The sequence below is a fragment of the Pseudomonas sp. G(2018) genome (assembly GCF_005502415.1).
In the GTDB taxonomy this organism is placed as follows: domain Bacteria; phylum Pseudomonadota; class Gammaproteobacteria; order Pseudomonadales; family Pseudomonadaceae; genus Aquipseudomonas.
The window spans coordinates 171642-227766 of the sequence record NZ_SCOO01000004.1 but is presented as its reverse complement, the minus strand read 5'-3'; the positions used below and the strand labels follow the sequence as shown (position 1 = coordinate 227766).

Below are 56125 nucleotides of genomic sequence, written 5' to 3'. Positions count from 1 at the left end.
CAAGGAAGCCACCGGCGACCTGAAGCGTGCCAAAGCCATCATCGACGGTGTCAGCAGCAATTTCCTGGTGATCTCCGGTGACGATGCCACCGCAGTCGAGCTGATCCTGCTGGGCGGCAAGGGTAATATTTCGGTCACCGCCAACGTCGCCCCGCGCGAAATGGCCGACCTGTGCATCGCGGCCCTCAACGGCGATGCCGAGAAGGCGCGTGCCATTCATGAAAAGCTGATGCCGCTCAATAAAACCCTGTTTATCGAATCCAACCCTATCCCCGTGAAATGGGCGCTGCATGAAATGGGCTTGATGCCGGACGGTATCCGTCTGCCGCTCACCTGGCTCAGCGCCGAATGTCACGAACCGCTGCGGCAGGCCATGCGCCTGTCCGGTGTCCTGGTTTAATTGAGGAAGTACTACGCATGAAGCGAATGGCCGGACTTTCCGCACTTGCCTTGATTATCTCCAGCACCAGTGGCTGCGGATGGATCTGGGGCCCGGAAGGTTATTTCCGTGACCGTGGTAGCGATTACCTGGAAGCGCAACAGACTGCACCGATGCAACTGCCACCGGATGTCAGCACCGCCAAGCGTCTGGATCCGCTGTTGCCGATCCCGCGCAACGTGGCCGATGACACTGCCAAGGGTGAGTATGTCGTTCCTCGGCCACAGCCATTGTCGGCCGGAGCCGACGCCAGTGCTTACTCCCTGCAGAAGAGCGGCGATTCGCGCTCCATCCTGGCGCAAAACCCGCCTGCAGAAGCTTGGCCAGTGGCCGTGCAGTTCTTCCAGGACAACGGTTTCCGCCTGGACGAGCAACGCCCGCAAACCGGTGAATTCACCACAACCTGGCAACATTCGGACGAACTGTCGGCAGCCATGGCCAAGCGCCTGAGCGCGGCAGGTGTCAGCACCGATAGCGAAATCCGCGCTCGGGTGCGTGTCGAGCCAGGTGTGCAGCGCAACACCAGTGAAATCTATGTGGTCACCGCCGAACGTCCTGCCGGCAGCATCGCCGACGTGGCCTTCACCAATCGTTCGGTCAACACCGGACTGGACGCGGCACTGGTCGACGACATGCTCGCAAGCATGAGCCGCATCTCGGAGAAGGGCGGTTCGGTCTCGATGCTGGCCTCCCGTGACTTCGACACGCCGAGCCGTGTCAGCCTGAACGTCGATGGCAGTGGCAACCCTGTCCTGAACGTCGGTTCCGACCTGGATCGTGCCTGGTCGAGCGTCGGTCGTGCACTGGAGCAGGGCGAATGGCGTGTTGAAGACATCAACCGCAGCCTGGGCCTGTACTACATCAACCTGGCTGAAAAGGCCGAGAAGAAAGACGACAAACCAGGCTTCTTCAGCAGCCTGTTCGGCAGTGCGCCGAACAAGGAAGAAGTTGAAGCCCGCGCCGAGCGTTATCAGGTTCGCCTGAGCAAGGTGGGCGATAGCGTTCAGGTCACTGTCGAGAAGAACATCAACACCGTGGCGCCGGCTGACGTGGCGCGCAAAGTGTTGACCGTGATTCAGGACAATTTGGGCTGATCACATGCGTTTTGCCGTTCTCGGCAGCGGTAGCCAAGGGAACGGCACGCTGATAGCCAGCGCTGATACGTACGTGCTGGTGGATTGTGGTTTTTCCCTGCGGGAAACCGAAAAACGCCTGTTGCGCCTGGGTGTGAACCCTGCGCAGCTGAGCGCGATACTCGTGACCCACGAACATGCCGACCACGTGCATGGCGTGGGTTTGCTGTCTCGGCGCTACAATCTGCCTGTCTACCTCAGTCGCGGCACCTTGCGCGGGATGCGCAAACCCATCGAACCCGCGGGCTTTCTGGCGGGCGGTGAGCAACTGCAGATCGGCGACTTGAGCATTGGCGTCATTGCCGTGGCCCACGATGCGCAAGAACCGACGCAATATGTATTCAGTGACGGTCAGCGGCGCTTCGGCCTGTTGACCGACCTGGGCTCGTATTGCAGCAAGGTACTGGACGGCTATCGGGATCTCGATGCATTGATGATCGAGGCCAACCATTGCCGTGACAGGCTGGCTCGCGGTCACTACCCGTACTTTCTCAAGCAGCGGGTGGGTGGTGAACTGGGACATTTGAACAACCATCAGGCGGCATTCCTGGTGGCCGAGTTGGGCTGGCAAGGCCTGCAACATTTGGTCCTGGCCCATCTGAGCAGCAAGAACAACCTGCCGCAGCTGGCCCGGCAATGTTTTGTCGACACCCTCGGGTGCGACCCGGACTGGCTGCAACTGGCCGATCAAGATTCAGGGCTCGACTGGCGACATATCGCCTAGCCCATCTACTTAGCAAGCGGAGCCCATCATGGAAAAACGTGAAGAACTCTACCGCGGCAAAGCCAAGTCGGTTTACAAGACCGACGACGCTGACCGCTTGATCCTGCTGTTTCGCAACGACACCTCGGCGTTCGACGGCAAGCGCATCGAGCAGCTCGACCGCAAAGGCATGGTGAACAACAAGTTCAACGCCTTCATCATGCAGAAACTCGAAGCAGCCGGCGTGCCGACTCAATTCGACAAACTGCTGGGCGACAACGAGTGCCTGGTGAAGAAGCTGGACATGATCCCGGTCGAGTGCGTCGTGCGTAACTACGCTGCCGGCAGCCTGGTCAAGCGCCTGGGTGTCGAAGAGGGCATGAAGCTCAACCCTTACACCTTCGAACTGTTCCTGAAGGACGACGCCAAGGGCGACCCGTTCATCAACGAATCCCACGTCGTGGCATTCGGCTGGGGCACCGCTGAGCAACTGGTTCGCATGAAAGAACTGTCGCTCAAGGTCAACGAAGTGCTGACCAAGCTGTTCGACGACGCTGGCCTGCTGCTGGTGGACTTCAAGCTGGAATTCGGCGTGTTCAGCGACGGCTCCATCGTGCTGGGCGACGAGTTCAGCCCGGACGGCTGCCGCCTCTGGGACAAGGACACCAAGAAGAAAATGGACAAGGACCGCTTCCGTCAGGGCCTCGGTGATGTCATCGAAGCCTACGAAGAAGTGGCCAAACGTCTGGGCGTACCGCTTTAACCGACGCAAGCATCTGATAGCACAGAAATATTTCGCGAAAGGGGGTTCGCTTCCGGCGAAAGTGTTGTTATGATGCGCGCCGTTGGAGAGATGCCAGAGTGGCCGAATGGGACGGATTCGAAATCCGTTGTACCTTCACCGGTACCTAGGGTTCGAATCCCTATCTCTCCGCCATACATTGAAAAGCCCCGTAGCTGAAAAGCTACGGGGCTTTTTTGTTGTGCGTGTCTTCCTGCGATCCAGGCTTCCCCCCCCCGAAATACCCCCTGACACTCAATCACTCCCTCCCCAAAAAATCCTCCTCTACTCTGTTTTTCGCAGATCACTGATCTGCTCATAACCAGTAATCGCAAGGAGCGAACAATGTATTTTGAGATTTACAGGCAAACCCGTGGCACCGTTCAGCATGGTAAGGGCCAATGGCGGTGGCGTTTGCGGGCGGGGAATCATGAAACGGTTGCCAGTGGCGAAGCTTACGTCAACAAGTCTGACTGCGTGCATGCCATCAGTTTGATCAAGGGGACTTGCGATCGGACCCCGGTCAAGGAGATCTAGGCTTCATGTGATGAAGCTGCTCAATCAGAGCGGCTTCGTTTCAGTCGGGCGCTCTCAGTGAGTATTTTCGGATTAAACGCAAATGCTTGAGGCGATTCGCTCAGGTTGCATAGACGCCGATTGCGACACCTCCCTAAACTGTCGGCAGTTAAAGGGCGCGGGGCCAATGGATGAATCGCAACGAACTACGCAAGGCCGACATCAACCTGATGGTGGTGTTTGAAACGCTGATGCTAGAGCGCAATGTCACCAAGGTGGCGAAGAAGTTGTTTCTCGGTCAGCCCACCATCAGTTCGGCGCTCAACCGCTTGCGTACGATGTTCAACGATCCGTTGTTCATTCGCGTCGGCCACCGCATGGAGCCGACGGCGCGGGCCGAGGAGATCTTTCGGCACCTGTCGCCGGCGCTGGATTCGCTGTCGGTGGCATTGAGCCTGACCCACGATTTCGACCCGAGCAGCAGCACGATGACCTTTCGCATCGGTATGTCGGACGATGTCGAATATGCGCTGTTGCCGCCCTTGCTGCGCGCGTTGCGCCAGGAAGCGCCGAAGGTGGTGTTCGTGGTGCAGAGTGTCGATTATTGGCGGATTCCCGACTTGCTGGCGGCGGGAGATATCACGGTCGGTATCACCCAGACGCGCGGTCTGCCGGCCAATGCCAAACGCAAATTGTTGCGGCACATCCATCCTTCCGTGCTGCGTGCCGATGCCTCCGATACGCCGCTGACCGTCGATGAATATTGCTCGCGCCCGCATGTGCTGGTATCGCATATCGCCAATGTCAGCGGTTTCGCCGATGAGTGGCTGGCGCAGATCGGCCGGTCGCGTCAGGTCGTGCTGTCGGTGCCGCAATACAGTTCGTTGCCGGCGTTGCTGGCCGGTACTGACCTGATTGCCAGCTTGCCGGATTATACCGCCGAGGCGATGGCGGCATCGGGGCAGTTGTTCAAGGAACCGTTTCCGTTCAAGACCCCGACCCTTGAGTTATCCATGGTCTGGCTCAGTCATGTCGACAGCGATCCTGCCGAACGCTGGCTGCGTTCACGACTTGAGGCGTTCATGGGGGAGCGCAATCTGTTCTCGCTGCCCCCCCAGTGAACAGGGTAGCTTTGTGATACACGTACGAACTTTCCACCGACCTACAGGAGTTACGCCATGCCTCACCTGCATCTGGAATACACCGCTAACTTGCCTGATCTGAACACCGATGTGGCGTTGATGCGGCTTAACAACACGCTGGTGGCTTCCGGTCAATTCGGTGCCGAATTCGACATCAAGAGTCGGGCGGTGAAGGTCGATACGTTCAAGGTCGGCACGGCATTGGCCGAGCGGGCGTTCGTGCATGTGAAGCTGGCGCTGTTGAGCGGACGCTCGCCGCAGATCAAGCAGCAGCTATCCGAAAGCCTGCTGGCGGTGGTGAAGGAACTGTGTGAGTGGCCTGCAGGTGTCGAGGTCCAGTTGTGTGTGGAAATCCTCGACATCGATCGAGAGTCGTACACCAAGGCCGCCATCGGTCCTTGAGTTTCAGGTCATTAGCGGCGCGGCGCAGGCCTTGATGACTTGCCCACGCAACCAGGTGTTGGCGCTGTCCTGATCGACGCTTTGGCTCCAGTGCATGTCGAGGGTGAACCCCGGCAGTCCATTGGGCGCTTCGCGGTGATCGAAGGTGGCCTCATTGGCCAGCAATTGTTGGATACGCCTCGGCAGCGTGAGGATCAAATCGGTGCCGGTGATCATCTTCAGTGCCGCACTGTAGCTATTGGCCCGCGCGACAATCTGTCGTTGCCGGGCTTGCTGCGCCAACCAGCCGTCGACCATGTTGGTGGTGGACATCCAGGGTGTCGGGAACACATGCCGGCGCTCGACAAAGGTTTGCAGGCTCAAGCGTGTCTCCAGCGGGGTGGCACGTTGGTCGAAGACGCAAACCAGATCATCTCTCAGTAGCGTCCTGGTGTTGAAGTCGCCGTGGCTGCGATGAAAGTTCGGGCCGAATCCGATCACCAGGTCGAGGCTGCCATCACGCAGTGCCTCGGCCGGGATGTCGGTTTCCAGCTTGTGCATATTGATCATTACCGGCAGATCGGCGAAGGCGAAGCCCTTCAATAGGTGCGGCAGGATCAACTGCTCGAAGTATTCCGGCGCACAAATGTTGAAGGTGACCGGCTGCGAAGTTGGATCGAAGGTTGTCGGCCCGGCGTGACACAGGTTGATGCTTTCGAGGATCTTCAGCACGTGGGGGTACATGCTGCCGGCCTTGTAGGTGGGGCGCATGCCTGTGCGGGTATTGATGAACAGCTCGTCTTCGAAGCTGTTGCGCAGTTTTTTCAGGCAGTAGCTCACGGTGGACTGGCTGACACAAAGCGCCTCGGAGACCCCTGTGACGCTGTTTTGCTCATACACGGCGACGAACACCATGAGGTCCTGCATATCCAGCTTTCTTAGCACGTTACTGTTCAGCATCCATTCCGTCTCGAAGTGCTCGTTGCGCTGACCTGCGCAATCTTGTGCGATTGATCCTAGCGGAATGCAGGAGCGAGGAGAACGTTCTGTCAGTAATCAACTCTGAATCGTGACGGGTATCGCGCGTCGGCTGGACAGCAACAGTGCCAGCATTCCGATCCCGACCAACGCTGCGCCCACCACTTCCAGCGGCATTGGCGACTGGCGCCACCAGAACCAGTGAAACATCGTGATAAACAGCGTGCTCAGGTAGATATAGGAAATCACCGAGGACGGAGCGATCACGCCAATGGCCCGGTGCAGCAGCCAGAAAGTCGCCAGGGTGGCGAACAGTGCCAGGTACACCAGCCAGTAAAAATCACTCATTGCCAGCAATGACGCCGAACGCCATCCGCCACTGAAACCGCAGAACGCCAGCAGAAACAGTGCACCGAACAGCATGTTCCAGAAGGTCATGCTCACCGGTCCGCGCCCCTTGAGGCTGCCGGCCTTGAGTCGCTGGCTCAGGGGCGAATAGAGCGCCAACGCCAGGCAACCAACCCCATACACCGACAATGCGTACGGCGAGGGCAGCTCGCCCGGGCCGGTGCCTTTCATCACCAGCAACACGGCCCCGGCAGCGGCAATCAGCATCGGTGCTACCCGCTGCTTCAGGTGGCTGTCGGGCATCAACACCGCTTCAAAAGCCAGGGTCAGCAATGGCACCAGGGTGAACATTGTTCCGGTGTTGATCGCCGAGGTGTAGCGCAGCGCCTCGAACAGCGAGCCGAAATACACCGCCAACAACAAACCGAGCACGCCATGGCCAAGTAGACCACGGGCAGTGATGGGGCTATCGCCTTTGATCAGTAGCAGGGGTAAAAACACCAGGGCACAAAACAGCAGACGCAACCCGGTCAGCAGGATCGGGTCGATGGCTTGACTGACCTGCGCCGCAGCGGCAAACGAGGCGGCGATCAACAGGGCCCAAAGCAACATGCCGGCGTGAGCGACGGCGAAACCGTTGTGTTTCATGGTGGGATTTCCCGGTTTGCAGGGACCCGATTAGGCGCGCACCTGCCGGAGGCGGCAAATCAAAAAGTCCACACAGATATTTGGAAATCAAATACTCCGTTTGCCAATAGAGCCAACGGGCTCACTCCCTGAAGGGGAGTTACATTACCCGGGCCTGTACCCTGAACCCGAGCTGAACCATTCTCAAATAAGCTGAAAGTTTTAATCTGTTTTCCAGTGCCAACTAATCGTTGGCTTATTTTTCACAAAAAATTGATGGTCGGTTGCCTAGAGTTAGTGTTGTCGCGGTAAATGAAATTTTCACATTTATCGAAGGCACTTCTTTTCAGGAACAGCCGATCATCATGTTGAAGATTAAAGCCGTGCGCCCGGAGTGGGTAATACTGATTGCCAGCGCCTTTTTATTGACTGCCTTCAATCTGGTGTTGTGGCAACACTTGTTTGAAATCACCGCGTCTGACGGTAAAGGAATTGTCATGCGCGTTGCATTCGGTGCAATGATCCTTGCGGCCTTCAACATAGTGCTGACCCTGTTGGCGTTCCGGCCTGTGATGAAGCCGGTCCTGATGTTGCTGTTCATGATCAGCGCGGGCGTTGCTTACTTCATGAGTCAGTACGGCGTATTGATCGATGCCGGAATGCTGCGCAACTTCGCTGAAACGAATATGACGGAAGTGCGTGGATTACTGTCGATTAAGTTGCTTGTTTATATTGTGCTTCTTGGTGTTTTGCCATCGTGGTTGGTATGGAAAACACCGATCAATTACCGGCGATGGCACCGTGAGTTATTAAGTAAAATTCTGGTGGGTATTGCATCGGTTGCAGTCATTGGTGGAGTCGCACTGATTAATTATCAAGGGCTCTCTTCGTTGTTTCGCAATCACCATGAGTTGCGTTTGATGGTGGTTCCCAGCAACTACATTGGTGCGTCTTTGAGTTACTTGGGCGAACAGGTCGCCTCTGCGCAACAACCCTTTGTCAAAGTTGGTGAGGATGCCCAGCGAAACCCCGTCTGGCAAACCCATGGCCGCAAATCCCTGACCGTGCTGGTGGTGGGCGAGAGTGCGAGGGCGGAGAACTTCGGCGTCCTCGGTTACGACCGCGATACCACGCCAAAACTTGATAAAGAGGCCGGCCTGATCGCTTTCACGGACGTGCACTCCTGCGGTACGGAAACCGCCGTGTCGGTGCCCTGCATGTTTTCCAACATGGGGCGCAAGGATTACAACGCCAGCAAGGCAAAGAATGAAGAAGGTCTGCTGGACGTGCTCAAGCGGGCGGGGCTGGATGTGATCTGGCGCGATAACCAGTCGGGCTGCAAGGGCACTTGCGACCGGGTGACACTCGACGATGTCAGTAACCTGAAAGACCCGGTGCTGTGCGCCAACAGTGAATGCCGCGATGAGATCCTGCTGCAAGGCCTGCAGCATTTTATCGACAACCTCGATAAAGACACCGTTCTGGTGCTGCACCAGATGGGCAGCCATGGCCCGGAGTATTTCAAACGCTATCCGAAAGAATACGAACGCTTCACCCCGGTCTGTGAAAGTAATGCGCTGAACAATTGCAGTCGCGAAAGTATCGTCAATGGCTACGACAACACGCTGGTGTATACCGACCACGTTCTGTCGACCTTGATCGACCTGTTGCGTAGCAAACAGGACAAGGTCGATACCGCCATGTTGTATCTGTCGGATCACGGTGAATCCCTGGGCGAATACAACCTGTTCCTGCATGGCACGCCTTACATGCTGGCGCCGGAACAACAGAAGCATGTGGCCATGCTGGCCTGGTTCTCCGACAGCTATCAAAAGTCGTTTTCGGTGGACACCCATTGCCTGCAACTGAGCCGGGAAAAGCCCCTGAGCCAGGACAACCTGTTTCATTCGATGCTGGGGCTGCTGGAAGTCAACAGCAAGGCTTACAACCAGGATCTGGATATGTTTGCCGGCTGTCGTGGGGCGGTGATCGACGGGGTGTTGGCCAAAGAGTGACAGCCTTCAGTACGTCGGTGATGTACTTGTGTCGGGCAAATGGCAGCATTTCTAGCGGTGCGTAAGGTTTTTTCGCTCAAGCTCTTGTTCAGTGGATGCGCGGAAATCGTCGGGGGCGATATATACTGCGGGCCATTCTTCAAGGGAGAGCCGTGTGGCCATCGATATTCACTGGATTCGCGACAACGATAGTCTCGGCCGGTTTTGCGCCGAGTGGCAGCAGTTGCCTTACGTTGCCCTCGACACCGAATTCATGCGGGTCGACACCTTCTATCCGATCGCCGGCCTGCTGCAGGTGGGCGATGGCACGCGCGCCTACCTGATTGACCCGCTGAGCATCGACAACTGGCAGCCGCTGTCCGCGCTGCTGGAAAACCCGGCCGTGGTCAAAGTCCTGCATGCCTGCAGCGAAGATCTCGAAGTTCTGCTGCGCCTGACCGGCAGCCTGCCGGCGACGTTGTTTGATACGCAACTGGCCGCCGCTTACCTGAACCTGGGTTTTTCCATGGGCTATTCGCGGCTGGTTCAGGAAGTACTCGGCATCGATCTGCCCAAGGGCGAAACCCGTTCCGATTGGCTGCAACGTCCGCTGTCCGAAACCCAGATCAGCTACGCCGCTGAAGACGCCGTGCACCTCGCGGAAGTTTTCGTACAGCTGCGTCCGAAGCTTTGCGACGATAAATATGCATGGGTCCTGGAAGACGGCGCCGAGCTGGTGGCCAACCTGCGCCGCGAGACCGATCCCTATGAGGTCTATCGCGACGCCAAGCTGGCCTGGAAGCTGTCCCGCGCCCAACTGGCCGTGTTGCGTGAACTCTGCGCCTGGCGTGAGACTGAGGCCCGTGCCCGTGACCTGCCGCGCAACCGCATCATCCGCGAACACTCGCTGTGGCCACTGGCGCGCACCCAGCCGGACAATCTCGGCGCTTTGGCGAAAATCGAAGACATGCACCCGCGTACCGTGCGTCAGGACGGCGAGTTTCTGCTTGATCTGATCAAGCGCTCTGGCAGTGTGTCGCCAGATCAATGGCCGCCAGCCGTACCGGAGCCTTTGCCGGTGGACGCCGCGGCCCTGCTTAAGCAGTTGAAAGCCATCGGCCAGGCCGAGGCCGAGCGCCTGAACATCGCGCCGGAACTGATGCTGCGCAAGAAAACCCTGGAAGCGCTGCTCAAAAGCGGCTTCCCCAATGGTCCCTACCAATTGCCTGATTCGCTGCGTGGCTGGCGCCGCGAATTGATGGGCCAGGTGCTGCTCGACAGCCTGGCCACCGCCGGAGAACAGCCTTGAAACGTATTTGCTCCATCTACCGCAGTTCGAAGAAAAACGAGATGTACCTCTACGTACTCAAAAGTGATGCACTCGAGCGCGTTCCGGAACCTCTGATGGCCGCCTTCGGCAAAGCCATCCACGCTTTCGATCTGGTGTTGACCCCCGAGCGCAAGCTGTCGCGCGAGGACATCACCGTCGTCCTGGAAAACCTCGACAAGCAGGGCTATCACCTGCAAATGCCGCCGGCCGAAGAGGAATACATCGAGCACTTGCCGGAAGAGCTGTTGCGACGCAACGACCCGATGTAACCGGCAGACAGGCTCTGTTCAGAGCCTTTGTGAAACACTGGAATGATTTTGGCGATGGCCGCTTCGACGCGGGGATGCTCCGTCGGCGGCCGTCTGCAGCGTTTTTTGAAAGGTTGAAGCATGCGCGTTCTGATTGCCGAACACGACCACCCTGTGTACGCCCAACTCCTGCGCGAGGCCGCGCCAGAGCTGGAAGTGCTGACCAGCAGTGACTCCGCCGAACTGGCTCGCCAGGCTGCCGAGTGTCCGGTCTGGCTCGGCCAACCCGACCTGCTGGCGACCCTGCTGCGTCAAGGCCACCATCCACAATGGCTGCAGTCGACCTGGGCGGGGATCACGCCGCTGTTGGCCGACGGTCTGCCGCGCCACTATCGCCTGACCCGCGCAGTGGGGATTTTCGGCCAGGTCATGGCCGAATACGTGCTGACCTACATGCTCGGTCACGAGCGTGAAGTACTGGCACGGCTGGTCAGCCAGGTCGAGCGCAAGTGGGACAGTCGCCATGGCCAGAGCCTGGCGGGTCGCAAGGTGCTGATCGTCGGCACCGGTGACATCGGACAGACCGTGGCGCAGTTCCTCGTACCCTTTGGCGTCGAGTTGTACGGCATCGCCAGTGAGGCCCGTGAACAGGCGCCGTTTGTCGAAGTCGGCTCATTGTCCGACTTGCCGCGTTTGGTTGGTCAAGTGGATTACGTGATCAATCTGCTGCCAAATACGCCGAACACCCACGATATCTACAATGCAGCGCTGTTTAAACAGTTCAAGCCGACCGGGTTGTTCATCAACGTCGGACGCGGTGTGGCAGTGGTCGATGCAGACCTGGTGGAAGCCCTGAAAGAAGGCCATCTGGTGGGGGCGGTGATTGATGTCTGCCGTCAGGAGCCACTGCCACAGCGCCATCCGTTCTGGACGGCCTGGGGTCTGCTGCTGACCGGTCACAGCTCGGCACCGACGTCGCCATCCTTGATGGTGCAGCTGTTTGTCGAGAACCTGCGGGCGTATCAGGCGGGTGAAGCGTTGCGTGGGGAAGTGGATTTCGAACGCGGGTATTGAGTCCACCCAAGATCAAAATGTGGGAGCGAGCAAGCCCGCTCCCACATTTGGTTTTACGGTGTGGCTTAGAGGGCGAAATCGCCTTCAGCAGCGAGTTCACTCAGCGGACGACGCGGGCTTGGCTCTTCACGGGCTTGCAGGTACTCGGCCAGGGTGGCCTTGTCACCCAGTTTGCCGATCGCCACGGCGGCGTGCAGCGCGTAGCCCTCTGGAATGTTCAGCTCCTTGCGGGTCAGTTCCTGATCGAAACCGGCCATGCCGTGGGTGTGCCAGCCGCTGATGCTCGCTTGCAGCGCCAGGTGACCCCAGGCCGACCCGGTGTCGAAGGTGTGCCACAGGGCTGGGGTTTCTTCGGTGGCGCCAGGCACCGCGAAAGTGGTCTTCGAGATCACGATCACCAGTGCCGAGGCGTGTTGCGCCCAGCTGCGGTTGAACTCGTTCAGCAGGCCCAGGTAACGCTCCCAGTTCGGCGTGTCGCGACGTGCATAGAGAAAGCGCCAAGGCTGCGAGTTATACGCCGATGGCGCCCAGCGTGCGGCTTCGAAGAAACTCAGCAGGGTTTCTTCCGGGATGGTTTCGCCGGTGAAGGCGCGGGGCGACCAGCGATCGGTGAATTGGGGGTGGATGGCGTAATCGGCAACGCGTGGGTTTGCACTCATCAAGAGATTCCTTGCTACGTTTGAAAGTGAGGGACGTCTGAACCTGCGGGCGCAGTTGAGCTGAGCGATGAGGTCTGTCGAGAGCCGTGGCGGTTCACCGTCATGCAACGCGGTCGAGCGTTAATGGCACTTGGGTAGGGCTCCTTGCGACTGGCAAAGCTACTTGGCGACGCCAAAACTGACAAGCCCCGATCTACCGGTAGTCGCCAGTGCTTGGCCCGCGCGGCTGCGGGCACTAGACTGGCGGCCTTTTCACCACCTGATGTTGATGCTTGAGCCATGGCCGCCAAAGTCGAACCGTTCTGGATACGCAAAACCCTCGATCAACTCGATCAAGAGGAATGGGAATCGCTGTGCGACGGTTGTGGCCTGTGCTGCCTGCAAAAACTCGAAGATGAAGACGACAACAGCGTCTATTACACGCGAATAGCCTGCAAACTGCTGGACCTGAAAACCTGCCAGTGCAGCGATTACCCGAATCGTCGCGACTCGGTGCCCGATTGCATCCAGCTCACCCCGGGCAAGGCCGACGAATTCAAGTGGCTGCCACCGACCTGCGGTTATCGTCTGGTCAGCGAGGGCAAGGACTTGCCGCTGTGGCATCACCTGGTGTGCGGTGATCGCGATGCCGTGCATCACGAACGCATTTCCCAGTCAGGACGCATGCTCGCCGAAGGCAGCGTCTCCGAAGATGACTGGGAAGACCATCTGATTTTCCGGGCGGGTTGATCGTCCAGCGAGTGAATGTTGCACCAAGGAGTGTGTATGGCTGGGGGATGGCGGCGGGCGTTGGTCGTTGGGCTACTGACCTTGAGTTCGCCCGTGTGGGCGGCGAAAAAGGTTGACCTGGATTACCACGTGCGCCTGTTGCCGCAAAGCGACCAGGCTGAAGTGCGCCTCACGCTGGCGCAAGGCTCAGCGGTCCGCAGTCTGGATTTCAACCTTGGCGACGGCAGCCATTACAGCGATTTCAAGGCCGACGGCCAGTGGCAACTGACACCGGGTAAGCAGGCCCGAGGTGTCTGGCATCCGGCTGCCGACCAGGCCAGCCTGACCTACCGTGTACGCATCAGCCAAGGCCGCAAGAGCGGCAGCTTCGATACACGAATGACTCCGACCTGGGCGTTACTGCGCGGTGACGATCTGGTACCCGCCGCCAGGCTTGACCAGCAAGACGGTATCGAATTGGTGTCACGCCTTGAATTCGAGTTGCCCAACGGCTGGAAAAGCGTCGAAACCGCCTGGCCGCGAATCGGCAAGAACAAGTTCCGCATCGACAACGTCTCCCGCTTGTTCGACCGGCCCACCGGCTGGATGCTCGCCGGTCACCTGGGCAGCCGTCGCACTCGCCTGGGGGAAACCGAAGTCACCGTGGCTTCGCCTCAAGGCCAGGGTATGCGGCGTATGGATGTGCTGACCCTGTTGACGTTTGTATGGCCGCAAGTGCAAGCCGTGTTCCCTCGTCATCCCACCAAGCTGCTGATCGTCGGCGCCAATGATCCGATGTGGCGTGGCAGTCTCGCCGCGCATGAGTCGATCTACCTGAACAGCCGCTTGCCGCTGGTCAGCGAAAGCGGCAGCAGTGCACTGGTGCGGGAGTTGGCCCAGCTGTTCGGGAGGATCAACGATCGGCAGCGCAGCGACTGGATCAGTGAAGGTTTTGCCGAGTATTACGCCATCGAACTGGTACGCCGCGCCGGTGGCATGAGTGACGAGCGCTACCAGAGTTTGCAGGGACGATTGGCGAAGGACAGTCAGAAAGTCACCACCTTGCGCGGCGAGCAGGCCAGCCCGGCGCAGATTTCCAAAGCGGTGGTGTTGATGCAGGAGCTGGATCGCGAGATTCGCCTGAAGACTCGTAACAAGCGTTCGCTGGATGATGTACTGCGCGGGGCGATGCGGCTGGGGAGTCTGGATACCAAGGAGTTCGTTCAGCTCTCGGAGAGCGTGATTGGCGACTCCTCCAGAGTGCTTGATACCGGGTTGCTTCAGTAGTACCGCCTTCGCGAGCAGGCTCACCGAACTATCAGGATCAAACCCCGCTTTTCGGCGACTTCAACGAATCATTACCGGTAACGGTGGCGGTTTTGGTCGCCGCCTCGGCATTGGCCTTCAACTGGTTCAACTCTTCACCGGCGCGCTGGATTTTCGCCCGCACGTTGTTCATGTCCTGACGACTTTTTTCCAGCAGGCTTTTCGCCGCGCTATGGCCAGTGATGCCGCGTGCCAGGGCGACACCGCCGATGGCCACTTGAATCAAGCCGAAGATGCCGCCGCGACGCAGACCCTTGCCCACCATCACTACGCCACCGGCCAGGGAGCCGATGCGTTCCCAACCTTGAACGTTGTGGTCGGTATGAGTCTGGAACGGGGTGGATTCGATGCGCTCTACGCGTTTGAGTTCGCTCATGATCTGTCTCCAGGCTTCGGTTCAGTAGTGGATAGTCAGCTGACTGCCGGGACGGTCAGCCGGTTCCATCGGATAGGCCGCAACTCAGCGGAATTTCGGCCCCGAGCGGGTATTGAGACCTTTGGCCATGCGGTCGTACAGCACGACGTTGACCGTGGCGGCCAGGTTCATGCAGCCGGTGGTCGGGATGTAGACCACGTCTTCGCACCAGTCGCGAATGTCCTTATCCAGCGAGCCGTCTTCCGGGCCGAAGATGTACAGCGCGCGGTCGGGGTGTGTGTACTCAGGCAACGGACGGGCGCCGTCGACCAGCTCCACGGCGACCGGAACGCAGTTCAGCGGCAGAATTTTCTTCAAGTCGTCGATGCCGATCAGCGGGATGTCGTAGTGGACGCGCTTGGTGTCGGTGACGAAGTCGGCAGCACGCTCATAGCGCTTGCCGGTATAGAACACCGATGCCACGCCATAACAGCCAGCGGCGCGCATCACCGAACCGACGTTCTCCGGTGACTTGGGGTTATACAAACCAATGCAGCTGTACCGTTTGTCTGCCACGAGCGGGGTGCCTTTCGGGAAAAAAGCGCGATTATACGGGGATTGGCTGGCAACGGTCAGTTTGGAGATTGGCGGTGTCCGGGTGATCGCTATCGCTGGCAAGCCAGCTCCCACAGGGCCTGAGGTGTATACAGAATATGTGATCACCCCAATCATTGTGGGAGCTGGCTTGCCAGCGATGAGGCCGGGACTGTCGCTGAGGATTACTCTTCTTTCTTCATCAACCCGGCCAGCGCCGCAAACGGGTTATGCGTCGCCTTGGCGATCTTCGGCGTGCTCAACGACCCTTCATCAAAATACTGCTGGTCGGTATAGCGCGAGTGTTCGTTATCGTGGCAGTACAGGCACAACAGCTCCCAGTTCGAACCGTCCTGGGGGTTGTTGTCGTGGTTGTGGTCGCGGTGATGCACGGTCAGTTCGCTCAGGCGCTTGCCGGAGAATTCACGGGCGCAGCGGCCGCACACGTGCGGGTACATCTTCAGGGCCTTGTCGCGGTAACCCATTTCCTTGTCGCGCTGGTTGTCGGCGAGGATGCGGTCCAGCTTCGACGTATTGGTTGGGGTGGACGAACTCATGGGTTCACCTTTGTAAAAAGACTAATGACGGTTATGAACAGAGTTTAGCTCAGCCCTTGAGCTTCTCGGCAATCCAGATCGTGTGGCGGGTGCCCTTGTTGCCATGGGCGAAGACCTGCACTTCCTCGGCCTTGAACCCGGCTTTTTTCAGTTTGTCGGAAAACTGCCGGTCTGCGCTGGCCGACCAGACCGCCAGCACGCCTTTTGGTCGCAGGGCCTTGGCGCAGGCGCTCAGGCCGCCGGCGGAGTAGAGCCAGCTGTTGGCCTTCTGGGTCAGGCCTTCGGGGCCGTTGTCGACGTCGAGCATGATCGCATCGAAACCTTGCGGCTCGGCTTGCAGTACTTTGGCCACGTCTTCCATGCGGATGACGGTGCGTGGATCAAGCAACGGGTTCCCGGCTTTCTCGCCCAATGGCCCGCGATTCCACTCCACCACGCCCGGTACCAGTTCGGCGACCACCACTTCAGCCGTCTTGCCCAAATGCTTGAGCGCCGAGGCGAGGGTGAAACCCATGCCCAGGCCACCGATCAGCACCCGCGAATGCGGGCGCCCTGCGACCTTGCGACAAGGGATTTCGGCCAAGGCATCCTCGGAGCCGTGCATGCGGGTGTTCATCAGTTGTCCGCCGTCACCACCCTGGATCTTGATGACGAAGTCCTCGCCGTACTCGAACAGGCACAGGGCACCGCCGTTCTCGGGAATAGGGGTGGTGTCGAGTAGAACGAAACGTTTCATGGGGCTCACTTGAGGAGAAAATGGCGGCAGAGGGGAGGGCAAACGGACGCAGTTGGGAGTAGCCTGCACATGACAACAAGGCCAACGGAGCCATTGATGAAGCGCACCATTCTAACGGTCATTGCCCTGGCCGCGCTCTCGATTACTGCAGTGCAGGCCCAACCGCTGCAAACCACGCCCGTCAGTCCCGCACCGATGCCCGGTTCACCTGGCACCGCGACACCCACGCCGTATCCGCAAATCACCCCTGCGCCCTTGCCCAAGGTCGGCCCCGGCAGTGGCGGTCCACCGCTGGTGCCTATCGAGATGCCTAGCCCACCGACCAAGGATCAGCCGGTGCCAGGGATCGAGCAGAATCCGCCGAAGGTCAAGTCGCCCGGCGGTTAGACCTGCTGCGCAAGCAGTTGGCCGTCGGCCATGCGCAGGCGCTTGGAGAGGGAAACGGCGAGGGCGCGGATGATTTTGGCGGCGATTTTCGGCGCATCGTTAAGCATCTTTTCCAGGGAATCCTTGCCCAGGTTGAGCAACTGACAGTGGCTCGCCGCCACGCAACTGGCCGAGCGGCGTTCGCCATCGAGTACGGCCATTTCGCCGAACGAGCGGCCACTGCGCAGCGTAGCAATGGTCACCAGTTGCCCGTCGCTGGTGGTCTTCTGCACGGCCACCTGACCGGTGTGGATGATGCACATGAAACTGCCGGCATCGCCTTCGTGGAAAATCTCTTCACCCAGGGCAATGGTGCTGATACTGAAATAACCCGAGGCCGCGGCGAAGTCGGCGGGCAGCAACTGGTTGAACAGGCCGCAGTCCATCAGCCAGTCGCGGATTTCGTTGTTCAGATGAGTCGGTTCTGACATGTCGGGCGGTCTTTATTGTTGTGTCTGTTTTCCGGGTTTTGGGAGGTGTCCACAATCCCTTGTGGGAGCGAGCTTGCTCGCGATGGCGGTGTCACAGGCAACGATGATGTTGATTGTGCTGGCGTCATCGCGGGCAAGTCGAATCGTCGCACCGCCGCTCCCACAGGGAATGAGTGATCTTAAGACCGAGTCATCGGGCCAAGTTCCTCAGGCAACCCCCAAAACCTTGAACAAAAATGCGTATTCGAGTGCTACGTCACGCAATCCTTGATACCGACCGCTCATCCCGCCATGTCCGGCGCCCAGTTCGGTCTTGAGCAGCAGGGGATTGGTGTCGGTTTTGGTCGCGCGCAACTTGGCGACCCACTTGGCGGCTTCCCAGTACTGCACGCGGCTGTCGTTGTAGCCAGCAATCACCAAGGTCGCCGGATAGGCTTGCGCGGTGACGTTTTCGTACGGGGCGTAGGCCTTGATCCGATCATGGACGTCCGGTTCTTCAGGGTTGCCCCACTCGTCGTATTCGGTGACGGTCAACGGCAGATCCGGGTCCAGCATGGTATTGAGTACATCGACGAACGGCACTTCGGCAATTGCCGCGCCGAACAGCTCCGGCCGTTGGTTGAGTACCGCGCCGATCAGCAGGCCGCCGGCACTGCCACCACTGATCGCCAGTTGTGGCGCGGTGGTGAAGCCATTGGCAATCAGGTGCTCGGCGCAGGCGATGAAGTCACTGAAGGTGTTGTGCTTGTGTTCCTGTTTACCGGCGCGATACCAGGCTTCACCCAGCTCGCCACCGCCGCGCACGTGAGCGATGGCAAATGCCATGCCGCGATCGAGCAAGCTCAGGCGTGCGTGGGAGAACCACGGGTCGAGGCTTTCGCCATAGGCGCCGTAGCCGTACAAGTACAGGGGCGTCGGCTTGCCGAGCGCTTCGCGTTTGACTACAAGGCTGATCGGCACTTTCGTACCGTCGGGCGCTGTCGCCCACAGGCGCTGGCTGACGTAGGCATCGGCGTCGAACGGGCCGAGTACCGGCGTTTCCTTGAGGACTTTCTGCTCGCCGTTGACCAGTTCCAGCTGGCGGATCTGCGTCGGACGGTTCAACGCTTCGTAGCGCAGGCGGATCCGTTCGCTGATGAACTCCAGGCTGTTCTGCACGTGCAGGCTGTAGGCCGCGTCCGGCAGTTGCACCCGGTAGCTCGGCAAGTCCTGTGGGTAGACTTCAATGATCGGCAAGCCACCTTCTCGCAGGCTCAAAGTCATGGCGCCAGCGTTCAGGCTCATGCCTTCGATCATCACCGTGTCGCTATGGGGGATCAGGTTGTGCCAGGCGGATTCGACGGGCGCGACGCCGGTATCGACGGCGGTGTACAGGGCGAAGTTGATGCCGTCGCGATTGGTGCGTATGAACCAGGTCCATTGGCCGTCGAGCGCGCCGTGGTCGACGTCGTATTCATGGTCTTCGACCCGTGGCGCAATGCAGGTAAAGGCATGCTGCGGCTGGTTGGCATCGAGTACCCAGACTTCGCTGGTGGTTTTGCTGCCGACAGACAACAGCAGTTGCTGCTCGGAACTGGAACGGTAGCAATGCATGAAAAAGCGGCCGTCCGGCTCATGGAACACTTCTTCGGCCGCCGTGCCGTCAAGGCGATAGCGGAACAGTTTGTGCGGGCGATGGGTGTCGTCCAGCTCGCCGAAAAACAGGGTCAGGCTGTCATTGGCCCAGGTCATGCTGCCATCGCAGTCCTGGAATTCCAGTTCACTGACGCGACCGTCGGACAATTCCTTCACGAACAAGGTGAAGATCTCGTCACCCGTGGAGTCGATGCTGTAGGCCAGGCGTTGGTGGTCCGGGCTGATGCTGAACGCGCCGAGGGAAAAGAAGCCGCCGTTGGCCAGTGCGTTCGGATCCAGCAGCAGTTGTTCCTGGCTTTCATCGAGTTTCAGGCTGTCGTCGGCCGGACGCGGGCAGCGGTAATGCCGGGCGTATTCGTCACCCGCCGTGGTGCGCGTGTAATACAAGTAAGGTCCCCACGGCGAGGGCAGGGACAGGTCGGTTTCGAGAATCCGGCCCTTGATCTCCTCGAACAGGGTGTCACGCAGCCCGGCCTGGTCGGCGGTTTGTGCCTCCTGATAGCGGTTTTCAGCCTTCAGGTAGTCGAGCACCGCATCGGTGTCGCGCTCCTGCAGCCAGGCATACGGGTCATCACCCTCGGCCTTGCGGGCGATCGGGGCGTCGGAAACGTTGGCGGATAGGGGCATGAAGGACTCTCGATCAATGTACGAAATAGGGGTTTCGCAGGGGGCAGGAAAAAGCCTGATGCCTTACACGGCTCCCACATGGACAAGCCTGACGTGCGAAAAGCCGTTATCATAAGCGCCTCTTTGCCTGCCTTGCCATGGACACCATGACCGAGAACGACTATCTGATCGCTTGGGGCCTCTACGCCTTTGCCGCTTTGGGCTGCCTGTTGGTGTGGATGCGCATCACCCGCTGGATGTGGCGTTGGCTGCGTGAACCGCTGCGGTTGCTGATGGCGGTGCTGCTGTTCAGCCCGACCATCATCGACCCGGTGAAGGAAAAGGTCGCCCCGGCCATCGCCATTACCGCCCTGGACCTGTTGTTCAAGGTCGGCAATAACGCATGGCGGGCCATTTCCGATCTGTTCATGTACGGCATGATCGCTTTCGGCATTTACCTGGTGTTCGTGGCCATCCGCTTCCCCATCGAACGCGCCGCCAATGCGCGCAAGGAACAGGCTGCCGCCGCCAAAGCCGCCGCCCGTGCCGACGAACCGGAAGAAGAACACCCATTCGGCGGTGCCGGCGATGATCGCTACGGTCGCCCGCCTGTGCCGAGCAATCCCCAGCGTATGCGGGTCGAACCCCGTCTGTAGCCTTGCCCCAGGTTTGAAGCGAGAGTCCGAGCATGTGTGAGTTATTGGGCATGAGCGCCAATGTCCCGACCGATATTGTGTTCAGCTTCACCGGGCTGATGCAGCGCGGCGGGCGCACCGGTCCGCACCGTGACGGTTGGGGCATCGCTTTCTATGAAGGCCGCGGATTGCGCTTGTTCCAGGATCCGGCAGCAAGCAGTGAGTCGGAAGTCGCGAACCTGGTGCAGCGCTATCCAATCAAGAGCGAAGTGGTGATCGGGCACATCCGCCAGGCCAACGTCGGCAAGGTCTGTTTGTCCAACACCCATCCGTTCGTGCGCGAGTTGTGGGGCCGTAACTGGTGTTTCGCCCATAATGGCCAGTTAGCGGATTTTCAGCCGACTGCCAGCTTCTACCGTCCCGTGGGCGATACCGACAGCGAAGCCGCGTTCTGCGATTTGCTTAACCGTGTAAGAGCGGCATTCCCCGAGCCAGTCGAGGTCGAAGAACTGTTGCCGGACCTGGTGGCCGCTTGCGCCGAATACCGCAGCAAAGGCGTGTTCAACTGTCTGCTCAGCGATGGCGACTGGCTGTTCTGCTACTGCTCGACCAAACTGGCGCAGATCACCCGTCGTGCCCCGTTTGGCCCGGCGCGCTTGAAGGATGTCGATGTGATCGTCGACTTTCAGGCCGAAACCACGCCTAACGACGTGGTCACGGTGATCGCCACCGAACCCTTGACCGAAAACGAAACCTGGACCCGCTACGAACCGGGCCAATGGAGCCTGTGGCGACGCGGTGAATGCGTCAGCCAGGGCATGACCGAATAAGGATCTGCTCCCCATGTTGCTCAGTTATCTACGGCTGGTGTTGTTCGCGGCGGGCCTGTTGATCGGTGTCCAGGTGCCAGGGTTCATCAACGATTACGCCAAGCGGGTCGAAGCGCATCTGATTGAAGCGCAGACCGGTCTGAGCGGGTTCCAGGGCACCGCCAATCAGTTCTTCAAGGGCGATATGCAGGCACTGGTGGCTCATTATCGTGCCAGCGAAGACCCGATCTTCCGCAGCGACGCCGAAAGCCTGAACAATTTGCTGACCCGCCAGCAGGCCCTGGACAAGCAGTTCCAGGCGATGCAGGGGCCGTGGTACATCCGCTTGCTGCAAGTGGTGCTGGCCGCTGATCCGGATATTCGCAAGGAAACCTGGAATGGCTACAGCTACCAGATCCTGTTGACGCCGGAAGCGATGATCTGGGGCATGAGCGGTGCGTTGCTGCTGTCGTTCGGAATTGAATGCCTGTTCCGCTTGATCGACTGGGTGGTGCTGGGCGGCAAGCGCCTGCGCCAGAGTCGGCCGATCGAAGAGCGGGATTTTCGGGGGTTGTAACGATTGACGCGGTTCTTGTGGCGAAGGGATGAATCCCCTCGCCACACGATGCGATCAATCAGCCAGAATGATGTATTTATCACCCACCCTGCGCGCATATCCCTCCAGCACCTGCTGACACAACGCCACAATCTCCTCGACCCATTCCGCACCCACTCGCCATGACACCACCACCTGCAGGTTCGGCGGGCGCTGCTCGATGTCCAGCAAGGTCAGTTCCCCACGCGCCAGTTCCTCGGCCACCAGCACCGGTGGCAAGGCGCCGATGCCGAAACCATCGCGCAGCAACCGGGTAATCGCCGACACCGAGTTCACGCAGTTCAGCCTTGGCGCGATCACCCCGTTGGCCTGCATCAGGGCGAGTACTTCCTGGTGCGGATGAGAGTTTTTCGAGTAAGTAATGATCCGCTCGTTGGCCAGATCGGCGACGCCTGAATACTCACGGTTGTACAGCGAATTGCTGGCGACGATCCAGCCCATGGGGTGGCTGGCCAGTTCCAGGCTGCGCACGCTTTCCTGGCGCAACAGATCGGTTTGCAGGATTACATCAAGGAAGCCTTTTTGCAGCTGATCGCAGAGGTTGAGCGACGTATCGGCCACCAATTCGATTTCCACCAAGGGGTAGTGATCGGTCATCTGCGCGACCAACGGGCTGAGCCAGGTGTGGATCACGGTATCCATCACGCCGATGCGCACACGTCCGGCCTTGCTCGAACGGGTTTCGATCGAGTGCTTGAGCGCCTGCATGGTGTCCATCATCTGCTCGGCGTAATCGAGCACTTTCAGACCCTCGGGCGTCAAGCTCACCCCCCGCGAATCACGCAGGAACAGCTTCACCCCGAGCTCGCCTTCAAGCACGGCGATGCGGCTGGAAATCGACGCCTGGGTGGTGAAGAGCTTGTCGGCGGTGAGGCGGAAACTCTTGAGCCGGGCGACCCAGACAAAGGTCTCGAGAAACTTCAGGTTCATGGGATAAAGATTTCTTATGCCTAAGGCGGGTTTTTATTAGTTGGACGCGGCAGGGTGACGCACCCAAGAATCAGGCCATCCGGTTCCCACGATAGGCGTCGTCGGGGCTCAGAACAATACCAATAAAATCAGCGCGGAGATTTGCCATGAGTGCGCCCGACACCACCGCCATTCCGAAAGCCACCGCTCGCCCGGGACCTTTCGACTGGTATCGCAACATCAATCAGCAGGAACGCCGCACCTTCTGGAGCTGCAAGATCGGCTATGGCCTGGACGGCATGGACACCCAGATGCTCAGCTTTGTGGTGCCGACGCTGATTGCCATGTGGGGCATCACCACCGGGCAGGCCGGGCTGATTCACACCAGCACCCTGATCGCTTCGGCCATCGGTGGCTGGGTGGCGGGTATTCTCTCCGATCGCATCGGCCGCGTCCGCACGCTGCAACTGACGGTGCTGTGGTTTGCCTTCTTCACCTTTCTCTGCGGTTTCGCCCAGAACTACGAGCAACTGCTGATCGCGCGCACCCTGATGGGCTTCGGTTTCGGTGGCGAGTGGACCGCCGGTGCGGTGCTGATCGGTGAAGTGATCCGGGCCAAGGACCGCGGCAAGGCCGTGGGCATGGTCCAGTCCGGTTGGGCATTGGGCTGGGGCCTGACGGCGATTCTGTATGCGTTGCTGTTTTCGGTCATGCCGCCGGAGGACGCCTGGCGCGCACTGTTCATCCTCGGCATCGTGCCGGCGGTGTTCGTGATCTTCGTCCGTCGCCTGGTCAAGGACCCGGAAATCTATCGCGAAGCCAAAGCCAAGGAAGCCCCGAGCAACCCCTCGAAGTTCTATGAGATCTTCGCTCCGGGCATGCTGTTCACCACGATCCGTGCTTCGTTGCTGACCACCGGTGCCCTGGGCGGTTACTACGCGATCACCTCCTGGCTGCCGACCTTTCTGAAGAACGAACGCGGTTTGAGCGTACTCGGCACCGGCGGTTATCTGGCGATGGTGATTGTCGGCTCCTACGTCGGTTACGTCATCAGCGCCTATCTGACTGACATCCTCGGGCGCAAAAAGAACTTCATCCTGTTCGCGGTTGGCTCATTCACCATCGTCTTGCTGTACACCCAATTGCCGGTCAGTAACGGCGTGATGCTGTGGCTGGGCTTTCCGCTGGGCTTCTTCGCTTCGGGGATTTTCAGCGGCATGGGTTCGTTCCTGACGGAGCTGTTCCCTACCCGCATCCGCGGTTCGGGCCAGGGTTTCTGCTACAACATCGGTCGTGCGCTGGCGGCGTTGTTCCCGCTGCTGATCGGTCTGCTCAGCCAGACCGTGCCGCTGAGTGTGGGCATCGGTGCCTTTGCGGCAGTGTCCTACGGCGTGGTGATCCTCGCGGCCCTGAGCCTGCCGGAAACCCGTGGCAAGCAACTCGACGCCCAGTAACGGATAACCTGCGGACCTGTCTAACGGATAGGTCCTGCAGCTAAAAAGAATAAAGCCTACAGGAGTGTTCATCGTGAGCCGCCTGCTATTGAACTGCGACATCGGCGAGAGTTTCGGTAACTGGACCATGGGTCTGGACGCGGAAGTCATGCCCTTCATCGATTGCGCCAACATCGCCTGCGGTTTCCATGCCGGCGACCCGAGCATCATGCGCAAGACCGTCAGTCTGGCCCTCAGCCACGGTGTGCAGATTGGCGCCCATCCGGCTTATCAGGACCTGGTGGGGTTCGGCCGCCGTTCCATGGCCTATGCCACCCAGGAACTTCAGGACATTCTGCATTACCAGATCGGCGCCCTCGACGGCATCTGCCGGGCCCAGGGCGGCCGGGTCAGTTACGTCAAACCCCACGGCGCGATGTACAACGACATGATGGCCAACCCGGCGCAGTTGCGTGCGGTGCTGCAGGCCGTGGCCGCTTATGACCGCAGCTTGCCGTTGATGTTGATGGCCACCCGCGACAACAGTGCGGCGCAGCAGTTGGGCGATGAGTACGGCGTAACCCTGTGGTTCGAGGCCTTCGCCGACCGCGCCTATGACAGCGCCGGCAGACTGGTCTCGCGGAGCTTGCCAGGTGCGGTGCATCACGATCCGGAGAAAATCATCGAGCAGGCGTTGATCATTGCCCGTGGCGACCACCTCACCGCCAGCGACGGCAGCGCTCTGCATTTGCAGGCCAACACCCTCTGCGTGCACGGTGACAACGCCAGTTCGGTCGCTGCCGTACGACGCATTCGTGAAGCGTTGAATGCGCAGAGTGCGCCATGAAGCTGCGGGTGGAAGTGGTCGCGCTCGATTGCCTGATGGTGCGCCTGTTTGATGAAATCGCCGAAGCCAACATGCCGTGGATGCTGGCGGCCAGCGAAAGCCTGCGGGCCGCGTTCGCTGGACACTTGATCGATCTGGTGCCGTCCTACACGACCTTGATGGTGCATTACGACCTGACCGCGTTGAGCCCGGTGCAGGCCCGGGAGTTGATCGCGGAAGCCTTGATCGACCTGTCGCCCAACGCGCGTACCCGCGGCACCTGCCATGTGTTGCCGGTGTGGTACGACTTGAGCGTCGGTCCTGAACTGACTCTGTTGTCGCAGCGCAGTGGACTGGCGGTGGAGGAGGTGATACGCCGTCACAGCGAGCGCGAGTATCAGGTGTTCGCCCTGGGTTTCGCACCGGGGTTCGCTTTCATGGGGCTGGTGGAGGAAGTACTCGCCGCGCCACGTTTGAACACGCCACGCAAGAAAGTCGCCGCCGGCAGTGTCGGCATCGCCGAACGACAGACAGCGGCCTATCCGGTGGTATCGCCGGGCGGCTGGAACCTGATCGGTCGCACCCCGGCCAAATTGTTCGACCGCAACCGTGACGGCTATAGCTTGATGCAACCGGGTGACACTGTGCGCTTCGAAGCGGTTGGCCATGCCGAGTTCATCAACCTGGGTGGCGACGACACGCCTCTGGAGGCCCTGGCATGAGCCGTTTGACGATTGAAGCAAGTACGCCGCTGTGTCTGTTGCAGGATGCCGGGCGATTCGGCGTGCGACATTTGGGTGTGACCCAAGGTGGCGGGCTGGATTGGCGCTCGATGTCCTGGGCCAACTGGCTGCTGGGTAACGGGCTGGATGCGCCGGTCATAGAAATCACCCTCGGCGGGTTCACCGTGGTGGCGCAAGACGATTGCGTGCTGGCGCTGGCCGGTGCGGATCTGGGCGCGCAGGTGGACGGTGAGCCACTGGCACCGTGGCGCAGCTTCAGGCTGCATAAAGGTCAGACTTTGCAATTCACTCAGCCATTGCTCGGCGCTCGCGCCTATCTGGCCGCGCCGGGTGGCTTTGATGCCCCTAAGGTGCTGGGCAGCAGTTCGACGGTCGTTCGCGAAGAACTCGGTGGTCTGGATGGCATGGGCCGTGCACTGAGTAAAGGCGCGTGTTTGAACTATTCGGGCAATTCGGTGATGCTGCTGCGGGAGTTGTCGCCGGAACAAAGACCGGACCTGAGCCTCGATTCACCTTTGGACCTGGTGCTCGGTGCACAAATCGGTGAGTTCAGCGGGCAAAGCCTGTTCGATGCGTTCAATAGCGTATGGAACCTCGACAGCCGCGCCGACCGAATGGGCATTCGTCTGTTGGGTACGGCGTTGCAGTACCAGGGCAAACCGATGATTTCCGAAGGCATCCCACTGGGCGCGGTCCAGGTGCCACCGGACGGGCAGCCGATCGTGTTGCTCAATGATCGGCAGACCATTGGCGGTTATCCGCGGTTGGGAGCGTTGACGCCGCTGGCACTGGCTCGGTTGGCGCAGTGCCTGCCGGGGGCGCAGGTACGGTTGCGGCCGGTGGTGCAGGAGTTGGCGCATCGCGAACAAGTCGAGTATTTGCGCAGGTTTGCGAACCTTTAAAAGCATCGCGGGCAAGCCCGCTCCCACAGGATTTCCACGTGACCTGTGGGAGCGGGCTTGCCCGCGATGACGCCAGTCCAGACAGCCGAGATTATTTGGAAAGAAACCGCATCCCTTCCTCCAACCCCCGCAAGGTCAGCGGATACATCTGATCTTCGATCAGATCGCGAACGATATTGGTCGACGAGGTGTAGCCCCAAGTGTCTTTCGGATACGGGTTAATCCAGATGAGCTTCTTGTACTTCTCCCTGAACCGCTGCATCCACACATAACCGGCTTCTTCGTTCCAGTGTTCGACGCTGCCGCCCGGCTGGGTGATTTCGTAGGGCGCCATGGCGGCATCGCCGATGAAGATCACTTTGTAGTCGGCGCCATACTTGTGCAACAGGTCCATGGTCGACGTGCGCTCGGAGGTACGGCGCATGTTGTTCTTCCACACTGATTCATAAATGAAGTTGTGGAAGTAGAAGTACTCCAGGTGCTTGAACTCGGTCTTGCAGGCCGAGAACAGCTCTTCGCAGATCTTCACGTGAGCGTCCATCGAACCGCCGATATCGAAAAGCAGCAGCAACTTGACCGTGTTGCGACGCTCGGGGCGCATCTGAATGTTCAGTAGGCCTGCATCGCGAGCGGTGTGGTCGATGGTGCCGTCAATGTCCAGCTCTTCCGCGGCGCCTTGACGGGCGAATTTACGCAATCGGCGCAGGGCAACCTTGATGTTGCGCGTGCCGAGTTCCACCGAATCATCGAGGTTCTTGTACTCGCGCTGATCCCAGACCTTGGCAGCCTTGCCCTGGCGTTTGCCAGCATCGCCAACCCGAATGCCTTCCGGGTTGAAACCGCCGGAACCGAACGGGCTGGTACCACCGGTGCCGATCCATTTGTTGCCACCGGCATGGCGTTCCTTCTGCTCTTCCAGGCGTTTCTTGAACTCTTCGATCAGTTTGTCCAGGCCGCCGAGGGACTGGATCGCCGCCCGCTCTTCGTCGGTCAGGGAGCGTTCGAACTCCTTGCGCAGCCAGTCTTCGGGAATCAGTGCCTGCAAGTGGTCGTCGAGCTTTTCCAGGCCATTGAAGTAGGCACCGAATGCGCGGTCGAATTTGTCGAAATGCCGTTCGTCCTTCACCAGAATCGCCCGGGACAAGTAATAGAACTCGTCCATGTCGGCGAAGGTCACGCGCTGTTTCAGCGCGTTGATCAGGTCCAGCAGCTCACGCACCGAGACCGGGACCTTGGCTGCACGCATTTCATTGAACAGATTGAGCAACATGGCGTTGGCCTCTGCTTAGCGACTGCCGCGACGACTCATGAATGCCAGGCGTTCAAGCAATTGCACGTCCTGTTCGTTCTTCACCAAAGCGCCGGCCAGCGGCGGGATGGCCTTGGTCGGATCGCGTTCGCGCAGCACTGCTTCGCCAATGTTGTCGGCCATCAACAGTTTCAGCCAGTCCACCAGTTCGGAAGTCGAGGGCTTCTTCTTCAGGCCAGGCACCTTGCGCACGTCGAAGAATACGTCCAGCGCTTCGCTGACCAGGTCCTTCTTGATGTCCGGGTAGTGCACGTCGACGATCCGCTGCATCGTGACGCGATCCGGGAACGCGATGTAGTGGAAGAAGCAACGGCGCAGGAAGGCGTCCGGCAGCTCTTTTTCGTTGTTGGAGGTAATAATGATGATCGGACGCTTCTTGGCCTTGATGGTCTCGTCGGTCTCGTAAACGTAGAACTCCATCTTGTCGAGTTCTTGCAGCAGGTCGTTGGGGAACTCGATGTCGGCCTTGTCGATTTCGTCGATCAACAGGATTACCCGCTCTTCGGATTCGAAAGCCTCCCAGAGCTTGCCCTTTTTCAGGTAATTACGAACGTCGTGGACCTTTTCCGTGCCCAGCTGCGAATCGCGCAGGCGGCTGACGGCGTCGTACTCGTAAAGACCTTGATGGGCCTTGGTGGTGGACTTGATGTGCCAGGTGATCAGCTTGGCGCCAAAGGATTCGGCCAGTTGCTCGGCGAGCATGGTCTTGCCGGTGCCCGGTTCGCCCTTGACCAGCAGCGGCCGCTCCAGGGTGATGGCGGCGTTGACCGCCAGCTTCAGGTCATCGGTGGCGACGTAGGCCTGGGTGCCTTCGAACTTCATCTGCTAATCCTCGAACGGTGACGCCGACCTGAACGAGGCAGGGCGGTGCGCAATAAATGGTCAGCCCCGACTATAACGCGGTGTCCGGTCGACTGTGAACGCAGACGGCTTATTCAGTCTCTGAATGGGGCGTCACATCTTGACTCGGTCTCGGCGCTTGGCCAGTATTGATGTATCGCCATTTTGGCGATAGCTTGCAAAACATGTCTACTAAATACCGATTTCGAGATACGTATCGCATTCAGTTGCGTGAAAAGGACCATCCGCCGCCCCACGTCCATCTGACCGGCGGCGGAGTAGACGTCATGCTGAACCTGGAAACCGTCGAGGTCATGGTGGGCAAGGCACCGCCGCTGATTATCAAGGAAGCGCTGGCCTGGGTCAGTGCGCATCAGGCGCAATTGCTGGAGGATTGGAAACGATGTTACCCATGAAGCGGCCACGGCTGTCGGCGGTGCAGGTGCTGGGGGATTACCACCTGGCGCTGACCTTTATCGACGGCCAACGACTGACCCTCGATTTGAGCCATGACCTGCAGGCTTTTCCGGGATTGCAACCATTGCAGGGGAGTGCCTTCGACGGTGCCGTGTTAGGCGATGACGGATGGTGGGTGGAATGGCCTGCGCAGGATATCCAGATCGGTGCCGACACTCTGTATCTGGATGCACTCGCGCAAAACGCATCCGACGAAAACACCCGAATTTTCATCGACTGGCGCGCTCGCACCGGATTGCCGCTCAATCAGGCCGCTGAAGCATTAGGGGTCAGTACTCGCAGCATTAGCCGCTACAGCAGCGGTCGGGAAGCGGTGCCGCGTTCATTGGCCCTGGCTTGCCTGGGCTGGGACTATTTGCAACAGCAATCCCGGGTGCCACGAGCCGCCGAAGCAACGGGCCGCTACACCGTTACCCGCAAACGTTAACCGGCATCCGGTTTCGGCCGTTCATAGCGCGCGTTGAATGCTTCGATGAAGCCATTACGCAAAATCTTCAAAAAAGCCTCGAACGCGCTGATATCTCGCCGGTGTACGTTGCCCCTCAGTTCGACACGGGTGGCAAACTGGTTCTTGCCCTGGTTTTTCAGCACGGTTTCGGAGCCACCGACGATGGCTTCCCAAATGGAGCGGAAAATCCCTTTGTCCTTGTTTTCCACGTCCTGCTGCCAATTGAATACGTCGACGTCCCTCAGCAGCGGTTTGATGTAACCGGTCAATTTGGCTTTCTGGGCCTTCGCTTCGATTACCACGTCGCCGTGGCCGGCATTGAAGTCGAACTTGCCGTAGGCCGAAGCGAAATCGTTCATGCGTTTGAGCTCGATGTCCTTGACCCGCAAACGAAACTCGAAGTCTTCGAAATTACTCAGCGGGTCGAACGTCGCGGTGGTTTCCAGCGGTGCATGCCCCAGTAGCAGCGCCTTGCCTTCGAAACGGGCGTCGCGCTTGCCTTTGGTGTCGACCACGTTGGTCAGGTTGTAGATGCTGGCATCGACCTTGGTGGCGTTCATGTTCACAGGTGGTTTGGAATTGAAGTTGCGAAAGCTGATTTTGCCGTCATCGATCCGCACTTCGTTCAAGGTGATCGGCAGCAGTTTTCCCAATTGCGCACGCCAGTCGGTACCCTCACCAGTCTGGGAGTTCTTTTTGTTGGCGCCGCCGTCGACGAAATTCACTTCGGGATTGATGAACAGCACCTCGGCCACCACGGCGTGGTCGTGCCAGAGGGAACGCCAGCTGACGGAAAGGTCTATCAACGGTGCATTAACGAACGGTACTGGCACCTTGCCGTCGACCTTGACGATTTTCAGGCCGTTGATTTTATAGGCACCGCGCCACAGGGCCAGGTCCACGTCGGCAATCTGCCCCCGGTAGTCGCCCATGTCCGCCAGTTTATCGTTGAGGTAGTCGCGCACCAGCCAGGGCAGGGCGAAGTGCAGGGTTATCAGCAGCACAGCGAGGCCGCAGAGTGTCCACAGGGGCCAGCTGTATAGACGTTTCATGGTGGCAAATCTCTGGCGATCTAAAGCCATTGACTGCGCTGATAACCGGACGTTCGACCTGACTGGACGCCCGCGGGCAACAGGCATACCTTGATGCGCTTAATAAATGCTGTATCAAGGACCCAGCCATGAGTCGTATTTTCGCAGACAACGCCCATTCCATCGGCAATACGCCGCTGGTGCAGATCAACCGAATCGCGCCGCGCGGTGTGACCATCCTGGCCAAGATCGAAGGGCGCAACCCTGGTTATTCGGTCAAGTGCCGGATCGGCGCGAACATGATCTGGGACGCGGAAAGCACCGGAAAACTCAAGCCTGGCATGACCATCGTCGAACCGACCTCCGGTAATACCGGCATCGGCCTGGCCTTCGTGGCCGCCGCTCGGGGTTACAAACTGATGCTGACCATGCCTTCGTCCATGAGCATCGAACGACGCAAGGTACTCAAGGCACTGGGTGCGGAATTGGTGCTGACTGAACCGGCCAAGGGCATGAAGGGCGCCATCGAAAAGGCGGGTGAAATCGTTGCCGGCGATCCGTCCAAATACTTCATGCCGGCTCAGTTCGATAACCCGGCCAACCCTGCCATCCACGAAAAAACCACCGGGCCCGAGATCTGGAACGACACCGACGGTGCCGTTGATGTGTTGGTGTCAGGCGTAGGAACGGGCGGAACCATCACCGGCGTTTCGCGGTATATCAAGAATACCCAGGGAAAACCGATCATCTCGGTGGCGGTGGAGCCCGCCGTTTCGCCGGTGATCACCCAGGCCTTGGCCGGTGAAGAGATCAAGCCCAGCCCGCACAAGATCCAAGGTATCGGTGCCGGTTTTGTGCCGAAGAACCTGGACCTGTCGATGGTCGACCGGGTGGAATTGGTCAGCGATGAGGAATCGAAGGCCATGGCCCTGCGTTTGATGCAGGAAGAAGGGATTCTGTGCGGTATTTCCTGCGGCGCGGCAATGGCGGTGGCGGTTCGATTGGCCGAGACCCCGGAAATGCAGGGCAAGACCATCGTAGTGGTTCTGCCGGATTCTGGAGAGCGTTACTTGTCGAGCATGCTGTTCAGCGATTTGTTTACCGAGCAGGAGAACCAGCAGTAACGCTTGGGATATGCGGCACCCATTCAGACGTCATCGCGGGCAAGGATTACCCGCGATGGACCGCGCATCGGTCTCTGAACAAATAGCGTGGTGCAGTTCAGCGGGCGTTCAGCCGCCCTGTGTCAAGAAGGGTTTATTGCACAATCCTTAACACTGAATGTTGGAAGAGGCGGGTTATTCCCGAAGTGGGTAGTGTTTATCATGCCGGCTGCAACGTCGGGTAAATGGCGTTGTGCAAAGTGTCAATTATCAAGGAGTTGTTGATGACCCTTTCCTTTGCCGCGAAGGCGTCAGTGTTGCTGCTGTTCTTCGGCAGTACGCTTTATGTGCATTTGCGCGGCAAGGTGCGGTTGCCGGTCTTGCGTCAATTCGTCAACCATTCTGCGCTGTTCGCGCCCTATAACGCATTGATGTACCTGTTCTCCCGCGTGCCTTCCAAACCCTATCTGGACCGCAGCAAGTTCCCTGAGCTGAATGTGCTTAAGGACAACTGGGAAGTTATTCGCGACGAAGCGATGCACCTGTTCGACGAGGGTTATATCCGCGCCGCCGAGAGGAACAACGATGCCGGTTTCGGCTCGTTTTTCAAGAAGGGCTGGAAGCGCTTCTACCTCAAGTGGTACGACAAACCGCTGCCGTCAGCCGAACTCTTGTGCCCGAAAACCGTGGCATTGCTCAGCGGCATTCCCAACGTCAAAGGCGCCATGTTCGCGCTGATGCCGGGCGGCAGTCATCTCAACCCGCACCGCGATCCGTTCGCCGGTTCCCTGCGTTACCACCTTGGCCTGTCGACACCCAACGCCGACGATTGCCGCATCTTTGTCGACGGTCAGGCTTATGCCTGGCGCGATGGCGAAGACGTGATGTTCGATGAGACCTATGTGCATTGGGTCAAGAACGAAACCGACAAGACGCGCGTCATTCTGTTTTGCGACATCGAACGACCGCTGAGCAACCGCTTTATGATCCGCATCAACCGCTCGATCAGTGCTTTTCTGGGCCGTGCGACCGCGCCGCAAAACCTGGATGACGAGCGGGTGGGCGGGATCAATCAGGTTTATGCATGGAGCAAGAACTCCAGTGACAAAGTCAGTGGCGCGGTCAAGCAGTGGAAGCGGCGCAATCCCAAGGCGTATCGTGTGCTGCGTCCGGTGTTGGCGGTAGTCGTGCTGACGTTATTGGGGTATTGGTTGTTTGGATGATACGAACTCAGGTAACCGTTCAAGTCATTGCAATCCATGTCTCGCGCTGGTTATAGTCGGCGCACAGTGAGTTCCCGAACCCACTTTTTCATCCCTCTACAAAAGATCAGCCCAATGCCTGCATCCCAGATCAACGCGGTAGTCGATTCAGCGGTCAACGCTGGCGTCGTGCCGTGCGGGAGTCAGCAGCCTGTGCAGATCAGTCATTACCCACCACCTGTCAGTAGCACGCCGGTGTGCGCAGTCGTATCACCGCCGGGCGTTGGCGTTTCGGGCTGATCAGCTTTTTTGCTGTTCCCCCCGCGCCCACCTGAACACAACTACTGAATTTCAGCCTCGGCTGAGTTGGCTTTTTATTGCCTGACTACAGGTGGTACTCATGTTTGTCCTTACTCAAAAGTCCGCGCTCGCGGCGGCTTCCACGAGCCTGTTCGTCCTGCTGTGGAGCAGCGGGGCGATCTTCTCCAAATGGGGGCTGGCCCATGCGGCGCCCTTTGCCTTTCTGCTGGTGCGCTTTGTCATTGCCTTGTGCGGTCTGTTGTTGCTGGTGCCGTTGCTCAAGCTGAAGTTACCCAAGGGTGGAAGGCCGATGCTCTACGCGATGTCCACCGGGATCGTATTGCTGGGGGCTTATCAGATTTTTTATCTGCTGGCCCTGGACCTGAAAGTCACACCCGGTGTGATGGCGACCATCATGGGGGTGCAACCCATTCTCACGGTGGTGATCATGGAGCGTCAGCGATCAGCCAGCCGCCTGTTTGGCTTGGCGCTTGGGTTGGCCGGGTTGATCATGGTGGTTTTCCAGGGTATCGGTCTGGCCGGCATGTCATTGGCCGGGATGCTTTTCGGTTTGCTGGCGCTGGCGAGCATGACGTTCGGTTCGATCATGCAGAAGCGCATCACCGACAATCCCCTCGGCACGCTGCCGGTGCAGTACCTGGCTGGTTTGTTGCTGTGCGGGATCTTCGTGCCGTTCCAGCCCTTTCACTTCGAGCACAACAGCGGTTTTATCGTGCCGGTGTTGTGGATGGGGCTGGTGGTGTCGGTGTTGGCGACCTTGCTGCTGTACCGTTTGATCGCCCGGGGCAACCTGGTGAATGTCACCAGCCTGTTTTACCTGGTGCCGGCGGTGACGGCGGTGATGGATTACCTGTTTTTCGGTAATCGCTTGGCGACGTTGAGCATGCTGGGCATGCTGTTGATCATCGTCGGTCTGGTGTTTGTGTTCCGTAAAACGGCGTAAGCCTGTGAAGGCCCGGAGCATTGTTCCGGGCCTTTTTCATTTGCTCAGCACATGCTCGGCCCGCACCGAATTCATGAACGCCTGCATCGCCGACGATTGGATGCGGTGACGCCGTGTGATCAGCCCGTAGGGTGGCAATCGCGCTTCGAACTTGATCGGCAACACGGCCAGCAAATCGCGGCCGGGATAATCCTCGACCACCGACACCGGTGTCACGCCAAGCATGTCGGTCTGCTGGATCAATGAGAGCAAGGTCATGATCGAGGTGGTTTCGACGATGCTGCTGGGGATATCGACCCGTGCGTTGTGGAACACCTGATTGATGATCGCGCGCATCGGGCTGGGATGCTGTTGCAGCACCCAGGTCTGATGTTGTAACTCGGCCCAACTCAGTTGCTGTTCTTGCGCCAGCGGGTTTTGCGCGCCGCAAATCACGCACAAGGCTTCTTCGCCGAGGCTGTCGAACAGTAATTCCTCGGCCCGGGCACCGGCCGGAATCCGCCCCAACACGATGTCCAGTTGATCCTGCAACAGTGCCTGCACCAGCACGTCACTGGTGTCGACCTGAATGCTCATGGACAACCGCGGATGGCTCTGTTTCAAGGTCGCGATGGTGCGGGTCAGAAGGCCCGACGCCAGCGCCGGAATTGCACCGACCGCCACCCGACCAAGGTTGCCGGATTCGAGTGCCACCAACTCCTCGCGCATGCCGCTGAGTTCAGCGAAGACCATGCGTGCGTAGTAGATGACGGTTTCCCCGAACGGAGTTGAACGCATGCCCCGGGGCAGGCGCTCGAAGAGTTCAACGCCGAGCAGGTCCTCAGCCTCATGCAGCATCTTGGTGGCTGCCGGCTGAGTCATGCCGATGTGGTCGGCGGCACGGCGCAACGATCCGAATTCCTGCAACGCCAGCATCAGCCGTAGTTGGCGCAGTCGCAGTCGACTGTGGATCATATTGGCAACAGGAATTCGGGTCATGGGCCGCGCTCGCAGAAAGGTCTGCGGCAAGCCTGACAACAAATGTCAGGCGTTGCCAGCATTGCTGTGTCAAAGCACCGATTTTGGCTTGGCGACAGGGGATTTTCGCAGGCCCATCAGGGTTTGCAGCGCTTTGGAAATCAATGGCCAGAACAGCATCAGCAGTGCCGCCGTGGTCAGGCTGCCCACCAACGGGTTGGACCAGAAAATCCCCAATTGTCCGTCAGAGAACAGCATCGACTGGCGGAATGCATCTTCGGCCTTGTCGCCGAGTACCGCGGCCAGTACCAGCGGGGCGATCGGGTAGCCAAGCTTCTTGAACAGATACCCCAGCGCGCCGAAGCCGAGCATCAGCACCACGTCGAAAAACGAGTTGTGCACCGAGTACGCACCGATGGCGCACACCATGATGATGATCGGGGCGATGATCGAGAACGGAATGCGCAGGATCGAGGCGAACAACGGCACGGTAGCCAACACCACGATCAGGCTCACCACATTACCCAGGTACATGCTGGCGATCAGGCCCCAGACAAAATCATGCTGTTCGACGAACAGCGTCGGGCCGGGATGCAGGCCCCAGATCATCAGGCCACCGAGCATCACCGCCGCCGTGGCTGAACCGGGAATGCCCAGGGTCAGCATCGGCAACAGGGCGCTGGTGCCGGCGGCGTGGTCGGCGGTTTCCGGGGCGATCACGCCTTCGAGTTCGCCCTTGCCGAAGTTGTCGCGCTTCTTCGAGAAACGCCGTGCCAGGCTGTAGCTCATGAATGAAGCCGCCGTCGGACCGCCAGGGGTAATCCCCATCCAGCAACCGACCAGGGTGCTGCGCACAATGGTCCACCAATAGCGGGGCAACTTGGCCCAGGTACGCAGAATCACCATCGGTGTAATGCGCGCATGCTCGCCACGGAACACCAGGCCTTCTTCTACCGTGCAGAGGATCTCGCCGATACCGAACAAACCGATCACCGCTACTTCGAAACTGATGCCGGTCATCAGTATCGGCTGGTCGAAGGTCAGGCGCAGGTTGCCGGAGACGGTGTCCATGCCGACCGCCGCCATGGCGAAGCCGATCATCATCGCCACGACGGTTTTCAGCGGCGGGTTCTTGCTCATGCCGATGAAAGTGCAGAACGCCAACAGGTACACCGCGAAGAACTCCGGCGAACTGAACGACATGGCGAACTCGGCAATCCGGGTCGACAGGAAGGTCAGCAACAAGACACCGGCCAGGGCGCCGATCAGTGCCGAACTGAATGCGGCGGTGAGGGCTTCGGCGGCGCGACCTTCACGAGCCATCGGGTAGCCGTCGAACGTCGTCGCCACCGATGAGGGCTCGCCGGGAATGTTGAACAGGATCGAGGTGATTGAACCGCCGAACAGCGCGCCCCAATACATGCACGACAGCAAAATGATCGCCGACACCGGCGACATGGTGAACGTCAGAGGCAGCAACAGAGCCACGCCATTGGGGGCGCCGAGGCCGGGCAACACGCCGACCAGAATGCCCAGTAGCACGCCGACCACCATCAGGCCGATGTGGCCCGGAGTCAGGATCAGGTTCATGCCTTGCAGCAGGGAATCGAATTCGCTCATTTGAAGTTTCTCCCGGCCAGGGCAATCCAGTCGCCCATCGGGCCGGCATCCAGCGGGACCTTGAACCACAGCGCAAAAATCAGGTAACTGGCGAGTACCGCGCCGAGGGACACGCCAGCGATCATCCATTTGCCATAGGGCTTGGCGCGGGTGGTGTCACGCCACATGAACCAGGCGATGAACACCGCCGAGGCGAGGTAAATGCCAGTGATTGGCATCGCACCGACGAACAACGCAATCGGCACGAACACCGACAACACTTGCTTGAACGCACTGCGACTGACAAAGGCAACACTCAGGGCTTGCCAGCGCACCAGCGTCAATACGCCATTGGCGACGCTTGCGGCACTCAACAGCAGGCCGATATAGAAGGGGAAGTAACCCGGCTCGGGGCCGGCATCACCCCAGCCGATACCTTGTTCGATGCTGCCGAACATCACCACCACGCCAATCAGGGTGGTGAACAGCGTCAGGCCGAGTTCAACCCAGCGGGTGCCGACCAGCGCCGGTGAATCCGAAGAATGGGACATGAATCACCTCCAGCAGGTGAAGGCCGTTCGCGGGTGAACGGCCGTGAACAACTCAGTTTTTCAGCCAGCCGGCTTCCTTGAACACCGGAGTGACGCGAGCGGTGTCTTTTTCGATGTAGGCAGTCAGGGGTTCGCCTTCCAGGAAGGTCGGCACCAAAGCGTTTTGCTTGACGTAGGCCTTGAACTCAGGGGTCTCGGTGACTTTGCGCATCAGTTCCACGTAGAACGCGCGCTGTTCAGCGCTGATGTCGCCGGGCATGAACACGGTGCGCGGGAAGCGGTACTGATTGATGCCCAGGCCCTGTTCATGGCAGGTGGGCACGTCGGCCCAGGACTTATCGCCGGCGACTTTCTCGGTGTAGCTCATGCGCTCCTGGCTGAACACGCACAGCGGCTCGACCTGATCGCCGCGCCATTGGCTGATGCTTTCGCTGGGGTTGTTGACGTTGGCGGCGATGTGTTTGCCGGCCAGTTGCGTCGCGGCTTCACTGCCGCTCTTGAACGGGATGTACACCAGTTTGCTGTTGTTGGTCTGGTTCAGCAGCAAGGTCAGGGTCTGGTCGACATCCTTGGACTGGCTGCCACCCATGCGCAGTTTCGAGGGATCGGCCTTTGCCGCTTCGTAGAAACCCCTGGCGTCTTTCCATGGCGCACCCTTGTAGCTCCAGAGAATGAAGTCATCCTCGGCCACGGCGGCAATCGGCGTCAATTCCTGCCACTGGTAGCCGAGCTTGGACACCAGCGGCAACAGGTAGATGTTGTTGGTGCCAATCACCAGCTTCTCGGCATCGCCTTTGTTCATCTTCATGTCGAGAAAGGCTTCGGCACCATTGCCGCCGCCCTTGTTGAGGACGATGGTGTTGACGTCGAGCAGTTTGTGGGTGGTGATGATTGACTGGATCAGGCGACCGAGCTGGTCGGTACCGCCACCGGGGCCGCCGGCAACGACGATTTCGACGTTCTTGTCAGGTTGCCATGCAGCGTGAGCGAGTGCGGGAAGACTGCCTGCGGCGATCAGCGTGCAGCCAAGAAACAGACGGGATGTGCGACGGACGAATGCATTTCGCATGGAAGGGCCTCGTTTTGTGTTTTTGTAATTGTTATGGGCGGCTTGTCTGTGCGGTAAAGCCGCAAGCCTGGGCCGAGTGTGGGAAGGCTGGGTCGTCGCGTCTAGTCAAAACAATACATACACCGATAGCCTGGGGTTATAGCTCGTCGAAGCAAACGCCGCGGCATTGGCGCAAAGCTTCGGACTAGAGCGGGATTTGCAACAAGTCGAAACAGAACCTGTCCCCTGAAAGCTCATTGAAAGTCCGGTATGCCATAACTCGAGGCTATCGCCATATTTCAAGTTTTGATTAGACGGTTATCGCTGAGCCTTTGATAGTGCTCACCAATGTCACCTGTAGGAGCAGCCGGTCGACGCTCGATTGCTCGCGAAAAGCGTCAGGACACCGCGGGCATTCAAGCAACCCGCGTCAACGTTGACGACCATCGCGAGCAAGCTCGCTCCTACAAAAGCAACTTTGGCCCATACAAAAATAATAAAGAGGTACGCACCATGGCTCGTCCCAGTGCTTCCCTGCATCTGCCCGGCGCCGATGCTTCGCCCGCAGCGGCGGCAACAGCGCAGGCCTCCACCGTCAAGGCCAGCAATGTGCGCTGGCGGATCTTCGCGATCATCTTCGCCCTGACCATGGTCAACCTGATCGATCGGGTCTCGCTGTCCATCGCGATGCCGACCATTGCCCAAGAATTTTCCCTGTCGCCCAGCACCCAGGGCCTGATCCTCAGCAGCTTTTTCTGGGCCTATGCCCTGTTGCAGATTCCTGGTGGCTGGCTGATCGATCGTTTCGGACCGCATCGGGTGATCAGTTGGTCCACCGGGCTGTGGGGCACGTTCCAGGTGTTGGCGGCGTTTGCTACCGGTGGTTTGTCTTTGCTGTTCGCTCGAGTGGCGCTGGGGGCTTCGGAGGCTCCGTTGTTCCCGTCCGGCGGCAAGCTGATTTCCCTCTGGCTGGCGCCCAGCGAACGTAGCCGCGGCGCGGTGCTGATGGACAGCGGCAGTCCACTGGGTGTGGCCCTCGGCGGGCTGATCATCGCCTACCTGATTGCTTCGCTGGATTCCTGGCGTCTGGCGTTCGTGATCGCCGGTGTCGCGACACTGGTACTGGCCTGGCTGGCGCGGCGTTATCTGCGCGATGACCCGGCCAGCCACCCGCAGGTCAATGTCCAGGAACTGGAGAAGATCAACGCCGGACGCGCCACTGCGGCTGCCGAAGCCGCCCGTGTGCCGGTAAAAGGTTTGGGCATCGCCGCCCGTTCCCTGAGCGGTTTGCTGATCGGCCGGGCCAGTTGGGCCATGGTGTACTTCGGTCTGCTGACCTGGGGACCGAGTTATCTGTCCCAGGCCCGAGGCTTTGATATCAAGGGCATCGGTGCGGCAACGTTCGTGATTTTCGTTTGCGGCGCGTTGGGTTCGTTGACCGGTGGTTTTCTGTGCGATGGCTTGATCCGCAGGGGCGTCAGTCGCGGGGTGGCAGTCAAGAGCCTGCTGGCGTTCTCCGGCCTGGTGGCCCTCGGCGCGTTCCTGCTGTTGCCGACCCTGAGCAACCCTTTTGCCGCTGTGGCGCTGTTGGCCATGACCGCTTTCTTCCTGATGTGGGGCAGTCTCTACTGGAGCTTCCCGGCGTTACTGGCCGCTCCGGCGCGGGTTGGTTTAATCGGCGGTGTGATGAACATGGCCGGCAGTACGGGCGGTATCGCGGTGCCGATTCTGGTGGGCGTGATTCTGTAGGTGACCGGCGGATTTGCCCCGGTACTCGGATTCTTTGCGGCGTGTTCGGCGGTGTTTGTCTTCGCAACGTTGTTCATCAGTCTCGACGAGGTACGCCATGGATAAGCGCTGGAGTGGCCCGATCATCGACGCCCATCATCACTTCTGGGATCCAACCATCAACGATCATCCGTGGCTCGCGCCACAGGCGAACATTCCGTTTCGTTATGGCGATTACAGCGCGATCAAGCGGCGCTATTTTCCCGAGGATTACTTCGCCGACGCCGGTGAACATCGGGTGGTGCAAACGGTGTACGTCGAGACCGAATGGAACCCGCAAGACCCGATTGGCGAAACCCGTTTCATCGAGCAACTGGCCGCCCGCTACGGTGTGCCGAATGCAATCGTCGCCCAAGCCTGGCTGGACCATCCGGACGCCATCGCGGTGCTGACCGAACAGGCCAGTTACAAGTGTGTGCGCAGCGTGCGGCACAAACCCGGTGGCGCGACGTCACCCGAGCAGTTCGGTCGTGTGCGAAGCCTGATGAGTGACGAACGCTGGCGGCGCAGTTACGCCGCGCTGGAAGGATTGGGGCTGCATTTCGATTTGCAGACTCCGTGGTGGAACCTGCCCGAAGCTGAACGGTTGGCCCGGGACTTTCCCGGCATCACCCTGATTCTCAACCACGCCGGATTACCCAACGACCGCAGCGCTGAAGGCCTGGCGGGGTGGCGGGTTGCGATGGCGCGGTTGGCCGAGTGGCCGAACGTGCAGGTGAAGATTTCCGGCCTGGGTCAGGCGGGCCGGGGATGGCGCGCCATTGACAACGCCTGGATCGTGCGCGAGATCATCGCGATGTTCGGTACCCGGCGGGCAATGTTCGCCAGCAATTTTCCCGTGGACAGCCTGTGCGGCTCGTTCGACGACATCTACAGCGGTTTCAAATCCATCGTCGCCGATCTGCCAGTGGCCGATCAGGAGCGACTGTTCTACAGCAACGCGCAGCGGGTTTATCGCTGCGAACCTTGCGCCATCGACCGGGCGTGGACTGAACCCTTGAGGAGTGAAGCATGAAAAAAACCACCATCGCCATGGTCCTGGGGGACCCGGCGGGCATTGGCCCGGAACTGATCGCACGCTTGCTCGGCGAGCCTGAAGTGCGCAGCCAGGCCCATGTCATCCTGATTGCCGACGAGGCGGAAATGCGTCGTGGCATGCGCATCGCAGGGACAGAGTTTCCCTATCGCCGCGTGGAGTCGCTGGACCAGCTGTCGTTCGTCGACGACACGCCGCTGTTCTATGAATTCCGTGGCGATACGATCGGTGAATTCCCGCGCAGCCAAGCCAGCGTGATCGGCGGTCGTTACAGCCTCGACACGCTGGAAAAAGCCCTGCGCCTGACCGAGGCCGGGATCACCGATGCGGTGCTGTTCGGGCCACTGAACAAAACCTCGCTGCACATGGCCGGCATGGCCCACAGCGACGAGTTGCACTGGTTCGCCGAGCTGCTGGATTTCCACGGGCCGTTCTGCGAGTTCAACGTGCTCGACAACCTCTGGACTTCACGGGTGACGTCCCATGTGGCGCTGGCCGATGTTTCAGGTCTGCTGAATGAAAAGCGCGTGGTGGAAGCGATTCAACTGATCGACACCGCACTCAAGCGCAACGGTTTGGAAAAACCGCGCATCGGTGTCTGCGGCCTGAATCCGCACAACGGCGACAATGGTTCATTCGGCCGCGAAGAATTGGACATCATCGGCCCGGCGGTGCGCTCGGCCCAGGCGTTGGGTATCGCGGCGCAAGGGCCGTATCCGGGGGACACTATTTTCCTCAAGGTCCAGGGTGATGCCAGCGCCTTCGATGCGGTGGTCACGATGTACCACGACCAGGGCCAGATCGCGATCAAGTTGATGGGCTTCTCCCGCGGTGTGACCGTGCAGGGCGGCCTGCCGATCCCGATCACCACCCCGGCCCACGGCACCGCGTTCGACATCGCGGGGCAGGGCAAAGCCAACGTCGGCGCGACGCGCCAGGCATTCGAGATCGCCTGCCGGATGGGTGGCAACAGCGACTGATCCCGATTTCTAAAACTGCATAAATCCCCTGTGGGAGCGGGCTTGCCCGCGATGGCGGCAGTACAGACACCTTGAACGTGACTGTCAGATCGCTATCGCGGGCAAGCCCGCTCCCACATTTTTTTGCGCTGCGGCTGATAACCCTATCTACCTGATAACCGGAAATAGGTATCACCCCAGGTTATCGCCGGATACGCATAAGTGATTATCCGCCACTCCCGAGCGCTGGCTAAAGTCGCTCCATCAAATCCCCAACAACTACAAGAAGCCAGCCGCGCAAGGAATCTGTATCCATGAAAATCAAAGCAATCCGTACCCGCGTTTTCGAGTGGAAAGGTAAAGTCGTCCCACCTCAAGCGCACTTCTGCACCAACGCCAGTGACATTTTGTTCGAGCGCGGCGACGCCATGGGCTCGTTCCGTTTTCACGGTTGGCTGGTGGTGGAAGTGGAGACCGACAACGGCCTCGTCGGCATCGGTAACTGCGCGCTGGCGCCGCGTGTGGCCAAGGAAATCATCGACACTTACCTGGCACCCATCGCCATTGGCGAAGACCCCTTCGACAACGAATACATCTGGCAGAAAATGTACCGCCAAAGCCACGCCTGGGGCCGCAAAGGCATCGGCATGGCGGCGATCTCGGCCATCGATATCGCGATCTGGGACATCATGGGCAAAGCGGTGAACAAGCCGGTGTTCAAACTGCTCGGCGGGCGCACCAAGGAAAAGATCTGGACCTACGCTTCGAAGCTCTACGCCAATGACAACCTCGACCTGTTTCTTGAAGAAGCCCAGGGCTATCTGAGCCAGGGTTTCACCGCGCTGAAAATGCGCTTCGGCTACGGTCCGAAAGACGGTCCGGCGGGCATGCGGCGCAACATCGAACAAGTGCGCGCCCTGCGTGAACTGGCGGGTCCCGACGTCGACATCATGCTCGAGTGCTACATGGGCTGGACCCTCGAATATGCGCGGCGCATGTTGCCAAAACTCGCCGAGTTCGAACCGCGCTGGCTCGAAGAACCGGTGATCGCCGATGACATCGAGGGTTACATCGAGCTGAAAAAAATGGGGGTCATGCCGATCTCCGGCGGTGAGCACGAATTCACTTCCTACGGCTTCAAGGATCTACTGGAACGCCGCGCCGTCGACGTCATCCAGTACGACACCAACCGCGTCGGCGGCATCACTGCCGCGCGCAAGATCAACGCCATGGCCGAAGCCTGGTCGGTGCCGGTGATCCCCCACGCCGGGCAGATGCACAACTACCACCTGACCATGTCCACCACCGCCTCGCCGATGGCCGAGTTCTTCCCGGTGTTCGACGTCGAGGTCGGCAACGAACTCTTCTATTACGTGTTCAAGGGCGAACCGCAACCGGTCAACGGCTACATCCAGCTGGACGACAACAAGCCGGGCCTGGGCCTGGAAATCTCCGATGAGTACCTGAGCGACTTCAACATCATCGAGTGACCCCTCGCCACAATCCACGACTTTTCGGAGGGCCGACATGCGCCTGATTCAATTTGAAAACACCGCCGGTGAACGCCAGGTTGGCGTCGTCGAAGGCTCACAGGTTCAGGTGCTCAACAGCACCCAAAGCACCCGAGAATTGGCACTTTCGGCGATCCGTGCCCAACGCAGCCTGCAGGAAGAAATCGCCCTGCGCGGCACCGAGCCAGGCCCGGATTACGCGCAGCTGTTGCTGCAGCGCCAGGTCCTGCCGCCGCTGGACCATGAAGACCCGGCCCATTGCCTGATCAGCGGCACCGGCCTGACTCACCTGGGCAGTGCCTCGGCCCGGGACAAAATGCATCAGCACGAGGGGGAGGTCGAAGCCGGCATGACCGACACCATGCGCATGTTCAAGTGGGGGCTGGAGGGGGGCAAGCCGGCGGACGGGCAGGTCGGTGCGCAACCAGAGTGGTTCTACAAGGGCGATGGCAGCATTGTCGTGCGTCCTGGCGCGGACTTCCCCGTGCCACCGTTCGCCGAGGACGCCGGTGAAGAACCGGAACTGACCGGCCTGTATGTGATCGGCGACGACGGCCAGCCGTACCGTGTCGGTTACGCGCTCGGTAACGAGTTCTCCGACCACGTCATGGAGCGGCGTAACTACTTGTACCTCGCTCATTCGAAGCTGCGCTGCTGCTCCTTCGGTCCGGAGCTGCGCGTCGGTGAGTTGCCCAAGCATCTGGTCGGCACCAGCCGCATCAAGCGCAACGGTGAAACGATCTGGGAAAAGGAATTTCTCAGCGGCGAAGACAACATGTGCCACAGCCTCGCCAATCTGGAATTTCATCACTTCAAGTACGCGCAGTTTCTGCGCCCCGGCGATGTCCACGTGCATTACTTCGGCACCGCCACGCTGTCGTTTGCCGATGGTGTGAGAACCCAGCCAGGGGATCGCTTCCAGATCAGCCTCGATGAGTTCGGTGCGCCGCTGGTCAACGGCATCGGTGAAAGCGCCCAGCCGCTGCCAATCGGCCAGGTGCGCGCGCTTTAAATCTTCAAAAGGAACGTCCCATGACATTGGTACTTGGACACAACTACATCGGTGGGCGTCGCAGCGTCAACGGTACGTCGCAATTGCAAAGCCTCGACGCCACCACGGGCGAACCCTTGCCGGGCCGTTTCTTCCAGGCCTCGGAAGCCGAAGTGGACGCCGCTGCCAAAGCCGCCGCAACGGCGTATCCGATTTACCGCAACTTGAGCGCCGAGAAACGTGCAACGTTCCTCGACGCCATCGCTGACGAAATCGATGCCCTGGGCGATGATTTCGTCGCCACCGTATGCCGTGAAACCGCATTGCCAACGGGGAGAATTCAAGGTGAGCGGGCACGCACCAGTGGCCAGCTGCGCCTGTTCGCCACAGTCCTGCGTCGCGGGGATTTCTACGGCGCACGGATCGACCGCGCCTTGCCCGACCGCCAACCGCTGCCTCGCCCGGACCTGCGCCAGTACCGTATCGCGCTGGGACCTGTCGCCGTGTTCGGCGCCAGTAACTTTCCGCTGGCATTTTCCACCGCCGGTGGCGATACCGCCTCGGCGCTGGCCGCCGGTTGCCCAGTGGTGTTCAAGGCCCACAGCGGGCACATGGCAACGGCCGAATGGGTGGCGGACGCGATCATCCGCGCCGCCGAGCGCACCGAGATGCCGGCCGGTGTATTCAACATGATCTATGGGGCTGGTGTCGGTGAGTGGCTGGTCAAGCATCCGGCGATTCAGGCGGTGGGCTTCACTGGATCGCTCAAGGGCGGCAACGCCCTGAGCCACATGGCGGCGACCCGGCCTCAGCCGATTCCGGTGTTCGCGGAGATGTCGAGCATCAACCCGGTGTTCCTGCTGCCCGAAGCGCTGGCGGTACGCGGCGAGCAGATCGCTGCGCAACTGGCCGGTTCGGTAACGCTGGGTTGCGGTCAGTTCTGCACCAACCCCGGTTTGGTCATCGGCCTGCGCTCGCCGCAGTTCAGCACATTTCTGCAAACCTTTTGCGCCAGCATGAACCAGCAACCGGCGCAAACCATGCTCAACACCGGCGCACTGGCCAGCTACAGCCGAGGCCTGGGCGAACTGCACGAACATCCGGGAGTGACGCACCTGGCGGGCAAGCCGCAACAGGGCAATCAGGCGCAACCACAGGTGTTCAAGGCTGATGTCAGCCTGCTGCTCAAGGGCGATGAATTGCTTCAGGAAGAAGTCTTCGGGCCGACCACTATCGTCATCGAAGTCGAGGACCGCGCACAGTTGGCCGCAGCGCTGCACGGCCTGCGCGGGCAACTGACGGCGACGCTGATCGGCGAGGCGGACGAATTGCTGGAGTACCGCTGGCTGGCGGAGTTGCTGCAAGAGAAGGTCGGGCGGATTCTGCTCAACGGTTATCCGACCGGGGTCGAGGTGTGTGACGCGATGGTGCATGGCGGGCCGTATCCGGCGACGTCCGATTCGCGGGGCACGTCGGTCGGCACCCTGGCCATCGACCGCTTCTTGCGGCCGGTGTGCTTCCAGAATTATCCGGATGCGTTGTTGCCTGAGGCGTTGCAAAACGCTAATCCGCTGGGGATTCGGCGGTTGGTGGATGGGGAGGTCAGTGATTCAGCCTTGTAGTGTCTGAGCCGACGCCATCGCGGGCAAGCCCGCTCCCACAATTGATCGCATTCCACAAGGAGAACGCGGAAAAATGTGGGAGCGGGCTTGCTCGCGAAGGCGTCATCAGTGGGACCGCAGAGCTATCTGGTAGTCACCTCAACAGATTTCTTCACCGCCGGCTTCAACACCAACCACAACGCCGCCGCAATCAACACCCCGCCATAGATATGCGCCATCGACAGTGGCTCATCCAGAAACAACGCCCCCCACAACACCCCGAACGGCGGGATCAGGAAGGTTGTGGTCATCGACTTCACCGGGCCGACCGAGCTCAACAAGCGGAAGTAAATGATGTACGCAAACGCCGTGCATCCCAGTCCCAACCCCAACAACGACAACCAGACGTTCCAGCCACCCCAGCTGACGGGCGGTTGGCTGATCACGCTGTAGCCGAACAGCGGCAATACGAACAGGGTCGCCCCCAGCATGCTGCCCAGCGCCGATAGACGACTGTCGAGCCCACCGGCCTGATCGAGCCAGCGGCGGGCGAGGAAGCCGGCGAAGCCGTAGCAGGTGGTGGCGAGCAGGCAGGCGATGGCGCCCAGCAGCAATTCCATGTCGAACGCCACGGGGCCGGCGCGTGTCAGGACGCCAACGCCGAACAACCCCAAAAACACGCCGCCGAGCTTGGCGCCGGTGAGCCGCTCATGGAAGAACAGGCCACCGATCAGCACGCCCATCAGTGGCGTGGTGGCGTTGAAAATCGCCGAGTAACCGGCGGGCAGCACTTGCGCGGCCACCGAATACAGGGTCGCGGGAATGCCGGAGTTGATCACCCCAAGTAGCATCACTGTTTTCAGCTTGCCCTTGAAATCCCAGCTGATACGCATCAACCCGAGAATCACCAGCAGCCCGACGGCGGCGATCGATACGCGGAAAAACGCGGTGGGAATCGTGCCAATCACCGGGGCGATGATGCGCATGAACAGAAAACTCGCACCCCAAATGGCCGCCAGCGACAGTAATCGGAATAGATCGACGGGGTTCACGGTGCTCTCCTTGCTTGATCGGGACGAGAGTGTTGCCGAGCGCCTTACGTCTGGCAACCGGAAAACAGGCATTCAATTCGCGCTGGAAAATTACACTTCTCCTGCACCCGCTTCACTGGCTAAGCTCAGGGCTCACGAATTCCCGCAGAGGTCTCACCATGCCGCAGCATTGGCCAGCCGCCGACATCGCCCGATTGATCCTCGATGGCTTTGACGATTACCGCGAGCACTTCCGGCAGATCACCGACGGCGCCCGGGCGCGCTTCGAGCAGGCCCAGTGGCAGGAGACACAAGTCGCCTCGGCGGCGCGGATCAACCTCTACGAAGAGAAAGTCAGCGAAACGGTCGACCGGCTGCGCATCGCTTTCGACACCGACACGCTGGACGTCAGCTGCTGGCCGCTGGTCAAAAGCGCCTACATCAGCCTGATCGACCTGCGCTTCGACGATGAGTTGTCGGAGACCTGGTACAACTCGATTTTCTGCGGGCTGTTCAGCCATGACTTGATCAGCGACGGCTGCATGTTCATCCACACCACCCGGCCGAGCCTGCGTCGGGCGCGGGCCGCGCAAACCCGTACCTATAAACCCCAGGGCCAGTTGTCGGGCATGCTGGCGAGCATCTTTGCCGATTACCGCTTCAGCGAGGAATACGCCGACCTGCCAGGCGACCTGCGCCGTCTTGAAGCGCAATTGCGCGAAAACCTGCCGGACTGGGTGTGCAAGGACCCGGAGCTGAGTGTCGAGCTGTTTTCCTCGGTACTCTACCGCAACAAGGGTGCGTACCTGGTGGGACGCATCTACACCGCCGATGAGCAATGGCCACTGGCGATTCCGCTGCTGCACCTTGAGGGGCGCGGCATCCAGATCGATGCGCTGATCACCGACGAAGCCGATGTGTCGATCATCTTCTCGTTCACTCGTTCGTACTTCATGGTGGATGTGCCGGTGCCGGCGGAGTTCATCGGCTTTCTCAAGCGCATCCTGCCGGGCAAGCACATCGCCGAGCTGTACACCTCGATCGGTTTCTATAAACACGGCAAGTCCGAGTTCTACCGGGCGCTGATCAATCACCTGGCCAACACCGACGACCAGTTCATCATGGCCCCGGGCGTGCGCGGTATGGTGATGAGCGTGTTTACCCTGCCGGGGTTCAACACCGTATTCAAGATCATCAAGGACCGTTTCTCGCCATCGAAAAACGTCGACCGCGCCACGGTGATCGAGAAGTACCGCCTGGTGAAAAGCGTTGACCGCGTCGGGCGCATGGCCGATACCCAGGAGTTCGCCGATTTCCGGTTCCCGCTGAGCAAGTTTGATCCGGCGTGCCTGGAGGAGTTGCTGGAAGTCGCTCCGTCCACGGTATCGGTCGAAGGTGACACGGTGCTGATCCGTCACTGCTGGACCGAACGGCGGATGACACCGCTGAACCTGTACCTGGAAAACGCCAGCGAGGCACAGGTGCGCGAGGCGCTGGAAGATTACGGTCTGGCGATCAAACAACTGGCGGCGGCGAACATCTTTCCCGGGGACATGTTGCTGAAAAACTTTGGCGTCACCCGTCACGGTCGCGTGGTGTTCTACGACTACGACGAGATCTGCTTCCTCACCGAAGCCAACTTCCGTCACATCCCGGCACCGCGCACACCCGAAGATGAAATGGCTTCCGAACCCTGGTACTCCATCGGGCCGCTGGACGTGTTCCCGGAGGAGTTTCCGCCGTTCCTGTTCGCTGACTCCGGGCAGCGCAAGTTGTTCGATCAACTGCACGGCGAGTTGTACAACGCCGATTACTGGAAGGGGTTGCAGGAGGCGATTCGGGCGGGGAAGGTGATTGATGTATTTCCGTATCGGAGGAAGCAGCTGTAAGCCACAAGCTTCAAGCTACAAGATAAAGCTGCGTTCATCTTGTAGCTTGAGGCTGCTTTTCTGCGACAATCGCCCGCCTGCGCCACTAGACGACTGAATTGCGTACCCGATGACCGACGAATCGCCCTCCATCGACAAACTGCTGAAAAACCTCGATCACGCTATGCTCGCCGACCGCCACCGGCTGCGGCGGCAGTTGCTTGAGCTGCGCAAGAAACCTGACGAGGCCAAGCTGGCCCAATGGGTAGCGCGCATGCAGGCGTCCTGTGATCAGGCGCTGGCACGCAAGGCCAGCCTGCCGGTGATTCGTTATGACGACAGCCTGCCGATCGCCGCCAAGCGCGACGAAATCAAGAAGGCGCTGGAAAAGCACCAAGTGCTGATCATCGCCGGCGAGACCGGCTCGGGTAAAACCACCCAGTTACCGAAGATCTGCCTGGAAATCGGTCGCGGCCAGCATGGCTTGATCGGCCATACCCAGCCACGGCGGATCGCGGCACGCAGCGTCGCCAGCCGGGTCGCCGAAGAACTGGGCACGCCGCTGGGCGCGCTGGTCGGTTATCAGGTGCGCTTTGAGGACCAGAGCGATTCCAACACGCTGATCAAACTGATGACCGACGGCATCCTGCTGGCGGAAACCCAGAACGACCGCTATTTGGAACGCTACGACACGATCATCGTCGACGAAGCCCATGAACGCAGCCTCAACATCGATTTCCTGCTCGGTTACCTGAAAACCTTGCTGCCGCGTCGTCCCGACCTGAAAGTCATCATCACCTCGGCGACCATCGACCTGGAGCGCTTTTCCAAGCATTTCGATGACGCGCCAATTGTCGAAGTCTCCGGCCGCACCTTCCCGGTGGACACCTGGTATCGACCGCTGACCCTGGAGCAGGACGAAGAGGGCAACCGCGTCGAGGACGACCTGACCGTGGATCAGGCAATTCTCGCCACCCTCGATGAAATCGCCGCGTACGAACGCAGCGAACGCCGCAGCCCCGGTGACGTGCTGGTGTTTCTGCCCGGCGAGCGCGAGATTCGCGACGCCGCCGACATGCTGCGCAAGGCCCAGCTCAAGCACACCGAGATCCTGCCGTTGTACGCGCGCCTGTCGCCGGCCGAGCAGCAGCGGATTTTCCAGTCGCACCCGGGGCGTCGCGTGGTCCTGGCGACCAACGTCGCGGAAACCTCGCTGACCGTGCCGGGCATCCGCTACGTGATCGACAGCGGTACCGCGCGCATCAGCCGCTACAGCTACCGCGCCAAGGTCCAGCGCCTGCCCATCGAAGCGATTTCCCAGGCCAGCGCCAACCAGCGCAAGGGCCGTTGCGGGCGGGTCGAGCCGGGTATTTGCGTGCGCCTGTACAGTGAAGAAGATTTCCTCGGGCGCCCGGAGTTTACCGATCCGGAAATTCTGCGAACCAACCTTGCAGCCGTTATTTTGCAGATGCTGCACCTGCGCCTCGGCGAGATCACTGCGTTCCCGTTCATCGAGCCGCCGGATGGCAAGGCCATCAGCGACGGTTTCAACCTGCTGCAAGAACTCTCGGCGGTGGACCGCAACAGCCAGCTGACCCCGCTCGGTCGCCAACTGGCGCGGCTGCCGGTGGACCCGCGCATGGGCCGCATGTTGCTGGAAGCGGCGAAGCTGGGCAGCTTGCAGGAAGTGCTGATCGTCGCCAGCGCCATGTCGATCCAGGACCCGCGTGAGCGTCCGCCGGAGCGTCAGCAAGCGGCGGATCAGGCCCACGCGCAATGGAAAGATGCCGATTCGGACTTCGCCGGGCTGGTCAATCTGTGGCGCGGATTCGAGGAGCAGCGCCAGGCGCTGACCGCGAGTCCGCTGCGCAACTGGTGCCGCAAGAACTTCCTCAATTACCTGCGCCTGCGCGAGTGGCGTGATTCCCATCGCCAGTTGAGCCTGATTTGCCGTGACATGCAGTTGAGCCTCAACAAAGAACCGGCGGATTACCCGAAATTGCACAAGGCGGTGCTGGTGGGCCTGCTCAGCCAGATCGGCCAGAAAACCGAAGACGGCGACTACCTCGGCGCACGCCAGCGGCGCTTCTGGATTCACCCCTCGTCGGGGATCGGCAAGAAACGCCCGCAATGGTTGATGACCGCCGAACTGGTGGAAACCACCAAGCTCTACGCGCGCATGGTGGCCAAGATCGACGCCGACTGGATCGAGCCGCTGGCCGGGCATCTGATCAAGAAAAACCACTTCGAACCCCATTGGGAGAAGAAGCGCGGCCAGGTCGTGGCCTTCGAGCAGATCACCCTGTTCGGGCTGATCGTGGTCGGTCGCCGGCCAGTGCACTACGGCCCGGTGGACCCGGTGGTGTCCCGTGAACTGTTTATCCGCGAAGCGCTGGTGCGTGGCGAAATTCAGTCGAAAGCCAAATGCCTGACCGCCAACAAGCAACTGCTGGAACAGCTCGACGAGCTGGAGGCCAAGGCCCGCCGCCGCGACATTCTCGCCGACGAAGAAACCCTGTTCGCTTTCTACGATGCGCGGCTGCCGGCGGAGATTCACCAGACCGCGACCTTCGACAGCTGGTATCGGGTCAACAGCCAGAAGAACCCGCAGCTGCTGATCATGCGCGAAGAAGACGTACTGGCTCGCGAAGCCAGTGAAGTCACCGCCCAGCATTACCCGGACACCCTGCACATCGGTGATCTGGAATTGGCGCTCAGCTACCACTTCGAGCCGAACCACCCGCGTGACGGCGTGACCCTGCGCGTGCCGGCGCCGCTGTTGCCGATGCTGCCGCCGGAGCGTCTGGAGTGGCTGGTGCCCGGCGTGATCGAGGCCAAGTGCATTGCCCTGGTACGCAACCTGCCCAAGGCCTTGCGCAAGAATTTTGTGCCGGTACCGGACTTCGTCAAAGCCGCCTTGCAACGCATGACCTTCGCCGAAGGTTCGTTGCCCCAGGCATTGGGTCGCGAACTGTTGCGCATGACCGGCGCCCGGGTTAGCGACGAAGCCTGGGCCGAAGCGGCGCAGCAGGTGGAAAACCATCTGCGCATGAACCTGGAAATCGTCGATGCGCAGGGCAAGTTCCTCGGAGAAGGCCGTGACCTCGCCGAACTCACCGCGCGTTTCGCCGAAGCCAGCCAAGCCGCGCTGGCCGTGCCGCAAACCGCGAAAAGCCAGCAACCGGTGGAGCCGAAAGTGTTTGCCGCCGTGGCCGAGAAAACCCAGCAGAAGATCGCCGGGCTGTCGATGACGGTGTACCCGGCGCTGGTGGAGGAGGGCGGCACCGTCAAGGAAGGCCGTTTCTCGACGCCGGCCGAAGCCGAATTCCAGCATCGCCGCGCGTTGCAACGCTTGCTGATGCAACAGCTGGCGGAGCCGGCGAAGTTCCTGCGTGGCAAGCTACCGGGCCTGACCGAACTGGGCCTGCTGTACCGCGACATGGGGCGCGTCGACGCGCTGGTGGAAGACATTCTGCTGGCCAGCCTCGACAGCTGCATTCTCGATGGCGAAGACCCGTTGCCCCGCGATGGTGCCGGGCTGGCGTCGCTGGCCGAGCGCAAGCGCGGCGCCTGGACCGAACATGCCGAACGTTTGGCGAAGTTGACCTTGGAAATCCTCAAGCTCTGGCACGGCCTGCAAAAACGCTTCAAGGGCAAGATCGACCTGGCGCAAGCCGTGGCTTTGAACGACATCAAGCAGCAGCTCAGCCAACTGGTGTATCCGGGGTTTGTCCGTGAAACACCGATGCAATGGCTCAAGGAATTGCCGCGTTACCTCAAGGCCATCGAGCAGCGTTTCGAAAAACTGGGTGCCCAGGTGCAGAAGGACCGGGTCTGGAGTGGCGAATTGTCCAATCTCTGGACCCAATACCAGACCCGCGCCAACAAACACGCCCAGGAAGGCAAGCGCGATCCGCAGCTGGAGCTGTATCGCTGGTGGCTGGAGGAATACCGGGTTTCGCTGTTCGCCCAACAACTGGGGACCAAGGTGCCGATTTCCGATAAGCGCCTGAGCAAGCAGTGGAGCCAGGTCGAACCTTGACATGCCCCCTGTAGGAGCGAGCTTGCTCGCGATGGTCGTCAACAATAACGCTGAGTGCCTGACACGCCACGGCGTTCTTTAGACCATCGCGAGCAAGCTCGCTCCTACAAGTACTGCGTTGCTCTCGCAAAAGGCGCCAAAACCCAAGGTTTATGGCAAACTTCGCGACCATAAACGCCGGTTTCGCGGACTAGAGCCTTCGCCCGGTCGCGCGACGGAATAAAGCGATGCCAGGTTTGCGTCCCCAGGATGGGAATAGACCCTTTGTGTATTGGTACGTCGGTACCAATGCTTTCTGCCTGAACAGATTAGAGACACGACCATGCATAATGTCGTCATCAGCGGCACCGGCCTTTACACTCCGGCCAACAGCATCTCCAACGAAGAGCTGGTGCAGTCTTTCAATACCTATGTGGCGCAATTCAACGCCGATAATGCCGACGCCATCGCGCGTGGTGAAGTCGAGGCGTTGACCGAGTCCAGCGCAGCGTTTATCGAAAAAGCCTCTGGCATCAAGAGCCGCTTTGTCATGGACAAGGACGGCATCCTCGACCCGCAACGCATGGCGCCACGCCTGCCGGAGCGTACCAACGACGAATGGTCGGTGCTTTGCCAGATGGCCATCGGCGCGGCCGAGCAAGCCTTGCAACGCGCGGGCAAGACCGCAGCGGACATCGATGGCGTGATCGTCGCCTGCTCCAATCTGCAACGCGCCTATCCGGCCATTGCCATTGAAGTGCAGGAAGCGCTGGGCATCCAGGGTTTCGGTTTCGACATGAACGTGGCCTGTTCTTCGGCGACCTTCGGCATCCAGACCGCCGCCAACAGCATCCAGCTGGGCCAGGCCCGGGCGATCCTGATGGTCAACCCGGAAGTCTGCACCGGTCACCTGAACTTCCGCGACCGTGACAGCCATTTCATCTTCGGCGATGCCGCCACCGCGGTCATCATCGAACGCGCCGACCAGGCCACCTCCAAGTACCAGTTCGACATTGTCAGCACCAAACTGCTGACCAAGTTCTCCAACAACATCCGCAATAACTTCGGCTTCCTCAACCGCGCGGCGGAAGAAGGCATCGGCGCCAAGGACAAACTGTTTGTCCAGGAAGGCCGCAAGGTGTTCAAGGAAGTCTGCCCGATGGTGGCCGAACTGATCGGTGCGCATCTGGAAGAGAACCAGCTCAACGTCAGCGACGTGAAGCGCTTCTGGCTGCACCAGGCCAACCTCAGCATGAACCACCTGATCGTCAAGAAACTGCTGGGCCGCGACGCCACCGAGCAGGAAGCCCCGGTGATTCTCGACACCTACGCCAACACCAGTTCCGCCGGTTCCGTGATTGCGTTCCACAAAAATCAGGATGATCTGCCGTCCGGTTCGCTGGCGGTGCTCAGTTCATTCGGCGCCGGTTACTCGATCGGTAGCGTGATTCTGCGCAAACGCTGAGTTCAGCATTACCTTGACCCTGTGGGAGCGGGCAAGCCCGCTCCCACAGGGTCGGTAGTGTATTCAAACTCGCGGCAGGCGAATGATGGCGGTCAACCCGCCCCCCGGGGTTTCTTCCAGGCTCAACTGCCCGCCCAGACGTTCCGCCGCCTCGCGGGCGATGGTCATGCCCAGCCCGACACCGCCGGAGTTGCGATTGCGCGAACCCTCCAGGCGAAAGAACGGTTCAAACACCGCTTCGCGCTGCTCGGCCGCGATTCCCGGCCCGTGGTCGATCACTCTGATCAACAGTTCTTCCCGATGATCCTCCAGGGTAATCAGCGCCTGCCCGGCATAACGCAGGGCATTGTCCAGCAGGTTGTTGACGCAGGAACGTAATGCCATCGGCTGCACTTGCAGCGGTGCACAGTGGCCGCTGACCCCGACATCGGCGCCCTGGTCCTGGGCGTTTTCGCTCAAGGACTCCACCAGCGCCTGCACGTCCATCCACTGCGGCGCCTCGCTGGTGCGCTGTTCATGCAGGTAGGTGAGGGTGGCGTCGAGCATGCTGATCATGTCGTCCAGATCCTGGCGCATCTGGCCCTGCAGCCTGTCGTCGTCGATCTGCTCCAGCCGCAGCTTGAGCCGCGACAATGGCGTGCGCAGGTCGTGGGACACCGCGCCGAGCATCCGCGAGCGTTGTTTCACCTGCTCGATGATGCGTTGCTGCATTTTGTTGAAGGTGTGCGCCGCTTGCCGCGCTTCCCGTGGACCGGACTCGTCCAGTGGCGGACTGTTGAGGTCTTCGCTCAGGCGCTCGGCGGCGTCGCTGAGCCGCTGGATCGGGCGACTCAACAGTTTGGCGCCGTACCAGGCCGCAATGATCAGCGAGATAAATTGGAAGGTCAGCGGTACCAGCGGTCCACCGAACCAGGGCCGGGGTGGTCGATTGGCGAAACGCGGGTCATCTGGCGGGCGTTGGCCGTCGAATCCTTCGGAGAATTGCGGTGGTGGAGGCGGAGGTGGCGGTGGGCCGTAATGATGAAACCAGGCAAAGGCCAGCAGGTGCGCCAGGATAATCGCCAGCAGCAGCACGCCGAACAGGCGTCCGAACAGCGTATCGAAGCGCCCGCGCATCAGCCGATGTCCCGGGCGTCGAACAGGTAGCCTTCACCGCGCACGGTCTTGATCAACTGCGGTGCTTTCGGGTCATCGCCGAGTTTCTGGCGCAGTCGCGACACGAGCAGGTCGATGCTGCGATCAAAGGCTTCGATCGAGCGGCCGCGGGCGGCGTCCAGCAGTTGCTCGCGGCTCAATACCCGGCGCGGACGCTCGATGAACACCCAGAGCAGACGGAATTCGGCGTTGGACAGCGGCACCACCAGGCCGTCTGCTGCGATCAGCTGGCGCAGCACGCTGTTCAGGCGCCAGTTGTCGAAGCGAATG

The 56125-nt window shown here is 60.0% G+C and carries 54 protein-coding genes, 1 tRNA gene and 1 pseudogene (2 of these 56 only partly in view); 36 read left to right on the top strand and 20 right to left on the bottom strand.

All coding sequences use genetic code 11. The features are described 5' to 3' along the window. The 8 genes from dapA to FFS64_RS06105 form a co-directional block, all read left to right on the top strand. Positions 1–400 carry the end of a 4-hydroxy-tetrahydrodipicolinate synthase gene (gene dapA / locus FFS64_RS06140; RefSeq protein WP_095195485.1) on the top strand. It extends 479 nt beyond the left edge of the window, so 400 of the gene's 879 nt are visible here — the last part of the coding sequence; its start codon lies beyond the left edge, outside the window; the stop codon is at positions 398–400. Between the two features lie 17 nt (positions 401–417). Beyond that, on the top strand, positions 418–1533 hold the full coding sequence (bamC, locus tag FFS64_RS06135; RefSeq protein ID WP_137804617.1) for an outer membrane protein assembly factor BamC: 1116 nt from the start codon (positions 418–420) through the stop codon (positions 1531–1533). Between the two features lie 4 nt (positions 1534–1537). Then, positions 1538–2296, top strand: a complete 759-nt coding sequence (locus tag FFS64_RS06130; protein ID WP_137804616.1) for an MBL fold metallo-hydrolase — start codon at positions 1538–1540, stop codon at positions 2294–2296. 28 nt (positions 2297–2324) lie between these two features. Then, positions 2325–3038, top strand: a complete 714-nt coding sequence (purC, locus tag FFS64_RS06125; RefSeq protein ID WP_095195488.1) for a phosphoribosylaminoimidazolesuccinocarboxamide synthase — start codon at positions 2325–2327, stop codon at positions 3036–3038. An 84-nt stretch (positions 3039–3122) separates the two neighbouring features. Continuing rightward, positions 3123–3212: transfer RNA gene (locus FFS64_RS06120), tRNA-Ser, on the top strand. Positions 3213–3401: 189 nt separating this feature from the next. Beyond that, complete coding sequence (locus FFS64_RS06115) at positions 3402–3593, top strand: DUF1508 domain-containing protein (RefSeq protein ID WP_137804615.1); 192 nt, start codon at positions 3402–3404, stop codon at positions 3591–3593. 170 nt (positions 3594–3763) lie between these two features. After that, the gene (locus tag FFS64_RS06110; protein ID WP_137804614.1) at positions 3764–4693 is read left to right on the top strand and encodes a LysR family transcriptional regulator; all 930 of its coding nucleotides are present in this window, start codon (positions 3764–3766) and stop codon (positions 4691–4693) included. 57 nt (positions 4694–4750) lie between these two features. Beyond that, a complete protein-coding gene (locus FFS64_RS06105) occupies positions 4751–5116 on the top strand; it encodes a 5-carboxymethyl-2-hydroxymuconate Delta-isomerase (RefSeq protein ID WP_137804613.1) in 366 nt (121 codons plus the stop codon). Positions 5117–5119: 3 nt separating this feature from the next. On the opposite strand, the gene FFS64_RS06100 is transcribed toward FFS64_RS06105, so the two are convergent. Both FFS64_RS06100 and FFS64_RS06095 read right to left on the bottom strand, forming a co-directional pair. Then, entirely contained in the window at positions 5120–6055 is a 936-nt protein-coding gene (locus tag FFS64_RS06100) for a LysR family transcriptional regulator (protein ID WP_137804612.1), read from the bottom strand. Positions 6056–6151: 96 nt separating this feature from the next. Beyond that, positions 6152–7069, bottom strand: a complete 918-nt coding sequence (locus FFS64_RS06095; RefSeq protein ID WP_137804611.1) for a DMT family transporter — start codon at positions 7067–7069, stop codon at positions 6152–6154. 344 nt (positions 7070–7413) lie between these two features. Here FFS64_RS06095 and FFS64_RS06090 point away from each other — a divergent pair, with 344 nt between their 5' ends. From FFS64_RS06090 to FFS64_RS06075, 4 genes are all read left to right on the top strand, one after another. Then, the gene (locus tag FFS64_RS06090) at positions 7414–9063 is read left to right on the top strand and encodes a phosphoethanolamine transferase (protein ID WP_137804610.1); all 1650 of its coding nucleotides are present in this window, start codon (positions 7414–7416) and stop codon (positions 9061–9063) included. A gap of 154 nt (positions 9064–9217) precedes the next feature. Further along, positions 9218–10351, top strand: a complete 1134-nt coding sequence (gene rnd / locus FFS64_RS06085) for a ribonuclease D (protein WP_137804609.1) — start codon at positions 9218–9220, stop codon at positions 10349–10351. Then, complete coding sequence (locus tag FFS64_RS06080) at positions 10348–10641, top strand: YcgL domain-containing protein (protein WP_095195499.1); 294 nt, start codon at positions 10348–10350, stop codon at positions 10639–10641. The genes rnd and FFS64_RS06080 overlap by 4 nt, the downstream gene beginning before the upstream one ends. A gap of 120 nt (positions 10642–10761) precedes the next feature. Beyond that, positions 10762–11694 carry a D-2-hydroxyacid dehydrogenase gene (locus tag FFS64_RS06075; RefSeq protein WP_137804608.1) on the top strand — a complete coding sequence of 311 codons (933 nt, stop codon included), beginning with the start codon at positions 10762–10764 and terminating at the stop codon, positions 11692–11694. A 65-nt stretch (positions 11695–11759) separates the two neighbouring features. Here FFS64_RS06075 and FFS64_RS06070 read toward each other — a convergent pair whose 3' ends face one another. After that, positions 11760–12353: a nitroreductase family protein gene (locus FFS64_RS06070; RefSeq protein WP_095195501.1), complete on the bottom strand. Its 594-nt coding sequence runs from the start codon at positions 12351–12353 to the stop codon at positions 11760–11762. Positions 12354–12632: 279 nt separating this feature from the next. Here FFS64_RS06070 and FFS64_RS06065 point away from each other — a divergent pair, with 279 nt between their 5' ends. Both FFS64_RS06065 and FFS64_RS06060 read left to right on the top strand, forming a co-directional pair. Beyond that, positions 12633–13082, top strand: a complete 450-nt coding sequence (locus FFS64_RS06065; RefSeq protein WP_053155815.1) for a YcgN family cysteine cluster protein — start codon at positions 12633–12635, stop codon at positions 13080–13082. 36 nt (positions 13083–13118) lie between these two features. Continuing rightward, positions 13119–14348 carry a hypothetical protein gene (locus tag FFS64_RS06060; RefSeq protein WP_137804607.1) on the top strand — a complete coding sequence of 410 codons (1230 nt, stop codon included), beginning with the start codon at positions 13119–13121 and terminating at the stop codon, positions 14346–14348. Positions 14349–14385: 37 nt separating this feature from the next. On the opposite strand, the gene FFS64_RS06055 is transcribed toward FFS64_RS06060, so the two are convergent. From FFS64_RS06055 to FFS64_RS06040, 4 genes are all read right to left on the bottom strand, one after another. Then, on the bottom strand, positions 14386–14763 hold the full coding sequence (locus tag FFS64_RS06055; RefSeq protein ID WP_137804606.1) for a DUF2892 domain-containing protein: 378 nt from the start codon (positions 14761–14763) through the stop codon (positions 14386–14388). Between the two features lie 84 nt (positions 14764–14847). Then, a complete protein-coding gene (locus FFS64_RS06050) occupies positions 14848–15318 on the bottom strand; it encodes an RNA methyltransferase (protein ID WP_137804605.1) in 471 nt (156 codons plus the stop codon). 203 nt (positions 15319–15521) lie between these two features. After that, on the bottom strand, positions 15522–15893 hold the full coding sequence (locus FFS64_RS06045) for a YajD family HNH nuclease (protein ID WP_137804604.1): 372 nt from the start codon (positions 15891–15893) through the stop codon (positions 15522–15524). 49 nt (positions 15894–15942) lie between these two features. Beyond that, positions 15943–16629, bottom strand: coding sequence for a spermidine synthase (locus FFS64_RS06040; protein WP_095195505.1), 687 nt, complete (start codon positions 16627–16629; stop codon positions 15943–15945). A gap of 96 nt (positions 16630–16725) precedes the next feature. Between FFS64_RS06040 and FFS64_RS06035 the strand changes: the two genes are divergently transcribed. Continuing rightward, complete coding sequence (locus FFS64_RS06035; protein ID WP_137804603.1) at positions 16726–17016, top strand: hypothetical protein; 291 nt, start codon at positions 16726–16728, stop codon at positions 17014–17016. Here the strand turns inward: FFS64_RS06035 and FFS64_RS06030 are convergent. Beyond that, positions 17013–17486 carry a cyclic nucleotide-binding domain-containing protein gene (locus FFS64_RS06030; protein WP_137804602.1) on the bottom strand — a complete coding sequence of 158 codons (474 nt, stop codon included), beginning with the start codon at positions 17484–17486 and terminating at the stop codon, positions 17013–17015. The two genes, FFS64_RS06035 and FFS64_RS06030, sit on opposite strands and share 4 nt — an antisense overlap. Before the next feature lie 207 nt (positions 17487–17693). After that, on the bottom strand, positions 17694–19748 hold the full coding sequence (locus FFS64_RS06025) for a S9 family peptidase (protein WP_137804601.1): 2055 nt from the start codon (positions 19746–19748) through the stop codon (positions 17694–17696). A 137-nt stretch (positions 19749–19885) separates the two neighbouring features. On the opposite strand from FFS64_RS06025, the gene FFS64_RS06020 reads away from it, so the two are divergent. Genes FFS64_RS06020 through FFS64_RS06010 form a run of 3 tightly spaced genes read left to right on the top strand, consistent with a single transcriptional unit; the run spans position 19886 to position 21748 of the window. After that, a complete protein-coding gene (locus FFS64_RS06020) occupies positions 19886–20383 on the top strand; it encodes an MFS transporter (protein WP_095195509.1) in 498 nt (165 codons plus the stop codon). A 32-nt stretch (positions 20384–20415) separates the two neighbouring features. Next, on the top strand, positions 20416–21192 hold the full coding sequence (locus tag FFS64_RS06015; protein ID WP_095195510.1) for a class II glutamine amidotransferase: 777 nt from the start codon (positions 20416–20418) through the stop codon (positions 21190–21192). 13 nt (positions 21193–21205) lie between these two features. Next, complete coding sequence (locus FFS64_RS06010; RefSeq protein ID WP_137804600.1) at positions 21206–21748, top strand: DUF2937 family protein; 543 nt, start codon at positions 21206–21208, stop codon at positions 21746–21748. Positions 21749–21802: 54 nt separating this feature from the next. Here the strand turns inward: FFS64_RS06010 and FFS64_RS06005 are convergent, their stop codons facing one another. Then, entirely contained in the window at positions 21803–22717 is a 915-nt protein-coding gene (locus tag FFS64_RS06005; protein ID WP_137804599.1) for a LysR family transcriptional regulator, read from the bottom strand. A 146-nt stretch (positions 22718–22863) separates the two neighbouring features. Between FFS64_RS06005 and FFS64_RS06000 the strand changes: the two genes are divergently transcribed. From FFS64_RS06000 to FFS64_RS05985, 4 genes are all read left to right on the top strand, one after another. Further along, on the top strand, positions 22864–24150 hold the full coding sequence (locus tag FFS64_RS06000; protein ID WP_095195513.1) for an MFS transporter: 1287 nt from the start codon (positions 22864–22866) through the stop codon (positions 24148–24150). A 73-nt stretch (positions 24151–24223) separates the two neighbouring features. Beyond that, entirely contained in the window at positions 24224–24976 is a 753-nt protein-coding gene (locus FFS64_RS05995) for a 5-oxoprolinase subunit PxpA (protein WP_095195514.1), read from the top strand. Beyond that, positions 24973–25677, top strand: a complete 705-nt coding sequence (locus FFS64_RS05990; RefSeq protein ID WP_137804598.1) for an allophanate hydrolase subunit 1 — start codon at positions 24973–24975, stop codon at positions 25675–25677. Before FFS64_RS05995 ends, FFS64_RS05990 begins: the two co-directional genes overlap by 4 nt. Next, positions 25674–26600: a biotin-dependent carboxyltransferase family protein gene (locus tag FFS64_RS05985; protein WP_137804597.1), complete on the top strand. Its 927-nt coding sequence runs from the start codon at positions 25674–25676 to the stop codon at positions 26598–26600. The genes FFS64_RS05990 and FFS64_RS05985 overlap by 4 nt, the downstream gene beginning before the upstream one ends. A 91-nt stretch (positions 26601–26691) precedes the next feature. Here the strand turns inward: FFS64_RS05985 and FFS64_RS05980 are convergent, their stop codons facing one another. After that, complete coding sequence (locus tag FFS64_RS05980; RefSeq protein WP_095195517.1) at positions 26692–27870, bottom strand: VWA domain-containing protein; 1179 nt, start codon at positions 27868–27870, stop codon at positions 26692–26694. Between the two features lie 15 nt (positions 27871–27885). Next, positions 27886–28731 (bottom strand): MoxR family ATPase, encoded by an 846-nt coding sequence (locus FFS64_RS05975; RefSeq protein ID WP_095195518.1) that lies wholly within the window; start codon positions 28729–28731, stop codon positions 27886–27888. Positions 28732–28934: 203 nt separating this feature from the next. Here FFS64_RS05975 and FFS64_RS05970 point away from each other — a divergent pair, with 203 nt between their 5' ends. Beyond that, a complete protein-coding gene (locus FFS64_RS05970) occupies positions 28935–29165 on the top strand; it encodes a DUF4160 domain-containing protein (protein WP_137804596.1) in 231 nt (76 codons plus the stop codon). Beyond that, on the top strand, positions 29153–29653 hold the full coding sequence (locus tag FFS64_RS05965) for a DUF2442 domain-containing protein (protein WP_137804595.1): 501 nt from the start codon (positions 29153–29155) through the stop codon (positions 29651–29653). The genes FFS64_RS05970 and FFS64_RS05965 overlap by 13 nt, the downstream gene beginning before the upstream one ends. Here the strand turns inward: FFS64_RS05965 and FFS64_RS05960 are convergent. Continuing rightward, entirely contained in the window at positions 29650–30726 is a 1077-nt protein-coding gene (locus FFS64_RS05960; RefSeq protein ID WP_137804594.1) for a DUF748 domain-containing protein, read from the bottom strand. The two genes, FFS64_RS05965 and FFS64_RS05960, sit on opposite strands and share 4 nt — an antisense overlap. Before the next feature lie 128 nt (positions 30727–30854). Between FFS64_RS05960 and cysK the strand changes: the two genes are divergently transcribed. The 3 genes from cysK to FFS64_RS05945 all read left to right on the top strand — a co-directional run bounded on the left by cysK (position 30855) and on the right by FFS64_RS05945 (position 34274). Continuing rightward, complete coding sequence (gene cysK, locus FFS64_RS05955; protein WP_137804593.1) at positions 30855–31829, top strand: cysteine synthase A; 975 nt, start codon at positions 30855–30857, stop codon at positions 31827–31829. Positions 31830–32092: 263 nt separating this feature from the next. Further along, the gene (locus FFS64_RS05950) at positions 32093–33031 is read left to right on the top strand and encodes an aspartyl/asparaginyl beta-hydroxylase domain-containing protein (protein ID WP_137804592.1); all 939 of its coding nucleotides are present in this window, start codon (positions 32093–32095) and stop codon (positions 33029–33031) included. A 379-nt stretch (positions 33032–33410) separates the two neighbouring features. Further along, complete coding sequence (locus tag FFS64_RS05945) at positions 33411–34274, top strand: DMT family transporter (protein ID WP_137804591.1); 864 nt, start codon at positions 33411–33413, stop codon at positions 34272–34274. Between the two features lie 36 nt (positions 34275–34310). Here FFS64_RS05945 and FFS64_RS05940 read toward each other — a convergent pair whose 3' ends face one another. The 4 genes from FFS64_RS05940 to FFS64_RS05925 form a co-directional block, all read right to left on the bottom strand. Further along, positions 34311–35252, bottom strand: a complete 942-nt coding sequence (locus tag FFS64_RS05940) for a LysR family transcriptional regulator (RefSeq protein WP_137804590.1) — start codon at positions 35250–35252, stop codon at positions 34311–34313. A gap of 69 nt (positions 35253–35321) precedes the next feature. Continuing rightward, complete coding sequence (locus FFS64_RS05935) at positions 35322–36851, bottom strand: tripartite tricarboxylate transporter permease (protein ID WP_137804589.1); 1530 nt, start codon at positions 36849–36851, stop codon at positions 35322–35324. Further along, positions 36848–37381: a tripartite tricarboxylate transporter TctB family protein gene (locus FFS64_RS05930; RefSeq protein WP_137804588.1), complete on the bottom strand. Its 534-nt coding sequence runs from the start codon at positions 37379–37381 to the stop codon at positions 36848–36850. Before FFS64_RS05930 ends, FFS64_RS05935 begins: the two co-directional genes overlap by 4 nt. Before the next feature lie 52 nt (positions 37382–37433). Continuing rightward, a complete protein-coding gene (locus tag FFS64_RS05925; RefSeq protein WP_137804587.1) occupies positions 37434–38450 on the bottom strand; it encodes a tripartite tricarboxylate transporter substrate binding protein in 1017 nt (338 codons plus the stop codon). Between the two features lie 492 nt (positions 38451–38942). Between FFS64_RS05925 and FFS64_RS05920 the strand changes: the two are divergent. The 6 genes and pseudogenes from FFS64_RS05920 to FFS64_RS05895 all read left to right on the top strand — a co-directional run bounded on the left by FFS64_RS05920 (position 38943) and on the right by FFS64_RS05895 (position 46336). Further along, positions 38943–40283 (top strand): annotated as a pseudogene (locus FFS64_RS05920) (MFS transporter). Next, positions 40276–41232, top strand: a complete 957-nt coding sequence (locus FFS64_RS05915) for an amidohydrolase (protein ID WP_137804586.1) — start codon at positions 40276–40278, stop codon at positions 41230–41232. Before FFS64_RS05920 ends, FFS64_RS05915 begins: the two are co-directional and overlap by 8 nt. Beyond that, complete coding sequence (locus tag FFS64_RS05910) at positions 41229–42233, top strand: 4-hydroxythreonine-4-phosphate dehydrogenase PdxA (protein ID WP_137804585.1); 1005 nt, start codon at positions 41229–41231, stop codon at positions 42231–42233. Before FFS64_RS05915 ends, FFS64_RS05910 begins: the two co-directional genes overlap by 4 nt. A gap of 293 nt (positions 42234–42526) precedes the next feature. After that, positions 42527–43702, top strand: coding sequence for an L-rhamnonate dehydratase (locus FFS64_RS05905; RefSeq protein WP_137804584.1), 1176 nt, complete (start codon positions 42527–42529; stop codon positions 43700–43702). Between the two features lie 37 nt (positions 43703–43739). Continuing rightward, on the top strand, positions 43740–44735 hold the full coding sequence (gene araD1 / locus FFS64_RS05900) for an AraD1 family protein (protein WP_137804583.1): 996 nt from the start codon (positions 43740–43742) through the stop codon (positions 44733–44735). Between the two features lie 20 nt (positions 44736–44755). After that, positions 44756–46336 carry an aldehyde dehydrogenase (NADP(+)) gene (locus FFS64_RS05895; RefSeq protein WP_137804582.1) on the top strand — a complete coding sequence of 527 codons (1581 nt, stop codon included), beginning with the start codon at positions 44756–44758 and terminating at the stop codon, positions 46334–46336. Between the two features lie 122 nt (positions 46337–46458). On the opposite strand, the gene FFS64_RS05890 is transcribed toward FFS64_RS05895, so the two are convergent. After that, the gene (locus tag FFS64_RS05890; protein WP_137804581.1) at positions 46459–47367 is read right to left on the bottom strand and encodes a DMT family transporter; all 909 of its coding nucleotides are present in this window, start codon (positions 47365–47367) and stop codon (positions 46459–46461) included. A 158-nt stretch (positions 47368–47525) separates the two neighbouring features. Here FFS64_RS05890 and aceK point away from each other — a divergent pair, with 158 nt between their 5' ends. The 3 genes from aceK to FFS64_RS05875 all read left to right on the top strand — a co-directional run bounded on the left by aceK (position 47526) and on the right by FFS64_RS05875 (position 54700). Then, entirely contained in the window at positions 47526–49235 is a 1710-nt protein-coding gene (aceK, locus tag FFS64_RS05885; protein WP_095195533.1) for a bifunctional isocitrate dehydrogenase kinase/phosphatase, read from the top strand. 109 nt (positions 49236–49344) lie between these two features. Further along, entirely contained in the window at positions 49345–53256 is a 3912-nt protein-coding gene (hrpA, locus tag FFS64_RS05880) for an ATP-dependent RNA helicase HrpA (protein WP_137804580.1), read from the top strand. Positions 53257–53578: 322 nt separating this feature from the next. Then, positions 53579–54700, top strand: coding sequence for a beta-ketoacyl-ACP synthase III (locus tag FFS64_RS05875; RefSeq protein WP_137804579.1), 1122 nt, complete (start codon positions 53579–53581; stop codon positions 54698–54700). A gap of 63 nt (positions 54701–54763) precedes the next feature. Here FFS64_RS05875 and FFS64_RS05870 read toward each other — a convergent pair whose 3' ends face one another. Together FFS64_RS05870 and FFS64_RS05865 are read right to left on the bottom strand one after the other, a co-directional pair. Beyond that, entirely contained in the window at positions 54764–55816 is a 1053-nt protein-coding gene (locus tag FFS64_RS05870) for a HAMP domain-containing sensor histidine kinase (protein ID WP_137804578.1), read from the bottom strand. Then, on the bottom strand, positions 55816–56125 hold the end of the coding sequence (locus tag FFS64_RS05865) for a response regulator (RefSeq protein ID WP_137804577.1). 449 nt of this gene lie beyond the right edge of the window; only the last 310 of its 759 coding nucleotides appear in the window; its start codon lies beyond the right edge, outside the window — the gene reads right to left on this strand; it ends in the stop codon at positions 55816–55818. Before FFS64_RS05865 ends, FFS64_RS05870 begins: the two co-directional genes overlap by 1 nt.

Excerpts from the sequence above, each read along its gene's own strand:
- bamC (WP_137804617.1), top strand. The coding sequence starts at position 418 with ATGAAGCGAATGGCCGGACTTTCCGCACTTGCCTTGATTATCTCCAGC.
- FFS64_RS06130 (WP_137804616.1), top strand. The coding sequence starts at position 1,538 with ATGCGTTTTGCCGTTCTCGGCAGCGGTAGCCAAGGGAACGGCACGCTG.
- purC (WP_095195488.1), top strand. The coding sequence starts at position 2,325 with ATGGAAAAACGTGAAGAACTCTACCGCGGCAAAGCCAAGTCGGTTTAC.
- FFS64_RS06115 (WP_137804615.1), top strand. The coding sequence starts at position 3,402 with ATGTATTTTGAGATTTACAGGCAAACCCGTGGCACCGTTCAGCATGGT.
- FFS64_RS06110 (WP_137804614.1), top strand. The coding sequence starts at position 3,764 with ATGAATCGCAACGAACTACGCAAGGCCGACATCAACCTGATGGTGGTG.
- FFS64_RS06105 (WP_137804613.1), top strand. The coding sequence starts at position 4,751 with ATGCCTCACCTGCATCTGGAATACACCGCTAACTTGCCTGATCTGAAC.
- FFS64_RS06100 (WP_137804612.1), bottom strand. The coding sequence starts at position 6,055 with ATGCTGAACAGTAACGTGCTAAGAAAGCTGGATATGCAGGACCTCATG.
- FFS64_RS06095 (WP_137804611.1), bottom strand. The coding sequence starts at position 7,069 with ATGAAACACAACGGTTTCGCCGTCGCTCACGCCGGCATGTTGCTTTGG.
- FFS64_RS06090 (WP_137804610.1), top strand. The coding sequence starts at position 7,414 with ATGTTGAAGATTAAAGCCGTGCGCCCGGAGTGGGTAATACTGATTGCC.
- FFS64_RS06075 (WP_137804608.1), top strand. The coding sequence starts at position 10,762 with ATGCGCGTTCTGATTGCCGAACACGACCACCCTGTGTACGCCCAACTC.
- FFS64_RS06070 (WP_095195501.1), bottom strand. The coding sequence starts at position 12,353 with ATGAGTGCAAACCCACGCGTTGCCGATTACGCCATCCACCCCCAATTC.
- FFS64_RS06065 (WP_053155815.1), top strand. The coding sequence starts at position 12,633 with ATGGCCGCCAAAGTCGAACCGTTCTGGATACGCAAAACCCTCGATCAA.
- FFS64_RS06060 (WP_137804607.1), top strand. The coding sequence starts at position 13,119 with ATGGCTGGGGGATGGCGGCGGGCGTTGGTCGTTGGGCTACTGACCTTG.
- FFS64_RS06055 (WP_137804606.1), bottom strand. The coding sequence starts at position 14,763 with ATGAGCGAACTCAAACGCGTAGAGCGCATCGAATCCACCCCGTTCCAG.
- FFS64_RS06045 (WP_137804604.1), bottom strand. The coding sequence starts at position 15,893 with ATGAGTTCGTCCACCCCAACCAATACGTCGAAGCTGGACCGCATCCTC.
- FFS64_RS06040 (WP_095195505.1), bottom strand. The coding sequence starts at position 16,629 with ATGAAACGTTTCGTTCTACTCGACACCACCCCTATTCCCGAGAACGGC.
- FFS64_RS06035 (WP_137804603.1), top strand. The coding sequence starts at position 16,726 with ATGAAGCGCACCATTCTAACGGTCATTGCCCTGGCCGCGCTCTCGATT.
- FFS64_RS06030 (WP_137804602.1), bottom strand. The coding sequence starts at position 17,486 with ATGTCAGAACCGACTCATCTGAACAACGAAATCCGCGACTGGCTGATG.
- FFS64_RS06025 (WP_137804601.1), bottom strand. The coding sequence starts at position 19,748 with ATGCCCCTATCCGCCAACGTTTCCGACGCCCCGATCGCCCGCAAGGCC.
- FFS64_RS06020 (WP_095195509.1), top strand. The coding sequence starts at position 19,886 with ATGGACACCATGACCGAGAACGACTATCTGATCGCTTGGGGCCTCTAC.
- FFS64_RS06015 (WP_095195510.1), top strand. The coding sequence starts at position 20,416 with ATGTGTGAGTTATTGGGCATGAGCGCCAATGTCCCGACCGATATTGTG.
- FFS64_RS06010 (WP_137804600.1), top strand. The coding sequence starts at position 21,206 with ATGTTGCTCAGTTATCTACGGCTGGTGTTGTTCGCGGCGGGCCTGTTG.
- FFS64_RS06005 (WP_137804599.1), bottom strand. The coding sequence starts at position 22,717 with ATGAACCTGAAGTTTCTCGAGACCTTTGTCTGGGTCGCCCGGCTCAAG.
- FFS64_RS06000 (WP_095195513.1), top strand. The coding sequence starts at position 22,864 with ATGAGTGCGCCCGACACCACCGCCATTCCGAAAGCCACCGCTCGCCCG.
- FFS64_RS05990 (WP_137804598.1), top strand. The coding sequence starts at position 24,973 with ATGAAGCTGCGGGTGGAAGTGGTCGCGCTCGATTGCCTGATGGTGCGC.
- FFS64_RS05985 (WP_137804597.1), top strand. The coding sequence starts at position 25,674 with ATGAGCCGTTTGACGATTGAAGCAAGTACGCCGCTGTGTCTGTTGCAG.
- FFS64_RS05980 (WP_095195517.1), bottom strand. The coding sequence starts at position 27,870 with ATGTTGCTCAATCTGTTCAATGAAATGCGTGCAGCCAAGGTCCCGGTC.
- FFS64_RS05975 (WP_095195518.1), bottom strand. The coding sequence starts at position 28,731 with ATGAAGTTCGAAGGCACCCAGGCCTACGTCGCCACCGATGACCTGAAG.
- FFS64_RS05970 (WP_137804596.1), top strand. The coding sequence starts at position 28,935 with ATGTCTACTAAATACCGATTTCGAGATACGTATCGCATTCAGTTGCGT.
- FFS64_RS05965 (WP_137804595.1), top strand. The coding sequence starts at position 29,153 with ATGTTACCCATGAAGCGGCCACGGCTGTCGGCGGTGCAGGTGCTGGGG.
- FFS64_RS05960 (WP_137804594.1), bottom strand. The coding sequence starts at position 30,726 with ATGAAACGTCTATACAGCTGGCCCCTGTGGACACTCTGCGGCCTCGCT.
- cysK (WP_137804593.1), top strand. The coding sequence starts at position 30,855 with ATGAGTCGTATTTTCGCAGACAACGCCCATTCCATCGGCAATACGCCG.
- FFS64_RS05950 (WP_137804592.1), top strand. The coding sequence starts at position 32,093 with ATGACCCTTTCCTTTGCCGCGAAGGCGTCAGTGTTGCTGCTGTTCTTC.
- FFS64_RS05945 (WP_137804591.1), top strand. The coding sequence starts at position 33,411 with ATGTTTGTCCTTACTCAAAAGTCCGCGCTCGCGGCGGCTTCCACGAGC.
- FFS64_RS05940 (WP_137804590.1), bottom strand. The coding sequence starts at position 35,252 with ATGACCCGAATTCCTGTTGCCAATATGATCCACAGTCGACTGCGACTG.
- FFS64_RS05935 (WP_137804589.1), bottom strand. The coding sequence starts at position 36,851 with ATGAGCGAATTCGATTCCCTGCTGCAAGGCATGAACCTGATCCTGACT.
- FFS64_RS05930 (WP_137804588.1), bottom strand. The coding sequence starts at position 37,381 with ATGTCCCATTCTTCGGATTCACCGGCGCTGGTCGGCACCCGCTGGGTT.
- FFS64_RS05925 (WP_137804587.1), bottom strand. The coding sequence starts at position 38,450 with ATGCGAAATGCATTCGTCCGTCGCACATCCCGTCTGTTTCTTGGCTGC.
- FFS64_RS05915 (WP_137804586.1), top strand. The coding sequence starts at position 40,276 with ATGGATAAGCGCTGGAGTGGCCCGATCATCGACGCCCATCATCACTTC.
- FFS64_RS05910 (WP_137804585.1), top strand. The coding sequence starts at position 41,229 with ATGAAAAAAACCACCATCGCCATGGTCCTGGGGGACCCGGCGGGCATT.
- FFS64_RS05905 (WP_137804584.1), top strand. The coding sequence starts at position 42,527 with ATGAAAATCAAAGCAATCCGTACCCGCGTTTTCGAGTGGAAAGGTAAA.
- araD1 (WP_137804583.1), top strand. The coding sequence starts at position 43,740 with ATGCGCCTGATTCAATTTGAAAACACCGCCGGTGAACGCCAGGTTGGC.
- FFS64_RS05895 (WP_137804582.1), top strand. The coding sequence starts at position 44,756 with ATGACATTGGTACTTGGACACAACTACATCGGTGGGCGTCGCAGCGTC.
- aceK (WP_095195533.1), top strand. The coding sequence starts at position 47,526 with ATGCCGCAGCATTGGCCAGCCGCCGACATCGCCCGATTGATCCTCGAT.
- hrpA (WP_137804580.1), top strand. The coding sequence starts at position 49,345 with ATGACCGACGAATCGCCCTCCATCGACAAACTGCTGAAAAACCTCGAT.
- FFS64_RS05875 (WP_137804579.1), top strand. The coding sequence starts at position 53,579 with ATGCATAATGTCGTCATCAGCGGCACCGGCCTTTACACTCCGGCCAAC.
- FFS64_RS05870 (WP_137804578.1), bottom strand. The coding sequence starts at position 55,816 with ATGCGCGGGCGCTTCGATACGCTGTTCGGACGCCTGTTCGGCGTGCTG.